Consider the following 43972-nt stretch of genomic DNA (forward strand, 5'->3'; position numbering starts at 1 on the left):
TCAAACGGGTATTGAAAATAATTTAACAAGTGCAGAAATTGCAGACGCGCAAGCCGTAATTATTGCTTCTGATATTGATGTTGGCTTGGATCGTTTTGCAGGCAAACGTCTAGTAGTAGTTCCGGTAGCAAGGGGTGTTAAAGAGCCAGATGCTTTAATTAAAAAAGCATTGGCAGCACCAATTTATAAAGAAGGACAGGCAGCTGAGGATTCCACGCATGAAAGTGTAGGAAAGCAAAAGCTAGTCAACAAAATTTATACCTCTTTAATGAATGGCGTCTCTCATATGTTGCCATTTGTCGTTGCAGGCGGTGTGCTAATGGCTATTTCCTTCTTCTGGGGAATTGATTCGGCAAATCCCAAAAGTAGCGAATACAATCAATTTGCTGCGATGCTAAATACAGTCGGCAGTACTACTATGAACCTAATGGCTCCAGTTTTAGGAGCTTATATTGCTGAAGCTTTGGCTCAAAGAACGGGTTTTGTAATCGGCCTTTCTGCCGGTTTTATCACCTTCAACGGTGGTGGCGGTTTTCTAGGAGCCATCGTTGGTGGCTATTTAGCTGCGATCGTTGTTTTAGGCTTGCAGAAGCTGTTTCAACCTCTACCGGATGATAAATTTAGAGGCTTGAAATCAATCTTTCTTTTACCTGTTCTCGGGGTTTTAATTACAGGATCAATTATGTATTTATTAAATACTCCAATTAAAGCTCTGAACGTTGGTTTAATGTCCTGGCTTAGAGGTTTTGAAAATACTAATCCTGCATTGTTAGGAATTATTGTGGGCATCATGTGTGCAGCAGACTTTGGTGGTCCTATTAATAAGGCTGCCTATGTTACAGGTACGGTATTACTGGCTCAAGGAAACTACTACTTTATGGCAGGAGTTTCTGCTGCTTGTATTGCTCCACCGCTTGCAACAGGCTTTGCCGTCTTAATGAATCGCAGAGCATATTCTAAGAGTGAAAGAGCAGCTGGTTATGTCAACTTTTTACTGGGTTCTACTCATATCACTGAAGGAGCGATTCCATTTGCTGCTAAACATCCCTTATGGAATATCCCGGCTTTTATGATTGGTTCTGCAGTAGCGTCAGTTTTAACTTACATAACCAAGATTAGCGTACCTGCTCCTCACGGTGGCTTTATTGTTTTACCATTAGTTAATAAACCATTCTTATGGGTACTGTGGATTCTGATTGGAGCAGCTATTTCGGGTGCGCTATTGGCTCTAATCGCTGGTAGATTTGCTAAAAAAGATGCTTTAGCAACTGCAGCTGACTCTACAATTGCACCTAGTGTTGACGATACCTCTAACCAACAAGTAGAAAGTTTTGATCCAAGCGATATTCTTGATTTACAAAATATTAAAGTTGATGTTGATGTTGCGAGTCGTGATGAAGCGCTCAAATATTTAGCAGACTTTTCCGTCAAAAACAACTTGGCTAATGACAGTGAAGCTGTTTACAATAGTTACGTTAAGCGTGAAAAAGAAGGCTCTACAGGGATGACAGACGGTTTTGCTATTCCCCATGCTCAGTCAGCAGCAATTGCTAAGTCTTCAATGATCGTTTTAAAACTCAAACAACCGATTGACTGGCAATCATTAGATGGTAAGAAGGTTGATACAGTTATTTCCTTTTTAATACCACAAGTTGATAGTAATGCTCATTTGCAGTACTTATCAAATACTGCCAAACTTTTGACTCACGCGGACTTTATTGCTAAGTTAAAAGCAGCAAATACACCTGCAGAAATCCAAAGTTTGTTTGAAAATAATTAATGGGCTAGTAAATACTAGATTAAATAAAGTAAGTCCCGCAAGTTGTCTAACTTACGGGACTTATTTTGCTGTGTTTTTCAATTTTGAATAATTTTATAATCGATAGGCTTTATATTTATTTAAAAGCAATTGTTGTTCTGAAATGCAAAAAAAGAAAGCACATTAGTGCTTCCTGGATTAAATATTAGTCTTCAACCTTTTTGGCTTCTTTTAATGCCTTCATAATTGAAGGGCTTTTTGAATGGCAATCTTCAAGCATTTGCAAATCTTTTTTGTCTAATGTAACTTCAAACTTACTCATTCTGTAATTTCCTTTCTACTAAATATTAACTTAACTATATCACTTTAGGTAGAAATTATGCAAAGCTGGCCAATGTTTTTCATTTGTGTTGCAAAAATAGCTTTCATTTGGTTAAAGTTGCAATATACAAACGCATGTTCTTGCTAGTGCCAATTAACCGTATGACCTTGTTCTAATAGGATTTTGTCAAATTAAATAACAGTTAACGTTGTGTTACAACTGTGACATTTTTACTAAATTAGGTAACTAATTCTTAAAGGTTGAGTGATATTCCTGTTATGGTTCTGCAACTTTAACGTTGTAGTATATATAGCATCAAATTGAATAGTGATTTAGTATGTTCAGTTTGAAAAACATATTATGGATTTTTATTTAAGGAGAGAATTTTTTTGAAGGTAAAATCTATCTTAGTTAAATCAGCAGCAGTAGCAGCATTATCTGCTTCCGGAGTTGCAGTTATGAGCAGCGTTAAAGCAAATGATGTTCAAGCAGCCACAGTAGAAAATGATGCAGCAGTTGTAACTGTTAACTATGTTGATGGCAATTCAATTCGCGTATGGAACAGTTACAAACATCCTGAAGCTACTGGGCAAATTTTACCAAGTAATTCTTCTTGGAAAGTCATTAAAACTGCTTACGACAAAAAGGGTCACAAGTGGTATGACTTAGGCAAGAACCAATGGGTTAAAGCCAAATACGTTAATAAAGGCTATCATCCAGCAAATGAATCCCAAAACACTGTAGCTGCAACTAGCACACAAACAGAAAATAGTTCAGTTTCTAATGCCAATAATAATGTAGAAACTACGCATTCTGCAAACAATACTGCAGCTACAAATATTAATTACACAACTGCTTCATCTGATTCAGAAGCTGGAGCAAAAGCGTGGATTGCCAGTCGTGAATCTGGTGGCTCATACAGTGCACAAAATGGTCAATACATTGGTAAATATCAGCTTTCTGCTGCATACCTTAATGGAGACTACTCAGCTGCTAACCAAGAACGTGTTGCTAACAACTACGTTACTAATCGTTACGGCTCATGGGCAGCAGCTAAACAATTCTGGCAAGCTAATGGCTGGTACTAATTAGTTAGTCAGTTAAAAACAGAATATTTATAAAGTAAGCAGACACTAGTTGAAAAACTAGCGCCTGCTTTTTTAGTTAAAAAATTAATGGTTAACCGCGTATGTAAATTTATCGCTGCGAATTATTTCTTGCGTAATATGTAAAGGAAGATCGTGATCGTCATAAACTAAGTCCTTGATTCGCATTAATGGTGTTTTTTCGTCAACATTAAGCAAAAAAGATTCTTCTCTATTTGCAAACACAATTTTAAAAGTTTTCTTGCCTTTACCAGGATTAATATGAAACTTCTTTTGTAATATTTGATACAAGGGCATATTAAGATCTTCAGCTTTAATAGCATTAAATTTTGGAGCAAGCCATATCCATTCAAGGCAAAATGGGATGTCATTAATATATCTTAAACGCTTAATTTCTATTATTTGCTGCTCATTAGTAGTTTGCAGGAATGAATTTTGTTCATCATTGCCTGCAACGCTTTTGATACTAATTAAACGGTTAGAAATTTTTTTACCAGTTTTGACAACGCTTTCTGTTAAACTCGAAAATTTTTGATTTTGAGTTTGAATTTCATTACTTTTGTCAGAAACAAAAGTTCCTTTACCAGGAAGCTTAATTAAAAAATTCTCTTCGCTTAAGACTTTAAGAGCCTTACGAACAGTGGTACGACTGACACAATATTCTTTTTGCAACTGCATTTCAGAAGGTATCTTTTTACCTATTTGATATTTATTTTCTGTAATTTTGTTTTTTATAATATTTGCCAAGCTAAGATATAGTGGCATATGATTTTCAGACTTTTTCAACATATTTTTTTCTTTCCTGAATAACTATTAACTGTATTATAACAAAAGCTGATTAATTAGGCACCAGTATCTTTTTTATAAAAAAGATACCTGTATTTTTAACATACACTTTACTTTATAAATAAAGCGCTTTATAATTTTAAATTGAAGATACATGTATCTATATTTAATACAGGAGAAAAAGATGAAGATACAAGAAGAAGCTAAACAAGTTGTTCAAAAAGCTATTAAAAATATGGAATCTGGTGGAGGTATTAAGCAGGTAATTTGGGTTGGTGCCGGAGGCTCTTTTGGCGGCTTTTACGGTGCAAACTATTTTATGCATCAGGAGTCAAAAACTATTTTTTCCAGTATGTATACTAGCGGAGAATTTATTTATGCTCCGCCAAAGAGCATAGACCAAAATACTTTAGTAGTTTTATGTTCTATGAGAGGAACTAGCGAGACGATTGATTCTGCAAAAGTTGCTAAAGAACATAATGCAACCACCATTGCTCTTTATGTTGATGAATCTGAGCTGGTAGACGTTTGTGATTTTAAAATAAAATATGAAAGTTTGGCTCTAGATGAAAGCAGACTTGAACGTGTAAATGGCAGTATTGGAATATGCATAGCGATGAATTTGCTGGAACAAGTTGAAGGTTATGAGAATTTTAAAATAGCCATGAAAACTTTTGATTTGCTTGATCCTATCTATCGCAAAGCCGTTGAATATACTACACCTTTGGCAAAAGAATGGGCTGAGCAAAATAAAGATCAAAAAACCATTTATGTTATTGGTAGCGGTCCAGCATATGGTGCAGCTTATGTTTTCTCGATTTGTAATTTAGAGGAAATGCTGCAATTAAATTCGCCAACTATCCATAGTTATGAATACTTTAATGGTCCATTTGAAGTTACAGATAAGAATAAGTCAATTTTTCAACTTTTGGCTACGGGAAAAACAAGACCAGAAGATGAACGTGCGCTGAAATTTGAACAAAGATTTGCTGGCAAAAAGTTGTATGTACTAGACGGTAAAGAAATTGGGTTAGATGATATCGAGCCTGCAGTATCACCGTATTTTAATCATCCGATTTTTTCATCAATTTTAAATAATGTTTATATGAGAGAACTTTCTTATACTACTCACGAAAGTTATGAAACTCGCAGGTATATGTGGAAAGAAGACTATAAATAAAAAGTTGTTAAAAAGTTAATGCACTTTACTTTTTAATTCTAAGCTAAATAAAAGCGCTTTAAAATTATAAATAAAAAATTAAATTTAATTATTTTTAAAGAAACCCTTTACACGACTTTCTTTATATATTATTATACTAAATATACATGTTAATACATCTTGTTAATGTACTAACAATGATTGATTTTGGATTAGGGGTGAAGTTTAGTGAAAATAATTTTAGTTAGCCATGGCAAGCTCGCTGAAGGAATGAAAGATACGGTTGAGATGATCACTGGTAAACAGAAAAATCTCGAGGCATATGAAGCATATAAAAATGGTACGAGTGATGACAGTTTTATCGGTGAAATCAGGAATTCTATAGATAACGCTAGTGATGAAAATACTGTAATTATTACTGACGTTTTGGGGGGTTCAGTTAATAATGAAATGACCCAGCTATTAAAGGATCACCAAAAGTTAACCGTACTGACAGGTATGAATTTGCCTTTGGTTATAACTTTGGTTACTACTGCGAATTCAGGCCTAACCCAAGAAGATATAGAGGAAGCTATTAACCAAGGACAGAAGGGAGTTTTGTCGATAAATAAGTTGATGACTGAAGATGACGATGAAGGAGATTTATTATGATAAAAGTAATTAGGGTTGATCACCGATTATTGCACGGACAGGTCATTTTTTCATGGACTAAATTTGCAAATATCGAAAGAGTAATTGTGATTGATACAGCTACAGCAAATGATGATTTTAAGAAAATGTCATTGAAACTGGCTAAACCGGAAGATGTGAGACTAAACGTTTTCAGTGTAGATAAAGCAATTAGTAAAATCGATCAAATTAAGGCTCTAAAAGACAACATTATGTTGCTTTTTGAAAATGTAACTGAACTAAGCAAGTTTATTGATGCATATGGTCCAGTAGAAGAGATTAACTATGGCCTAGTTCCTTCTAAGCCTGATGCTAAACGTTTTAGTAATGCTATATATTTAACTCCCGACGAAGTTAAACTTACTAAGAAAATGTGCGATCAGGGAATTAAGATCTCAATGCAACAAGTTCCTTCAGCTAATAAGGAGTTTCTAAATAATATGATTTAGAAAAAGGGGGTAAAAAATGTTTTGGAAAGCTTTTGTTGTCGGCTTGGTTGGTGTTTTCGCCATGTTCGACTCGAGATTGCTGGGTCGTGAAAACTTCGAGCAGCCGTTAATCGTAAGTACACTCGTTGGCTTGGTTTTAGGAGATGTCTCGAAAGGATTATTAGTTGGTGCTACGCTTGAATTAGTTTCGATGGGAATAGTTCAAGTAGGAGCCGCCGTTCCACCTGATATGGTCTTAGGCTCAGTTGTAGCTTCAGCTTTTGCTATTTTGTCACATACTAGTGCACAAGCAGCGTTAACAGTAGCTTTGCCAGTAGCAGTGCTAGGTCAGCTAGTAGCTATAGTAATTAGAATGTTGTTTTCATCCTTTAACCAATTGGTTGAGAATGCAATAGATGCAGGCAAATTTAGAAAAGCACGAAGTTACCACATAGTTTATGGACCAATTATTTATGGTTTGTTATATTTTGTTCCAGTTTTTCTTGCAATCTTTTTAGGAACAAATGTTGTAACCAGTTTCGTCAAAATGATTCCGGATTGGTTAACAAACGGTTTAACTTTAGCAAGTAAGATTTTACCAGCTTACGGATTTGCTCTTCTGATGTCAACTATGATTGATAAGAAAAATGCAGTTTACTTATTCTTAGGTTTCTTTATTGCAGCTTATGGCAAGATGACTGTTATCAGCGTAGCTATCTTTGCAGTTATTTTCGCTATTATACTCAACAAGTTTATGTCTAATAATGAAAACAATAATGCTGCTCCTAAGACCAGTAGTAGTGATGATTTAGATGATTTGGAAGAATTATAGGAGGATGAATTATGACTGAACAAAAAAATACAGATAAACGGTTACGTCATAAGTTTTGGCAATTCTTCTGGAGATCATGGGCTATTCAGACATCATGGAATTATGAAAGCCAAATGAATATGGGTTTCATGTATGGTATGGCACCAACGATAGATGAGATTTATGGTGAGAAACCGGATACGCCTGAAAAGCTTCAAAAGAAGAAAGAAGCATATCATCGTCATATGGCATTCTTTAACTGTACACCGCAATTGACTTCTTTTGTTTTAGGGCTATCTTCGGCAATGGAAGAGGAATATGCAGCCAATCCAGACACATTCGATCCCGATTCGATTAATGGGGTTAAAACCTCATTAATGGGGCCTTTATCAGGTATTGGTGATTCCTTCTTCCAGGGAACAGTTAAAATTATTGCCTTTGGTCTGGGAATCAACATGGCTCAACAAGGAAACATATTTGGACCGATTTTGGCAATGATTATTTCTATCATCCCTTCAGTTATTGTTACTTATTGGGGCGGCAAATGGGGTTATCTCCAAGGTAAAAAGAATATCCAGCGTCTCATTAGTAATGGTACTATTAACAGAATCATGTCTTTGATGAATGTAATAGGGCTAATGGTCATTGGCGCAATGGTGGCAACTATGATCGGGATAACAACTCCGATAAAATTTGGTAAAACTTTTGTTTTACAAAAAACTTTAGATTCGATTTTTCCACAGATGTTGTCACTAGCCTTCACGTTGGGTATGTTTTACCTAATCAAAAAGAAGGTCAATACTGCTTGGATTATGGTTATCTGTATTTTCGGTGGTATCCTGCTCAGCGTATTAGGTATTTTTAATTAGTTTTAAGTTATTTTTATAGTAGAACTAGGAGATTATATATATTATGGATTTTGAAAAAGTTAAGTCTATTGTAAGTGATATTAAGGAAAAGCAGCCTGATATTGATCGTGTAATGTTTGTAGGTTGTGGTGCTTCAATGGCCGACTTGTATCCGGGTTATTACTTTGTTTCGCATGAAAGTACTAAACTGCTTTCCTCAATTCATACTGCAAATGAATTTAACTATGATACTCCAAAAGGAGTGGGAGAACACACTATTGTAATAACAGCTTCTCTTGGAGGCACAACCCCAGAATCAGTGGCTGCAACTAAAAAGGCTAGAGAATTAGGGACTCATCTGATTACTTTATCAATGGCAGATGATTCGCCTATTATTAAGGAAACAGAGTATAAAGTTATTCACGGTTTCCATGAAAATTATGCTGCTAAAACAGAAAAAATGTCATATTGCTTGGCCTTTGCTATTGAAATTGTTAAGCAGTTTGAAGGTTATCAGTTTTATGATGAGGCTCTCGCAGCATTTAATGGCATGCCTGATTTGATTGAAAATGCAGTAAAATCTGTTGGCCCTTCAGCAAAGGAATTTGGTGAAAAATACAAGGACGAAAAGAAAATTTTTGTTCTCAGCAGTGGTGCATCACTTGGTGTTGCTTATTCAACCGCATCATTCTTGTTTATGGAAATGCAGTGGATTGCTGCTCCAACAGTTCATTCAGGAGAATATTTCCATGGTCCATTTGAACTTACCGAAAAGGATGCTCCATACTTATTGTTCATGAATGACGGCAGTACACGTCATCTTGATGCTCGTGCTTTAACATTCTTACAAAGATTTGACGCGCAAGTAACAAATATTGACGCTAAGGATTATGGTCTTAATGAAGTTGCCAGTGAAAATGTGATTGATTACTTCAACCCGATGATTCATACAGGTGTGATGCGTGTTTATGCCGAAGAATTAGCTAAGGCGAGAAAGCATCCGTTAACCAAGCGTCGTTATATGTGGAAACTCACTTATTAATATAATATAGTAAAAAGTATTTTTAGAGGGATTCTATGAAAATAGAATCCCTTTATGTTAGTTTCCAGTTTTTATAGTGGTCTTCTCTTTTGGAATACTTATTGTTTTGGAATACTTTAATCTAATTTTGTTTTATACTATTCTTTGTGAATATAGATCAAAATTAGCTCAAGTACATAATCATTTATTAGACAATAGATGATACATGGGTAAAAGTAATATTAGGGAAGTGATGATATTTGGTAGCAACAGGTTCTTTGTATTCTCAGGTAATGGAAAAAATCAGGCAAAAAATTATTACAGGAGAATATCCAATAGATAGTAAATTGCCAAACGAATTTGAATTAAGTAAACAGTTCAACGTAAGTCGTGTAACTTTAAGGAAAGCTATTGCTGGATTAGCTGAAGATGGCTTGATTGAGAAGATTCATGGTGTGGGGACATTTGTTCGTAAACCGCATAAAGTGAAAAGAATAGTCAGTTCTCCTTCAGCTGAAAGCTTTTCACAAACAGCTGCTAACGAGGGTTTTAAAGCTAGCGCACAAGTAATTAAGGTAAAAAAAGTTGAAACTCCAGACAAGTTAAAATCAATATTAAAAACAAAGACAGCTCTTTATATTGAACGGGTTCATTTAGTTGATGACGAACCTGTAATGCTAGAATGCAACTACTTTCCTCTGCCTCGGTTTACTGGACTGGAAAAATTTGACTTAAGCAAATCTTTATATCGGGTTTTACACGGCCAATATCATATAAAAGAACTAAAGTCGCGGGACATGGTTATAAGTATTGCCCTAGCGAGTCTTAGTGAAGCCAGAGTTTTGCAGAAATCTGTTGGCTTTCCTTTGTTATTATTACAAGTAAGCGTTGAAGATGAAAATAAGAATATTGTACATACAGGAAAACAGTACATTATTTCTGAGAGATATGAATTTCACGTATAAAAATAAAAGCGCTCACTTTGTAAACCCGGTAACAACAATATTAATCAAAAAATTTCAGAAAAAGCTTTAATTTGGAGCAATTTTTATCAAAGGCTTGTGTTTGTCAATATTGCCATTAAGTTTGGTAGCAGTAAAAATGCTTAATCTTTACATACAATCATGACTGGCATTCGGTCCTATTCATCACTTATATTATTTAAAATAAGGTAAAAATATTACAAAATGTTTCTTAATTGAAAAAATAATTTAATTGGCAATCTCTCATAATAAGTTTAGAATTAAATTTGTACCACAAAGAGCCAATTTAGAATAACTCTCGAGGAAGAATATGAAGAAAAGCAAATTTGCTATTGCCATAGTTAATATTATTTTTTTAATCACTATTCCAGGAATAACTATAGGTGAAGCTGAACAAGTAACAGCAGCCACTATCAAGGGCTATGTTAAAGTAAAAAAGAAGAAAAAAGTTCGTCTGTATAAAATTTCTGGAAAACAGTCTAATTTTTATGCAGAGTCTAAGTATAAGTACCCCTATAGTGCCAAGAAAAAAATTGGCAAGAAAAAAAGAATGGCCTATAAAATTGGCAATAATTCGCATTGGATTTTAGCTAAAGACGTTAAAGTTGTTAAAAAGAGTACTAAAAGAGTATATACTCAGGCAAAGATGAAATTGCCCAAAGGTTACACTAAAACTGAGTTGCTACTAGCTTATCAAGGTAAACCCAGCAAGAATTTTATCAATGCCTCAATGCAAGGGATGAAAGCTAATGACTTTAGCCGTCTCAAAGTGTCTGAAAGTAAAGCTGATGATGCAACTCAGGTTGATTTAAATCAGCTTACTGCGAAACAAATTGGAGATTTAACGGCTTTTTCACTTCGTCTTATTAATGAGGCGAGGAACGATTTGAATTTAGCTCCCTGGGTTGAAAGTAATGGAACTAAAAAATTAGCAGCCGATATTGCCTTGGAATATACTAAAAACAATAAAACAATTAAGGACAGTCATTATGTTCCTGGCATTATTCATGCTTGTCATGCTAATGGACTTAACCTTGACGATAATTTTGTTGAAGATATGGCCGGCTTTTATAATATTAGCCCTACAATGTCTATGACGGAATTAAAGAAAAGCGTTTATTTTGGTTTAAAACAAATGATTTTTGGCTATGTTGGCAGCGGGGAAGAGGAGAGATCTGACCGCAGCTATTACCAAGAATGGGAACATGCTGGGGACTTGTTTAACATCCAAGGTACGCTTCATGATGGTGATTATAATTATTATGGATTTAGTATTTCGCATAATGATAATATATGTTCCATGCACTTTATTAGCGTTCCTACATATGTAGTTAAAAGTAAAAAGTATAATAGCGGTTTTCAGCCATAAAAAGCAGCCTATTTGAAAGGCTGCTTTTATTGTATAATTAACTTTAAAATAAAATATTGAAAGTAATGAGGAAAACAAAATGTTGATTTATATTCGCTTGGCAGAAAAAGAAGATTTAGACCAAATTATGGAAATTATTGCTGAAGCAAAAAAATTGCTGAAAGAAGACGGTAATCCTCAGTGGCAAAATGGCTCTCCTAACCGTAAAATGCTTGCAGAAGACATTGCTTTAAAGCGCACATATTGCCTTGTAGCTAATAAAGAAATTGCCGGTGTTGCCGTTTTACTAACTACACCTGATCCTAATTATACTGAAATAGATGGTGCTTGGAAAAATAATGATGAACAATATGCTACTATTCATAGAATAGCAATTAGCACTAAATTTCGCGGACAGCACCTGAGCCAATTTATGATGTCAAACTTGATATCGAGAGGATTGATGCTGGGCATTCATAATTTCCGTATTGATACACATGAGGTCAATAAACGGATGCAGGGCTTGATTAAAAGTTTAGGATTTGAGTTTCGAGGAGTTGTTCAGGTTGATCAAACTGAAAATGGCGCTAGAAACGCCTATGAGCTAAATTTATAGCAAGAAAAAAGCTGTTTTCTCTTGACTTGCAGGGCACAATTTCCTATACTATTAAATGTTGAGCAAACAAGTAAAAGCTCAAATGGTATTGGGTTATAGCCAAGCGGTAAGGCACTAGTTTTTGGTACTAGTATGCGCTGGTTCGAATCCAGCTAACCCAATTGTTCTTACGAACACCCAACCCGAAAAGAAGACAGTTCTGTAATAGGAGCTGTTTCTTTTTTTGCAGTAAAATTATACCAAAAATATTTTTGCTTTTTTTGGTATTTTACTATTTAAAAATTAGGCAAAAGGGTTTATTATATCCTCTATGTTTGGTTTGTAATGTTTTCTTTTTTTATGAGGTTTAACCAACACAAAAATATGAATAGTGGCAAAAATAAAACAATAGTATTTGGTCATAGAGGATATCCCGTGAAGTTTGCAGAAAACTCGATGGAAGGCTTCCGCAATGCTGTTCAAAATGGGGCAGAAGGGATTGAATTTGACGTTCACTTAACAAAGGACGGCATACCAGTAGTAATGCACGATGAAAAAGTTGACCGAACAACTGATGGCACCGGTTATATTAAGGACTATACTCTTAGTAACTTAAGGCAGCTGCACTTGTCAAATGGTGAACCGGTGCCAACTCTGCAAGAATTATTTGAACTACTGGAAAATAAAAATATTCAAATAAATTTGGAATTTAAAACTGGAGTAATTCATTATCGAGGTATTGAAAATACTGTGTTAAGCTTGGCACAACTCTATCACTTCGTTTATCCCATTATTTACTCATCTTTTGATTATGTTACTTTGAAGAACTGCCAGGAAATTGATCCTAGCCAGATCTATTGTTATCTAACTGATGAAGAAGTAGTTAATTCAGCTAAATTAGTTAAAGATAACCACTTTGCTGGCATTCATCCAGGCATGCTTTTACCAGGAGAGCAAGCAGTTACAGAGCGTATTTGGACAGTTGATGACCCGCAAATTGCTAAACAATATTTTCAAAAACATGTTGCGGGCATTTTTACCAATAACTATCCCATGATGATAAAGCTGCGTGATCAAATTCAAGGGTAAGCTGCCTTAAATAAAAATTATCGATTTTGAAACACCTTTAACTGATATAGTTCAAAGGTGTTTTTAGATATAAAATTAATTAATAATTAGAAAAATATTGTAGAAAAATAATTTTATTAAAGGTATAATCTATATAATTGAAAAGAAAGTTTGGTGAAAAATATGGTAGATTTAATTAAATACGTACGAAAAGGACTAGCTGAAGCTCCCTCTAATCCGATTTTGAAATTCTCAGATTATGCCAGCAAAATCCCCGATGTCGTTAAGTTTACTCTAGGTGAGCCGGATTTTAATACTCCGGATCATATTAAAGAGGCAGCTAAAAGAGGAGTTGATGAAAATCATTCTCACTATGCACCTTCAAACGGGACCATCGGATTGCGTAAGGCAGCCAGTGAATTTTTGAGTAAAAAATATGGTCAAAATTATGACCCAGAAACTGAAGTTTTGGTCACAAATGGTGTAACTGAATCTATTTTTGATTCGGTTTTAGCAACTTTGAATCCTGGCGATGTTATGGTCGTGCCAACTCCATTGTTTCCGCTTTATATGACTGACGAGGGCGTCATTAATGAAGGCGTTGAAATTGTTAAGGTAAATACAGTAGACGACGGCTTTAAGCTGACACCAGAAAAATTGCAAAAGGTAATTGACAAGTATGGGGACCGGGTACGGATGTTGGTTATGAATTATCCTACCAATCCAACTGGGGTAATGTATAGTCAAGATGAATTGGATGCTTTGGCGGATGTTATCCGTGATAAGCCAATTTTCGCATTGTGTGACGAAATTTATAGTGAATTGAACTATGATCAACCACATGCCTCAATGGAAAAATCATTGCATGACCAAGTTATTTTAATGAACGGCGTTTCCAAGTCATGGGCCATGACCGGTTACCGAATTGGTATTGTTTGTGCGCCAGAAAATATTTTGCAGCAAATTGCAAAAGTTCACCAAGCAATAGTTACTACTGAGCCAACACCTATGCAAGATGCAGCCGAAGAAGCCTTTAAAAACGGTATGGATGATGCGCTACCAATGAAAAAAGAATTTCAAAAGAGACGCGACGCTTTGTATTCCGGTCTCACAAAAATAGGTTTTGAGTGTGCTAAACCCCAAGGTGCATTCTACATTTTTGCTAAAATACCTGATGGCTTTGAACAAGATGATAATAAATTTATTTATGAGTTGGTTGACAAGGCGCGAGTTGCTGTTACAGCAGGTTCTAGTTTTAGTGAAGGCGGGGAAGGTTATATCAGATTTTCTTACGCTGTTTCAATGGATCAAATTGAAGAGGGGCTAAAGCGCCTAGAAAAATTCGTTAAAGAGAATAAGAAGTAATTTTTAAGCAAATTTTGCTTGCAATCACGTACGTTTTTCGGTATTATAATTAACGTGCGTGACGGAGGAGTAGCGAAGTGGCTAAACGCGGCGGTCTGTAAAACCGCTCTCTCTGAGTTCGGCGGTTCGAATCCACCCTCCTCCATTATCACTGGGTTATAGCCAAGCGGTAAGGCACTAGTTTTTGGTACTAGTATGCGCTGGTTCGAATCCAGCTAACCCAATAAAAAAGACGACTCGTTAGAGTCGTTTTTTGTTACTTTAGGCTATGTTATTAACTTTAATATACTGATTCTTATCAATTACATAATAAAGCTTCTTTTTAATTTTGATTGGATTGCCATAAACCCGAACCGCTTTACCTTTCTTTACCAGCAATTTGCGGACTCTCTTACCTTTTTTGTTATAAACGTATGAATTACGTACAATTTTTTTCTTGTTACCTTCAATGTCAGTAGCATTAGCAAAAATATTTTGACCGAGTTTATAAAATTTTTGATTATTAATTGTCTCTACACCATAAGTTTCAATAGTCAAACCTGGCTCAAGTGTAAAACCTTTAATGGGACTACCATTTTGATCATAAACTTGGATTAAACATAGAACTTTACGAGCTAATTTAACAGTATCACTATCTTCTGCTTGGTCCTTTATTGTCTTAAATTGAGTAACTGAGTCTTTTCCTGGATCTTGAATCTTTGAACTTTCAGTTGGAACTGAACTTATGAAGCCAATTGTTTTATTATCATAATTGGAATTATTAATTTTGTTTGCCGGGATATGTATGTTATTAACAGAACTATCTAAGTCAATTGAACCAACAGGCCAGGTAATTGGCTGGCTGACATATGTTTCTGCCGGGCAATCTTTGTCTTCTTTGTCATATAAATTAGCTAAATCTGCGACAGAAAGAGTTTTTCCGGCAGGTTTTGTTGCACTGGCACTACCTATTGCAATAGCTTGAGGCATTTTTAAATTGGCAAATGCTGCTGGTTTTAAACGATGTTTACCTAAACTAAGTACGAAACCGTCAGAATTATTTCCTAAACCATCAAGCATGTTAGTCATTTCAAAAATGTTTCCTGTATCCCAGTGGCTTAAGTTTAATTGTTTCAAGTTGGGGTCTCTAAACATATAACTCATGTTAGTAACGTTATATGTTTGCCAGCTGACAATATCTGGCAATTCCGTAGTCGCGATGCCATTAAACATATAACTCATGTTCTTAACGTTACCGGTTTTCCAATTGGCTAAATTTAATGTGGTTAAAGCTGCGTCACCTTCAAACATGTGACTAAAATCAAAAACACTATCTGTTCTGAAATTATTTAAATTAATTTTGGCCAATTTAGTGTCGTTTTTAAACATACTATTCATGTCTCTATTTGAAATAGTGTCCCAAGAAGTCAAGTCAAGTTCTTTCAAGCTACTGTCGTTTTCAAACAAGCTACTTAAATCACTGGCCTCACTAGCATCGACATTATTGAGATCAATAAAACCAACTAAATTTGGTAAGTCAGCGAATTTACTACTTGAATTACGTCCTAGTCGAACTTTCAGCTTACCGCCATAATCAGCAGTTCCGATCTGGAAAGCAATATACTGAATCTCATTTGGACTGATACCTTTACTTTGATTATTTTGTTGGTTTCTTACCAACTGATTGATTGGTGTAGAAGATAGAGTTCCTCCTGTAATTGTGAGAATTTTTGTCTCTTCATCAAAAGACCACTCACATTCATTATCCGTGCCATGAATAGTATTAATATTTTGTGAATTTAAGTTATTGTTATTTTTTAAGACAGAACCTTTTGTAGTAGCAGAATTTTTTATTAAAGTAGACACTGAATCAGCTTGAGCATCAATAGACTTATTGTAGGTTATTAATGCAGCTGCTATTAATGTCACTACAAGTAGACTATAAGAAAAGAATCTAGTACTGTTATTTTTAAAATTAAAACAGTCGTTATTTTTTAGTTTTCTAACATTATTATCTAGCATAACAAAAACCCCTTGCGTAATTTATATATTTTCATTTAGCTTAGGGTTATACAGCATTTATTTTTTGCGGTCAACTTTTTTAGCTGGCAAATATTTGCTCTCTGTTATTTAAAATTGGTAAAAAGTTTACTACGATGTGCGACAAATTAATAATTACTAATTTATAAAAATATAAAAAGCGTTATTTATAAAAACGTATATATTTTGTATAAAAAAATATTAATAAATAAATTCAATAAACATAAAAATGTGTGTGAATATAATTAAGATATAAACATTGAAATTTTTAGCTGAATTAGTTTGTGATTGTTTACTTTTTTATAATAAATGTTATTTAAAATATACTTTCGTATTCTTATAATTTGTTATAAATTTTCTGAATGAATTAAATTCAGTTGCTAAAATCTGCCTATTTTTGATTTATTAATAGTACAATAGAGAAGCTAACTTTGATTAAGAAGGGAAATATATGTCAAGACTTGTGCGAGTTGGTGCCGGAGGTAAAGAAATTAGCTGGCATAATGCCTTAAATGATTTGCGTGCTGATGATGTATTGCTTTTGGAGCCAGGATTTTATGAATTACCTGCGGGAATTTTTTTATCTGATATTACTATTAAAGGAACTGGCAATCTTCCAGAAGACACAACAATACTGGGTTATGTGAATGTAGATGCTGGCAGTCAATTTGTTAATTTAGAAAATTTGTGTGTTAATACTGTAAAAGATGCCAACAGCTTATTTGTACCTGCTGAAGCCAATACTTTTTTGTCATTACGCAATTGTATTATCAAGGGCTTCGGTGGTGATACTGCTACTATAGCTGCCAATGGTAAGGTGACACTAGAGCTGTTTTCGACAGTAATTCTAAATGGTTCAGTTTCTTTATTTGCTGATTCCAATTTTCGCTTGGAAATGAATGATTCGACCATCAAGAATGTTGTTCAAGATATTGGAGCCTTGGCACTGGAAGGACAGGGCACTGCTATTATCAATAATTCTCGTATTCATGGCAGTATCGATACCTTTAAAAAAGCAAATGTTGAATTAGATATAAATAACACTATTGTTTCCTCACTTCTTATTCAGGGACAGGTCTGGCTAAATATGCTTAACAGCAAGCTCCTATCACAGGAAGATACTGGGATGTTTATAACCGATGAGACCTGGATTAATATCATCGGTAGTGAGTTTAAGGGTGGCTTTTACTGCGAGAAAAATCCGCACATAATTATTCAAAACAGCAGAATAAACCGCTTGATAGCCACTGGTGAAGCGCAGATCACACTTAACAATTCTATTATTGTTAATCATGCTGATTTTCAGAATAAAGTTGAATCTAATTCCAGGCGGGTAACTTTCAATGGTGGTAATGAGTATGAATATTTTTTAGCTCTAAGTGATCAGGCACAGTTTGAAGGACATGATCTTATCTTTAATTCTAATGGTGCAAATCTGGCCGTAGAAAATCAGGCACACTTGCATGCCAGCGTGATTGCCACAAGTGATGATTCAATAACAGTAGAATGTGGCCAAAACGCTGAATTTCGTTTATGGGGTATGAAGTGGACCACTAAAAAGAATTAGGTTGCTAATTTATAATTTGTAACGTATCATACAGAGTAGACCAATTTGAATTATAATAAGATGTGTAATGGGGGTGCATTCATGGAAGAACCAATGTACATCAAAATTCACAATCAAATTAAACGTGAAATAGAAAAGCATAATTACAAAGTTGGCAGTAAAATTCCAGCCGAAAGGCAGCTAGCCCAAAAATTTGGTGTTTCTCGGATGACGCTGCGACAAGCAATTAAAACTTTGGAAGATGAAGGCATTTTAGAACAGCGTGTTGGTAGCGGAACATATGTAGCTAACCAAAAAGTGCAGGAAAAAATGTCGGGAATTATGTCTTTTACCGATATTACACATGCTAATGGCCAAACGCCTTCAAGTAAATTGATTTCTTATCGTTTTGGTAAGCCTTCTTTGTCGGAGATGGAGCGGCTGAATTTAGATGATACGCAGGAAGTTTTGCGTATGGAGCGTATACGTTATGCAGATGACGTTCCGATTTGCTATGAAGTCGTATCTATTCCGCATAGCGTGATTTTAAATATGTCCAAAGCCGATATTTCTTCGCATTTATATCAAACTTTAGAAAAAAATGGTTATAAAATAGGACGGGTAACTGAATATATTTCTGCAGCGGTGGCAAACGAAAATGCGGCAAGATTGCTCGACGCCAAGAAAGGTGAAGCATTAATTACTCGCCTGCAAGTAACTGAACTCTCAAATGGTATACCATTTGAGTATACTAGAGCCAGTTATGTTGCGGACCGTTTTGAATTTACTTTTGCAAAATAAAAACTCTGAATTAACTTTGTTAGTTAGCTCAGAGTTTTTGTTATTTTAAATCATCTTTGATTTTAGTGGTAGAGATTCCCGGTGTACGAGGCAAATAGACTACATTGCAGTATGGTTTTAAAAAATCAAATTTACCATCCCAGTCATTACCCATAACAAAGGTATCAATATCATATTTTTGGATATCATTTGTCTTTTGTTCCCAGTTCTTTTCGGGAATAACCTGATCGACGTAACGAATGGCTTCAAGGATATATTTTCGTTCAGCATAGCTATTATATGATTCCTTGTGTTTTTGGAGTTGATTGAATTCGTCAGTAGATAATCCAACTATAAGATAATCGCCTAATTCACGGGCGCGTTTCAGCAGGCGGACGTGACCATAATGCAGTAAATCAAATGTACCATAAGTAATTATTTTTTTCATAGTTTCAGTACTCCTATCAATTTGACGAGTTAATAGTATCATATTTTTAAAAAAGGTAAAGCGTATCCTCAATTGGATATTATTTTGATAAAATAAAGTAAATTGAGGATTAGGAGATATAGTTATGACTAAAGTAAATGTTTTAGGAGTTAGTTTCGATAATAAAAGTTTTAACCAGTTTCAAAATGAATTTGTCGGCAGAATTAATGCACATCAATCAACCTTTATAGTTACTGCCAATCCTGAAATTGTTATGTCAGCTAATGAAAATCCTGAATTTATGAAGATTTTAACTTATGATGCTGACTATATCACCGCTGATGGCATTGGCATTGTCAAAGCAAGTCACATATTAGGAGAGCCTCTTAAAGAAAGGGTAACGGGTTATGATCTGTTTTCTTGGTTAATGAAGTTGGCAAATGACCGCAGCTTAAGGGTGTATCTTATCGGAGCGCGTCCAGAGGTAATTCATGCTATTCAAGGAAAAATTGCCAGGGACTATTCTGATATTCAGCTGGTAGGAGCTGAGGACGGCTATTTTAAGGAAGATTTGGAACTTGTTGCCTACCAAATAGAACGTACAGAACCTGACCTCGTTTTTGCTGCACTGGGCTCTCCACGTCAGGAACAGCTTTTGTCTGTTTTACGGAGAAATTTGCTACCTGCACTAATGATGGGAGTAGGAGGCAGTTTTGATGTCTTTTCAGGCAAAGTCAAACGAGCTCCTCAAATTTGGCAGACTATTCATTTAGAGTGGTTTTATCGTCTTCTTAAAAATCCTTCTCGGTTAAAGCGCATGGCGGTTTTACCACATTTTGTTCACGCAGTTTATCAGTCCAAAAAAGGAAAAGAGTAATTATGAAAGTTTTGCACGTTAATGCTGGACTCGAAAATGGTGGCGGTCTGACCCATATCATTAATTTGCTCAAAGAAGCTAAAAATGAACAACAAAACTTTACTTTATTATGTTTAGCCGATGGTCCCGTTGCTCAAGCCGCCCGTACGGCAAAGCTGGATGTACAAGTTTTAGGGATAAAAAGTCGTTATGATTTAGGTGGCTTGAATAAGCTGGCTAATTTCATTAATCAAGGAAGCTTTAATATAGTTCATACTCACGGACCAAGAGCAAATTTATTCCTATCTTTAATTAGGCGAAAAATTACGGCTAACTGGTGCATAACTATTCATTCCAACCCCTATCTTGATTTTGCGGATCGCGGCTTGAAGGGCAAAATATTTACCAGAGCCAATTTGCATGCAATTAGTAAGGCTGATTGTATTTTTGCTGTTACCAAAAGATTTGCTAATTTATTAATTAAAAAAGTAAAAATTGATCCGGAAAAAGTTCACGTAATATATAATGGTACTTTTTTTCATGAAGATAGTCAGATCCCTGCTAAATATGAACATCCCAATTTTAATATAGTAAATGTTGCCAGGGCCGAAAAAGTTAAGGGCCAGGCGTTGCTGCTGCAAGCACTCAAAAAACTGAATAATGCCAATGTTCATTTATTTATTGTTGGGGATGGTAGGGAGTTAAACTCTCTAAAAAATCTGGCGCAACAATTAAAATTGGGTCCACAAGTAACTTTTCAGGGCTTCATGACGCATAAACAATTAAAAAATTTATATCGGCGTATGGACCTAGCGGTTTTAACCTCATATTCTGAGAGTTTTCCCTTAGTTTTACTAGAAGCAAGCGATAATCTTTTGCCACTGCTGTCAACTGCAGTTGGTGATATTAAAGTAATGATACCAGATCAAAAACATGGCTTTGTAGCTAATATTGGTGATGTAGATTCGATTTGTACCCAGTTAAAACTAGCTATAGACACCCCTAAAGAACAGCTTAAGGAAATGGCTCAGCGTGAAAAAAGTTATGTTGCAGGACATTTTTCATTAAGACAACAATTAGAAAGTATTTTACGGGTCTACAAAAAGATTGCATAGATTGGTAAGATTGTTAAAAAATCCACAAATGTTTATAATAAGACAAAAAATATTAGTGAATTTATAAGAGGACAGAATGTTTTACCAAGAATTGGATAAAGATGACTCGTTAACTCTTCATACAGATTTGTATGAAATTAACATGATGTATACCTATTTTAAAAAGGGAATTTCAGAACGCAATGCGGTTTTTGAGGTTTACTACCGTAAAGAGCCGTTTGGCAATGGTTATTCTGTTTATGCAGGATTAGAACACGTAATTTTATACTTACAAAACTTAAAATTTAAAGAAAGCGATTTGAAGTATTTAAAAGAAGAAATTGGCTATGATGATGATTTTATTGATTATCTGCGTCAACTGAAACTGAAACTTACGGTACGGTCGATGTCCGAAGGAGAAATAGCTTTTGCCAATGAACCTTTGCTGCAAGTTGAAGGACCATTAGCTCAATGTCAATTAGTTGAGACTGCTATTTTAAACATTATTAATTATCAAACGTTGTTAGCAACTAAAGCTGCTCGTGTCAAGCTTGCTGTGCAAGGTGACGGTGTCATGGAATTTGGTACTAGACGTGCACAGGAAGCAGATGCTGCAATTTGGGGTACTCGTGCAGCTTATATCGGTGGTTTTGACTCAACCAGCAATGTTCGTGCTGGTAAGTTGTTTGGTATTCCTGTTTCGGGTACGCACGCTCATTCATTAGTTGAAGCATTTGGCAGTGAATATGAAGCATTTAAAGCTTATGCAGAAACGCATAAAGACTGCGTTTTTCTTGTAGATACATATGATACTGTCAGAAGTGGTGTACCAAATGCTATCCGTGTTGCCAATGAAATGGGTGATAGGATAAACTTTCAAGGCGTGCGCATAGATTCTGGTGACATGGCTTATATTTCCAAGCAGGTTCGTCGCGAACTGGATAATGCTGGTTATACCAATGCCAAAATTTTTGCTTCAAACGATTTGGATGAAACTACGATTACCAGTTTGAAAATGCAAGGTGCCAAAATTGATGTGTGGGGTATTGGCACTAAATATATTACTGCTTATGACCAACCAGCTTTAGGAGCCGTTTATAAATTAGTCTCAATTGAAGATGATCAGCACCATATGCGTGATACATTAAAAATTTCTTCTAATGTGGAAAAAGTCTCAACTCCAGGTAAAAAGCAGGTTTGGCGTATTTCAGCTAATACTGAAAAGAAAAATGAGGGTGACTGGATTGCACGGGCTGGTGTGGATCCGCGAGAATTTGATTCACTTTATATGTTTCATCCGCAGTATACTTATATCAATAAAGTGGTAACAGATTATACTGCTGAGCCGCTTTTAAGAGATATTTTTGTAAATGGCCAGTTGAAGTATCACAAGCCTAAATTAATAGATATCAAAAACTTTTGTGCAGCTAACTTAGATGGTCTTTGGGATGAATATAAAAGAAGCTTGAACCCACAGGAATACCCTGTTGATCTTTCTCAAGATCTGTATGACAGTAAAATGAATATCATTCAGGATATTCGGGCGAATATTAACAAAGGAGATACTGTACAATGAGGCCATTGCAAAAAGAAATTATAAAATATGAACATGTTTTACCCGAAATTGATCCGCAAAAAGAAGTTAGACGTTCAGTTGATTTTTTGAAGGATTATCTTCAAGAAAATAGTTTTTTAAAATCATATGTTCTGGGTATCTCTGGCGGGCAAGATTCTACGCTGGCAGGAAAACTATGCCAAATGGCAATTTCCGAAATGCGTGAGGAAACGGGGGACAATTCATATCAATTTATTGCCGTTCGTTTACCCTACGGCGTTCAGGCTGATGCTCAAGATGCAGCAGCAGCTGTGGCCTTTCAAAAACCTGACCAAGATTTAACAGTTAATATTAAACCAGCTGTTGATGCTTTAGTAGCCAGTTTGAATGAAGCTGGGCAAAAAATTACAGATTTCAATAAAGGCAATATAAAAGCGCGCGAGCGTATGGTAGTCCAATATGCTATTGCTGGTGCTCATGATGGTGCAGTAGTTGGTACAGATCATGCAGCCGAGAACTTTAGCGGCTTCTACACTAAATATGGTGACGGCGCAGCAGATTTAACGCCACTTTTCCGCTTGGATAAAAGACAAGGCAAGCAGATGCTCAAGTTTTTAAATTGTCCAGAGCATTTATACCAAAAAGCGCCAACAGCAGACTTAGAAGAAAATAAGCCTGGTTTACCCGATGAAGTTGCACTGGGAGTCAGCTACAGGGATGTTGATGATTATTTAGAAGGTCGGACAGTATCTGAAACTGCCGCAGAAAAAATCGAATCTTTATGGCGTAAGAGTGAACATAAACGGCATTTGCCCGTAACCGTTTTTGATGATTTTTACCGTAAATAGAGATATTGAATTTTTTGGTTATAAATTTTTTCAAGTTAACCAATTATTGACAAAAACTGTGCAAGTAGTACAATTACTGATAACTTAAGATATGCTTTTTAAGGTTAGCAGTTCAAAGAGAGAATCGTCTGGTGAAAAAGATTTACTGCTGCTTAAAAAGTGCTCCTTAAAGTTCAATAAATAAAATTAATTAAGAGGTAACAAGCACTGTTGCAATTGAGGTGGTACCGCGTTTAAAGGCGTCCTTAAAATAAGCAACAGTGTTTTTATTTTGACAAAAAGGGAGATATATTTGATGAAGAAACTGACAAGTTCAGAGTTTAGACAGATGTTTTTGGATTTCTTCAAGCAACACGGCCATATGGTATTGCCCAGTCAATCTTTAATCCCGCAGGATGATCCAACTTTGCTGTGGATCAATTCTGGTGTGGCAACGATGAAGAAATATTTTGACGGCTCAGTAGTACCTAAAAATCATCGGATTACTAGTTCACAAAAATCCATCAGAACCAATGATATTGAAAATGTTGGTAAAACTGCTAGACACCAAACCTTTTTTGAAATGCTGGGTAACTTTTCTGTGGGTGATTATTTTAAAAAAGAAGCGATTACCTGGGCTTGGGAGTTTTTGACGAGTCCCGACTGGCTTGACTTAGATCAGGAAAAGCTATACTGCACAGTTTATCCTAAAGATACAGAAGCGCAAAAAATATGGTTACAAGTTGGCATGCCTGAAGATCATATCGTTAAATTAGAAGAAAATTTCTGGGATATTGGTGAAGGTCCTTGTGGTCCTGACTCTGAAATCTTTTATGATCGTGGTCAGGAAAATAACGATGTGCCAGAAGACGATCCGGAAAACTTCCCTGGTGGTGAAAATGCCCGCTATTTGGAAATCTGGAATATCGTCTTTTCACAATACAATCACTTGGCAAATGGCAAATATGTTGATCAACCGCATAAGAATATTGATACTGGTATGGGCTTAGAGCGTGTTTTGTCCATTTTACAGGATGCACCGACTAACTTTGAAACTGACCTCTTTTTGCCAATTATTCACGAGACTGAAAAGATGACTGCAGCTAAAAAGTATGGTTCAAATAAGGCAGATACGACAGCCTTTAAGATTATTGCCGATCACGTGCGGACTGTCAGTTTTGCCATTGCGGATGGTGCGCTGCCATCAAATACAGGGCGTGGCTATGTTTTACGGCGCCTAATTCGGCGTGCCGATTTAAATGGTCAGCGCTTAGGCATTAAGGGAGCTTTTCTTTACAAACTAGTTCCAGTAGTTGGCACAATTATGGAGAGTCATTATCCGGAAGTGACAGAGCAAAAGGACTTTATTGCCAAAGTAATTAAGAACGAGGAAGAAAGGTTCCAGTTAACCCTTGAATCTGGATTAACTCTACTTGATGACTTGATTGCAAGTGCACAAAAGTCAGAAGATAAAACTATTACTGGTAAAGATGCATTCAAATTATTTGATACTTATGGTTTTCCTTATGAACTGACTTTTGAAACTGCACAGGATGCAGGCTTAAAAGTTGATCAGAAGGGCTTTGATGCTGAAATGAAGGCTCAAAAAGAACGTGCTCGTAAAGCTCGTGGTAATTTGCAATCAATGAGTTCTCAAGATGAAACTCTGATGAACTTAAAGGATAAGTCAGAGTTTGAATATGGCGTTTATGAAGAAAAACACGCCAAATTAGTTGATATTATAGTTGATGATCAATTAGTTGATAGAGCGGATGGCGATAATGCCGTTTTGATTTTTGATAAGACTCCTTTTTATGGTGAACGTGGTGGTCAGGTAGCCGATCACGGTAATATCTATAATCAGGAAGGAGAACTGGTTGCTCAGGTAACTGATGTGCAACATGCGCCAAATGATCAAAATATGCACTTTGTCGATGTGATTTTACCTCTGACAAAAGGTGAGGAATATACTTTAAAGATCGACAGAGTTCGCCGCGAAGGTCTGCGCCATTCTCATACTGCCACGCACTTATTGCATGCGGCTTTGAGAAGCGTACTTGGTGAACATACTCATCAAGCCGGCAGTTTGGTTGAACCCGATTATTTGCGCTTTGACTTTACTGCACTTGAACCAATGACTGAAAAAGAAATTAAATCAGTTGAAAATTTGGTAAACAAAAAAATCTGGGCGGCAATTGATGTCAAAACTACCATCACTGACCCTGATACAGGTAGAGAGATGGGTGCTCTAGCTTTATTTGATGGTAAATACGGTGATAAAGTTCGGGTTGTCCAAATAGAAGATTTCTCTATTGAATTCTGTGGTGGTACTCATTGCGGCAATACTAACCAAATTGGTATTTTTAAGATTATTTCTGAATCTGCTATTGGTGCAGGTATGAGAAGAATTGAAGCAGTAGTTTCCAAGAAAGCTTATGAATACTTGGCCAGCAGATCTGAGTTATTAGATGAAATCCAGGCAGAAGTAAAATCAACTAAACCAGAAGATATTATTGATAAGGTTGATTCGCTTGAAAAAGACTTGCATGACAGTCAAAAGCAAGTCGAAGATTTGAATTTGCAAATTAATCAAAGTAAAGCCAACTCTATTTTTGATAATGTGGAGCAGGTCGGTGATTTATCTGTTATTGCGCAAAGAGTTGATGTTAATGGAATGAATGATTTGCGTGAATTCGCTGATACTTGGAAGAGTGGCCAAAAGTCAGATGTGCTGATTTTAGCTACCGCTAGTGATGGCAAGGCCAATATGATCATTAGCTTAGGTGATAAGGCGTTAGCAAAGGGGCTTAAAGCAGGAGACTTGATTAAGCAAGCTGCTCCAATATTTGGCGGCGGCGGTGGCGGCCGACCAAATATGGCTCAAGCCGGTGGTAAAAAACCTGAAGGCCTTAAAAAAGCTATCCAGACAGTAATTACAGCGATTGCAAAAAATTAATTGATTGAGTTTATACTATTTTTCAAGTAAAATTGTGCTAGGAGGAATGATTATGAGTTCGCTAGATAAGACAATGCACTTTGACTTTAATGAAAATAAAGGCAAAAACGTTCATGATACTCTGCAAGATGTTTATAATGCTCTGGAAGAGAAGGGCTATAATCCAGTTAATCAAATTGTCGGGTATTTGTTGTCTGGCGATCCGGCCTATATTCCACGGCATAATGATGCTCGTAATTTAATTTTAAAACACGAACGTGATGAAATTATTGAAGAGCTTGTCAAAAATTATCTTGGAAAAGATAAATAATGCGATTAGTTGGTTTAGATGTTGGATCAAAGACAGTAGGCGTTGCAGTTAGTGATGAATTAGGTATTACTGCACAAATGCTTGAAACTATCCCTATTGATGAAACGCGTTATAATTTTGGTATGCGTGCAATTAAAAAGATTGTGCGCCAATATGAACCAGCGGGTTTTGTTTTAGGTTTGCCCAAAAATATGGACGGCTCTTCTGGCGCTGCGGTTGCGCGAAGTAAGGCATACGGTAAAAGGCTTGAAAAGAAGTTTGGTTTGCCAGTGCACTATTCTGATGAGAGACTAACTACAGTTGAATCTGAACGTGTTTTAGTTGAAGAAGCAGATATGCACAACCGCCACCAACGTAAAAAAGTGATTGACCAAATGGCCGCTGTTTTGATTTTACAAAATTATTTGGATCTAAACCGAAAGGATTAATATGACACAAGAAGTTAACGGTGATGACCGTCAAATTACCTTGATTGATGATCAAGGTAACGAAGAATTATATGAAATTTTATTTACATTTCATTCTGATGACTATGATAAATCATACGTCTTGCTTTATCCGGCAGCAGCCAGTGATGATGAGGAAATTGAAGTTTTGGCATTTAGTTATGACTCCGATTCCGCAGGTGATGTCACTAGCAGTGATTTACACGAGATTGAAGCAGATGATGAATGGGATATGGTCCAAGGAGTTTTGAACACATTTTTGGACGATGACCGTTTAAGTGGTGAATAAGAAAGACTGGCTGGGCCAGCCTTTTTTATTCAGGATTGATAATTTAAAAACTAATGAATGATAAAATATTAAAGATTTTAGAATTTGCAAAAATTACTGAACAATTGCAGCAAATGGCGATTACTAGACCAGCTAAAATGGCAGCTGAAAATCTTGTACCAAGTAATGACTTTGCTCAGGTTGAACTTGCACTGAAGCAGACATTGGCTGGAGCTGATATTTTACGTGTTAAAGGGCAACTGCCTTTAACAGATTTTGCTGATGTTGAGCCAAGTATTAAACGTTTGCGGATCAAAGCAAATTTGAACGCTAAAGAGTTGGGTAACATATTACTGGTTTTAGCACTTGCAAATGAAATAAACGAATTTTTTAGCGATGTTGATGAAGAAAAATTGGATTTAACGGCAATAGATTCGATTTTAATGCAATTGGACGTGCCTCAGTCACTGTTTAAGCAACTTAATCGTTCGCTGGATTTTGACGGGGAAGTTCTTGATACTGCTTCTAGCGAATTATCGCATTTACGGCGCGAAATCAAAAACAATGATGCTGAAATCAAAGATAAAATGGACAGCTACACCAAAGGAAATAGCAGCAAGTATTTATCTGAACAAATCGTAACTATTCGTGACGAAAGATATGTTATTCCAGTTAAGCAAGAATACCGCAATAAATTTGGTGGCGTTGTTCACGATCAGAGTGCCAGTGGCCAAACTTTATTTATTGAGCCGAGTGCAGTTTTAAATCTTAACAATCGTCAGCAAAATCTTTTGGCGCAAGAAAAAAGGGAGATTAGCCGGATTTTACGTAATCTGTCAGATTTAGTACGTGCCGAAGCTGACAGCATTGATACAATTGCAAGTTCCTTGGTTGAACTTGATTTTATCCAAGCAAAAGCAAAGCTGGCTCATGTCATGAAAGCTACCGAACCGAAGTTGACTCATAACCAGTCATTACTATTTTTGCAGGCACGACATCCTTTAATTGACCCTAAAAAAGTCGTTGCCAACGACATACGACTTGGTGAAGATTACGATACTATATTAATTACTGGCCCCAACACTGGTGGGAAAACTATTACCTTAAAAACTGCAGGAATTTTACAATTGATGGCTCAGTCAGGGTTATTTATCCCAGCAGCAGAAGGCAGTAAAGCGGGAGTCTTTAGGGACGTTTGCGCTGATATTGGGGATGAACAATCTATTGAGCAATCGCTTAGTACTTTTTCCTCACATATTAACGATATTGTTAAAATAATGAAAAATGTTAATGCTCAAACTCTTGTTTTAATTGATGAAATTGGAGCTGGGACGGATCCAGAAGAAGGAGCCAGTCTCGCAATTAGTATTTTGGATTTTTTACGTCAAAAAAAGGCTAAAATAATCGTTACCACACATTACCCAGAACTTAAACTTTATGGTTATAATCGGGAAAGAACGACTAATGCCTCTATGGAATTTGATCTTAAAACACTGTCCCCAACCTATCGTTTACAAATTGGTATTCCAGGGCACAGTAATGCTTTTGCTATTGCTCGCAGACTGGGGATGCGTGAGGATGTGGTTAAAAACGCTCAAGGGTTAATGAGTGATGAAAACGTTGATATTAACCAAATGATTTCCGAGTTAACCAAACAAACTAAAGCTGCTTCAGATGCTCGCAGTCATTTAACAACTAGTCTTGATCGAGCTAAGAAACTTGAACTAAAGTTACAACAGGCTTTGGATTGGTATAATCAGCGGGTGCAAAAGCAGTTGGAATTTGCACAAGAAAGAGCCAATGAAGTAGTCGCTAAAAGTCGCAAAAAGGCTGATAAGATCATAGAGCAGCTTGAACAGCAAAAGGGCGAAGTTAAACAAAATGAAATCATTGCTGCTAAAGGTCAATTTAATCAACTTGCACGGCAAAATGAAAATTTGGCTCATAATCGCGTTTTGCAACGTGAAAAAAGACGTCATCATGTCAATGTGGGCGATAAGGTAAAAGTACTGTCTTATGGACAAACTGGCACTATTACTAAAAAATTATCCGAACATGAATATGAAGTCCAAATGGGCATCATAAAAGTTAAAGTCAGTGATCGCGACATTGAAAAAATCGGATCACAAAAAGAATCACAATCTACTAAGCAAGTTCGCGCTATTAGTGCAAGCAGGCGGAGCAATGTGAGAAGTGAGCTTGACTTGCGCGGTCAGCGTTATGACGAAGCGATGACTAATCTCGATCGCTATATAGATTCTGTATTGTTGGCAGGACTTGATGTTGTCACGATTATTCATGGCATTGGCACCGGCGCAATTAGAAAAGGAGTTTGGCAGTATTTAAAATCAAGCAAGCATGTGAAAAGTTATAACTACGCTCCGGCAAATGAGGGTGGCAACGGAGCTACTATTGTTCATTTACAATAAAATGCTTTACTTGTAAAAAGTAAGTCTGCTTGCTATAATGAAAATATCAATAGATAACTATTTTTTCCTTAAAGGAGGGTTTTTCATGGTTGATGAGCTTACAGATCAAAACTTTGAAGAAGAAACAAAAGACGGTGTAGTTTTAACAGATTTTTGGGCAACCTGGTGTGGTCCTTGTAAAATGCAATCACCAGTTGTTGATGAACTGGCAGAAGAGCGACAAGACGTTAAATTTACCAAAATGGATGTTGATCAAAATAAAGAAGTACCAAGCTCTTTGGGAGTAATGGCCATTCCCACTTTATTAATTAAAAAGAACGGTGAAATTGTGGACCGGATTACCGGCTATACTCCAAAAGCCAAACTGAGTCAGATTTTAGATCAATACACAAAATAAAAAATTCCTGCTTGTGCAGGAATTTTTTTTAATTGCTTTTTTCTTTTAATAAGTCCCGAATTTCTTTGAGATAGTCTTCAGCAGATGGACCAGCAGGTTGCTTTTGATCATTGTGCCTCATTACTTTATTGACAGCTTTGACTAGTAAGAAAACTATGAATGCTATAATCAGGAAATTAATTACAGTATTGATAAACTCACCGTATTTAAATGTGGCCCCACCGGCTTTAAATACCAAATTGGATAGATCGATTCGTCCGATAAATAAACCCAAAAGGGGATTGATTAAATTGTTTACCAATGAATTAACAATGTTGGTAAAAGCTCCACCAATAATTACACCCACAGCCAGATCAATAACATTACCACGTTGAATAAATTCTTTAAATTCTCTAAGCATTTTATTTCCTCCATTCTTACTTTAATCATATTGCAAAAATAGCAAAAGACTAAATTATTTGTTTCTGGAAGTTTAATCAAACTTAGCGATTAATTTAACTTCTTTTTTTCGTTCATCAACTTTGATTTCGCACTCAGTTGTGCGACCAGTTTCCTTTTCAATTGCTTCTGCAATGATGCCGGCCTCAAGCGAAAACTCTTGGCTGCCACTGTTAATCCGATCGGTCACATTTTGCCCCTTGAGTTTAAATACTTCTTCGCTGTGATGGCTTCTTGCTTTTTCTAAATTGCCAAATTCAGTGGTTGCAAAGAAGCTAACCACGTCTTCAAATGACAACAAATCATATTTACGGGCAATTCGTTTACCGCCCCAATAAAGAATTGCTTCATTGTCTTCACCTAAAATTGTTGGCAATAAGAAATCACGATAAAGTTGATTCACAAAATAAACATGTTCGTGTTGCTCGTTATTGTTTTGCATAAAGAAATTCATCCCTTTTATTTTCTTTTATTTTACCGTAAAATTGACTGAAGTATAAATTATTTAGGGGAGACTTTTATAATGGATAACCGACCAATCGGCTTGCTAGATTCTGGTGTTGGCGGGTTGACAGTAGTCAAAAAAATTATTGCCAAAATGCCATACGAGGCGACCGTTTTTATTGGTGATAATGCTCATATTCCTTATGGTGATAAGTCTAAAGCAGAAATTATTGCACTTACTAAGCAGAGTGTTAACTTTTTGCTGAGCAAAAACGTCAAATTGATTATTTTTGCATGTAACACAGCCACGGCAGTAGCTATGAAAGCTATTCAAAAAGAGATTGAACCGCAAATTATAGGCGTAATCCAATCAGGTGCCGTTGCAGCAACAAATGCAACAAAAAACAAAAATGTTGCAGTCGTGGCTACCAAGATGACTGTCGGCTTACATGCATATCAAAAGGAAATTCAGACACGTGATCCCGAGATAACGGTGAGCGAACTAGCTACTCCACAAATTGTACCTCTAATTGAAGCCAATGCGGGACATCAAGCTTATGTTTCTGCTCTTAAAAAGATTTTATTGCCAATAAATAATTTAAATATTGATACTCTAGTCTTAGGATGTACTCATTATCCGATTATTCGCAATGAATTTGCCCAGTGCTTGAAACCAGATGTGCAAATAATTGACCCTGCCGATCAAGTTGCCCAATATACATATAATATTATGAAACGTGATCAGATGTTCACTGATAGTGCAGTTAAAGGGAAGCACGAGTATTATACTACAGGTGATATCAAAATGTTTGATGAACTTGGTAAAAAAGTATTACAGGATCAGAAATTTAGTGCACAGCACCTTTAGTAAAGGAGAAAAAATGGAAGTATTATTTGCCACCACCAATAAAGGAAAAGTCAAGGAGCTAAAATCAGCTTTTAAAGCGGCTGCAATTAATGTTACCCTCAAAACCAATGCTGATTTAGATAGACCGCCTGTAGTTGATGAATATGGAATAACTTTTGTGCAAAATGCTAAGTTGAAGGCCCACGAGTTAGCAGATTACAGCCATATGTTGACAATAGCTGATGATTCTGGATTAATCGTTGACGCACTTGATGGTGCTCCCGGAGTTCATTCTGCGCGTTTTGCCGGTCCGGAACATAATGACCAAAAAAATAATGCCAAATTGCTGGCAGAACTTGGTGGAGTACCCTTAAAGAAACGGACTGCTAGATTTAACACTACAATCGTAGTGTCTAAACCTGGTCATTTTGACCATGATTTGGTTGTTTCAGGGCAATGCGAAGGATTGATATTGCCAGCTCCTCAGGGCGATGATGGATTTGGTTATGATCCGCTTTTTTATGTACCAGAAAAACAGAAAACATTTGCAGAGATGACAATCGCTGAAAAAAACAGCCTTTCTCATCGGGGAAAAGCGATATCCCAACTGCTCAAAGAATTACCTAATTGGCTGGCTCAATTTGAATAAGCAAAAAACTGATAAAAATCTCAAGCAATATTTCAACAAGAATAATAATTTCGCTGAATTTGCCTTATGTGATGTTTATCAGTTTTTGTTTTATTCTGCTAGTAAAATTTTATTTTCTGGTAAAACTTTTAAGTATTGTGTTAGGTACTCATCTTGAACTTCTTTTTCGTGACCTGGTTTAACTTGAAAATGAACAACATAATTGACAGTCTGTGCTGTTTGTTCCGTGATCCCAACTATTTTAGGTTCTTGCACTAGGAAACTAAAATTAGTACTCAATTTATTATTTATTTGGCTAATAAGATCATGAACTTTTGCAAAATCATTATTGGCTTTAAGCTGCATTGTTATATCCAAACCAATACCGCCGTGAGCCAGATTTTGGACTATTGAAATGTTGCGGTTGGGTATGTAGATAATAGAACCATCAGATCCTTTAAGCCTGGTAGTTCTTAGACCCAACTGAACTACAACACCCGTTTGGTTGTTGATAGAAACAATGTCACCTACATCAAACTGATCTTCGCTTAAGATGAAAAAGCCGTTGACCAAATCACTCACAAATCCTTGTGCGCCCATACCTAAAGCTAATGAAAAAATACCGGCACTTGCAAGCAGAGTTCCAACAGGAATGCCTAAAATCGATAAAACTGCGAATAAATAAAAAAAGATTACCGTATATTCAAAAATACTGTTAATTAATGCTGTTACAGTTTGCGTTCTCTTATTTTGTTTTCTTTTACTGCGTTTTAAATAGTGGTTGATAATTTTTTTGCCAAAATGATCAATTAAATAAAAAACTAGGGATGAAATTGCAAGCTGCCAGACAATTGCCAAAACTTGTTCGCCTACTCTATCCCAATTAAATTTGAGTACATTTTTGTTGATTTGAAATATTTTATTCATGGTAATTACCTTTCGTATATACATATTAACTATAACAAAATATGACATATGGATTGAGATTAAAGCATTTTCATGCTAGACTTTTTTTAGGTATAGAATTGGAGGTAAAAGATGAAATTTTCTTATGGTGCATTAGCAGGGTTGATTGCTGCCATTGCATTATTAATTTTAGTACTTTTCACAATTCCAGTGCTTATTCGTGCCGCAAAGGCGACTAGAGAAGCTGAAAAAGCAATCCAAAGTGCTAACGAGTCTATTCAGCAAATTTCTGAAGATGTTAATGGTTTACTGCATCAGACAGGAGATTTGCTGGACAAAACCAATGTCCTGTTAGCAGATGTTAATGTTAAAATGAAAACTATTGATCCTGTTGTTCAGGCAGCAGCTGATCTAGGCGAAAGCGTTTCAGATGTTAATACCTCTACCAGAAAAATGGCAAAACGTTTCAATAATTTTCATTGGAAACGTAACGGATTGATGTCATCTGCTTTAGCATCGGTGTTTGCACGGCATAAGCGACGTAAAGGTGAAGATTAGTAAAAGGAGTTACTTTTATGAAAAAGTTTGTAAGTTTTGTTTTGGGTACTATTGTCGGGACTGCAGCAGGGTTTCTTGCTGGTTCTCTCTTAGTGAGTGATGACCAAATCGACGAATTAAAGAAAAAAGTTAAGAACAATGAAACTGTTCAGGATTTAAAGAAGAAATATGATAACGGTACCGAAATTGTGAAGAATCAACTGGCTTCATTCCCTAAAAATGTAGAAGATGATTCAGAACTAAAGGATTTTGATGATATCGTTATTGATAATTCAAAAGATGATGATGCTCAACAAAAAGATCATGCTCAAGATGTAGCGAATGATCTGCATCATGCAGAATCAAATGATGATTTTAATCAACCGGAGCCTCCAAAACCAGAAGGTCCATCTGATCCATCTGATGCACCAGTTGACCCATATTCCAGACCATAAAATTAATAAAAAATGGCACTAGCAGATGAGATATTGCTGCTAGTGCCATTTTTATGTGGTCAAGTAAGTTAAATTCTTGTTTTTAAAGAGGCAGAACTTTGAGTTCCTTACTGGTGTGAGTAAATGGTTCATAACCATCTTTAGTAACGACTCCGCAATCTTCAATTCTGACACCCGCAACATTTGGAATGTAAATCCCGGGTTCAATTGAAAAACACATTCCCTCCTCAATTATGAGGTCATTACCTTGGACAATTGACGGGTATTCGTGAACTTCCTTGCCAATGCCATGACCTAAACGGTGAATAAAATATTCTCCATAGCCGGCTTTTGTAATGATATCCCGGGCAACACTGTCGAGTTCAGAAGCTGTCATGCCAGGTCTGACCGCATCGATAGCAGCTTGTTGAGCTTCACGATCAATTTCATAAATTTCTCTTTCCTTAGCCGTTGGCTCGCCATAAGCAACAGTACGACTAGAATCTGAAGCATAACCATTGTGCATAGTACCCAGATCAAAAAGAACTAATTCATTTGGCTTAACTTTATTCATAGTAGGACCTAGATGAGGATTTGCAGCATTGGCACCAGCCTGCACAATAGTTTCAAAACTTTCATGCATTACTCCTTTTTGCACTTTGAGCTGATACTCAATTTGTCCTGCTATGTATCTCTCAGTTACGCCTTCTTTAATAGCATCGAAGCCAATTTGAAATGCAAAATCTGCTTCACGTCCTGCAGCTTGCAATTCTTTAATTTCCTGAGGAGTTTTATAAAGGCGAATTTTATTAACAAAATTCGAAACGTCACCGTCAAAATTTGCATCTGGAAATTGTGCGTGAATGAGTTGGTAGTGGGAAACAGAAAGGTTGTTTTTCTCTACAGCCCATTTTTGATACTCTTTTGTTCTGCTTTTTACCTTGTCAGCAATAATTTTCCACGGATTTTCTGAATCCAGATAACCGTAAACGTCACCGTTCCAAGCAGAGTTTTTTGCTTCTTCAACGTTTAAAGCTGGCACAAACATAAACGGATCCTGATCCTTAAATGCTAAAAGGGCAAAAATTCGTTCATGGGGTTCCATATCATATCCAGTAAAGTAGGCAATCGTAGTTGGGTTAGAAATATAGGCTACATCCTTATCAGAACTTTGCAGCCATTCTTGTAATTTTGTTAAATTCATAGCTTCTTCCTTCCATCTTGAATTTTCAGTTAAAGAAAGTATATCATGTTCTTGCCTTGAAAAAATGAAAGAATAGTTGTAAACGTTTGCACTTTTTGAGAAAAGATGATAAATTCTATAATAGTAAAAATAAGATGGGGGAACCAAGAATGCGTAAACAAGATATAACAATTTATGATGTAGCTCGTGAGGCTAAAGTCTCGATGGCCACAGTTTCACGAGTAGTTAACGGCAATACAAATGTGCGTAAAGATACGCGCGATCGAGTAATGAAAGTAATCAACCGGTTGCACTATCAGCCCAATGCAGTAGCACAAGGACTTGCGTCTAAGAGAACTACTACGGTTGGTTTAATCGTGCCAGATTTAACCAACCTTTATTTTGCAGAATTGTCAAAAGGTATTGATGATATTGCTCTTTTATACAAATATAATATTATTATTACCAGTATTGAAAACCGTTTGATGAGAGAAGACCAGGCGATTCAAGGGCTGCTTAATAAACAGGTTGATGGCGTAATTTACATGTCGGATACATTGCCTGAAGAAGCGGTTGAAGCATTTAAGCGTACCGATACTCCAGTAGTTCTGGCGGGGACTAAAGATAGTCATAGTGAATTCCCGTCGGTTGCTATAGATTATAAAAAGGCCGATACCGAAGCTTTAAACCTTCTTTATAATGATGGTAGAAAGAACTTGGCTTTAGTTATAGGCAATCCTGATACTGTAGTTAACGTACAAAACAGAATTCCAGCTTACAAGAAATTCATGGCTGATCATAATTTGGGTGAGGGTCATATTTATTCTAATGTTAAAGATCATTCTGATGGTTATAATTTATTGTCTCAGTTAGATCACGATGATGTCGATGGTGTAATTGTAACCCGTGATGTTACTGCTGTCGGAATTTTGAATTCAGCAATTGATGCTGGTAAAAAAGTACCGGAAGAATTAGAAATAATAACAGCAAGTGCCACGCAAATTGCATCAGTTGTACGTCCCGCTTTAACAGCTATTCGGCAACCACTTTATGATATTGGCGCAGTAGCAATGAGAATGCTCACTAAGCTAATGAATAATGAAGAAGTACCAGAAACCCAGATTGAACTGCCTTATGAAATATTGAAAAAACAAAGTACAACAAATGAGTAAAAATCGTTTATTATATAAAAAGTGTTGCATGTTAGTAATGCAGCACTTTTTTAGTGGTTAATTTTTGAATTTGTTTTATCTGCTGCCAAGTATTTAGCGGTTTAGCAGATTGTAATGGTAAATAAGGAGTTAAGGCAATATTGGAATAGCGACTCATGCGAGGTAAATGACGATAATCTTGCCAACTGGTTTGGTCAAAAAAGCCGTAGAACAGAATATCTTGTGCTTTGACCCAGCCTAAGGATGTATACAGCCATAAACTTTTGGGACTGCCATTGAAGTTCTCTATTTTTAACAAAGTATTATCAGGTAAAACTTTGTTAGTCTTTGATTGATTATCAGGAAAACGGTAAACATGAACATCTTGTTGAGGTTTGGCTAACACTTGCTTATTTTGATAAGGTGCGATATCTTCAGGCTTTAAATCCATGTTAACAAATTCTGCCGAGATAAAAGTCTGGTTGGCAATTTGATAGTAAAGCTGGTTATGGGCTCTGACCCCGTACATTACCTCAAATTTTTGCCCCGGATAAACAAATTTATTTTGCTTATCCCGCACATAAGGGTTGATCATAGTCCTAGTCTTCTTTTTACCCAAATAACTGCCACTGCGATGAATATCGTACTTTTTAGTACCTTCCTTTGCCAATTTGTATTTGAAACCAGTACTCGGAAAGTTAGTTACGACGCCATCAACATTCTTGTTAATTAGCCATTGCCATAAATCAGGGGATTCATCCATTTCAGTCCACACAAAAACCTGTTTATTTAGCTGATGCAGCCAATGTATCAGCCAGGCATGATTTAAAATTAAATCAGAAGAAACATTAACGGCATTTACCTGGGGTAAATTACTAAAATTTATTCTTTTAAGGCTGCCCACAATTAAGATTAAATAGGCGTCTGGCATAATTTTACGGAAGTGAAACAAGCTGGCAACTGAGAAAGAATGGATCATAACCCGTTTCTCCATATGATACTTTTTGATAGTCGCTGCAATCTGATCTTCTAATTCATAAGATGGATCTGAAGAATGATCTATTTTGGTTTCGAGAATAAATTTTGTATTTGGTCTTTTTTGATAGTAATCAAATATTTGTGGTAAACTCATGACATGTTCACCGTTGTCATAGGTTAACTCGTTAAGTGCCCGCCAATTATTTTGTGATACAATTGCATGTGTATGGGTCACGCGAAACAAGTCATCATCGTGTGAAACAACTAACTCCCCATCTGCAGAAAGATGGAGGTCAAGTTCAACATAATCAGCACCCGAATTAAAGGCAGAGTTGTCACTTTGAATAGTTTCTTCAGGATATTTGCTGGGATCTCCGCGATGGCCGACCACAGTAAAACCACAGGTTGTAATAAAAATGATGCTAAAAACTAGAGCCCTGATTAATTGGCTTTGATATTTCATGTGTACACCTCTATTGTTAACTACAATAGCATGGTTGCACATTTTTTGCTACATGTCACAGAATTAATTTATGTGGGGGATATTAATGAATGAACAATATGAAGAGTTGGATTTAATTGAAGAAATAGTACGCAATGACGGCAGTAAGTATTTCGAAATTGCCAATATTGACCAAAATGGGATAGCTGAACTGGCAGCTGATCGCGGAAAAATAAAAAGCGTGCGTATTTTGCAATTGAATATTCCACGTACTAAAGCCCTTATTACCTATGAAAAATATATTAATAAAAACTATCAGCTTGAAACTTTGACTAATGAAGATGACTGGAAAAATCCTGATTGGGTGGAATGGAAAAAGCCAAAAGGAAAAGTCTTAGATGCATATAATATGGTTTTGAAATCTAATCAAATTGGATAGAGAGCAGGATAATGGAAAAAATTCGCATTTTACACACTAATGATTTACATTCACATTTCGAACATTTCCCCAAAATTGGCCGTTATTTAAGAGCAGCGCAAAAAGATAAATCTGTCGATCAGGTTTTTACTTTTGATGCTGGCGACTTCATGGATCGTTCTCATCCTTTGACTGATGCGACGTACGGCCAAGCTAACATTAAGCTAATGAACTCATTTCATTATGACGCAATTACTATTGGCAATAATGAAGGAATTTCCAACTCACATTGTGTTGTAGAAAAATTGTTTGATCATGCTAATTTTCCCGTTATTTTAGCGAACCTGCGCGAAGAAGACGGTTCAATGCCTCATTGGGCTGTTCAAGATAAAATTTTGCTTACCGAAAAAGGCACTCGAATTGGTTTAATTGGTTTGACTGCTGCGTATCCTCTTTCTTATGAGCCTAATCACTGGCACGTTAAAATGTTGAAAGAAACGATGGATAACGTTTTGCCCAAAATGAGGGGTCAATATGATGTGTTAATTTTAATAACACACATTGGTTTAAATATGGACACTTTTTTAGCCAAAAATTATCCTGAAATTGATTTAATTGTGGGAGGACATAGTCATGACTTGCTGCCACATGGTAAAAAGGTGAAAAGTGTGTGGATTACCCAAACAGGTAAATGGGGCAATTATGTGGGTGACACTTATATGGAAATCGATGATCATCATCATGTGCAAAAGATTACTCCACATGTTGAACCTACCAGCTTGATGAAGTCTAATCTAGATGATGAGGAAACTATTTTAGGCTATAGGCAAAAGGGAAAAGAAATTTTAAGTCATGAACTTGTGGCTGATTTGCCTGAAAAATATGATAATGACCGTGAGGCTGCCCTTCAGGTTTCTATGGATGCTATTGCAAATTTTGCCGGAACAAATTTAGCTATGCTTAGTTCAGGTCTTTTTTTAACACCATTTAAAAAGGGTATTTTAACTAAATTTGACTTACAAAGGGCTCTGCCACATTCCATGCATGTTGTACGCTCTACTTTAAAGGGCAGTGATTTGTGGCGCCTGATTATGGAAATTGAAAAAAATAGGCACTTTTTAGACAAGTTTCCTTTGCAGGGCATGAGTTTTCGCGGGAAAATTTTTGGTCAAATGTACTACAAAGGAATCAAGTTTGATCCTATGAGTAGAGTAGTTTTTGTAAATGGCAAAGAAGTCGATCCCTACCAGGAATATCAAATTGCTGTTTTGGATCATTATGTTCTAGTGCCTTTTTTCCCTACTTTGGCAATAGTTGGTGATAATGATTTCTTATTTCCCAAATTTTTGCGTGAAGTGATAGGAGATTATTTAGCAAAAAAATATCCGTTAGCGGGAAGTGAAAATAATGGTAGAGCAAACGAGCCACAGAAAAGCTAAAGATAATAAATTTGAACGGGATCAACCATTGCGGCATCCCTTGGCTGTTGTAAGCCTAAATAATGATCAGCTGAAAATAAATAAACAACTTTATCAGGTTGTGGTTAATAAGAATGAAGCACTTGACCTTGAGCTGTTGCGTCAAAAATATGATCCTTATTTAGATCAATATGATTTTATTGTAGGTGATGTATCAAGTGAACATTTGCGTTTAAAGGGTTTCTACCAGGATAATGCCCAAACAGCAATAGATCGAAAAAAGCAGACTATTGCTGACTATTTACTAGAATATTGCAATCCGGGTGGACCATATTTTGTTCTACAGCTTTTAAGTCCAGTGCATCATTATCATTACAATAAAAGAAAAAGGCGGAAAAATTCGTTTAAGAACAAGGCGCAGGGTTTGCATAGAAGAAAACTGAATAAATCTTTTAAAAGCTATCATGTGCGTCCGAATAGAATCAAAAGACCTGAAACAGTAGCCGTTAAAAAGGAACGAGCAAACCATCATTCTTTTGTAATTAAAAAAAGAAAGGGCGGTAAGTAAGTGAAAGATTACCGTTTATTTTTAATCGATCTCGATGGCACGATTTATCGCGGTAAGGAAACTATTGCTTCTGGGGTCCGTTTTGTTAAGCGTCTTGAGCAAAAGCATAAGGACTATATTTTTCTGACTAATAATACGACTCGCACTCCGGAAATGGTAGTGGATAAGCTTAAAATTCATGGCGTCCAAACTGATACTGAACATATTTATACGCCGTGTATGGCAACAGTAAGTTATATTCTAAATAATGAAAAAAAGCGCACCAACAAAATTGGTGTTTATATAATTGGCCAAATTGGATTATGGCGTGAATTTATGCAAAACCCGGCTTTTGAGCTTAATGATTCTAATCCAGAATACGTTGTGGTCGGGATGGATACGGATTTGACTTACCATAAAATTCAAGTAGCTGTGAGTGCAATAAGAAAAGGAGCTACATTTATTGGTACTAATGCGGATTTAAATTTGCCTAGTGAAAAAGGTTTAATGCCTGGCAATGGTTCTCAGTGTGCAATGATTGCAGCTTCAAGTGGACGAGAGCCGTTTTTTATTGGAAAACCATCTTCTGTGATTATTGATATGTTGTTAGATAAATTTCATTTTGCTAAAAAAGATACGCTTTTAGTAGGTGACAATTACGATACTGATATCAAGGCAGGGTTTAACAGCCATGTTGACCAATTGCTGGTAACTACCGGTATTACACAAGTTGCGGATATTGACGGTAAAAAGCAACCTACAATTTTGGTTGACAGCTTAGATCAGGTTAAATTATGAATAAAAGAAATAATATCCTAACTATTATTTACCATTTTATTTTTGCTGTTTCTACTAGTGTTGTAACGGCACTGGTTGCTAGTTGGCCCTTATTATTTGTCTTTGTTTTGGTGCAAAAAACGAATAAAACAGTGAATTTGTCAATTGGCCAAGTAATGAGCAATTACGATCAATTAATGTGGTATTTAATTTGGCCCTTTAAGCGTAAATTGCGAATGAGTAATTTGCCTACTTCCTCAATGGCTGCAGGTCATTTTGCAGATGTCAAAAAATTGTTTGTATTGGCAATTATTGCTTTTCTGTGTTGTTTAATAATACTTTTTTGGTGTCAAAGACGAAATAAAAAATTTTTGCGTTTAAATAAAGTATGGGCATTATTGTTTTTATTGCTGCCAGTTGCAATGTTGCCATTTGCACTGACTAATTTTGACAATTTTTTTATCACTTTTCATCATTTATTTTTTGCAGGCAGCAATACCTGGCTATTTGATCCAGTGACAGATCCAATTATTAATGTCCTCACTGAAGGTTTTTTTGCATCTTGTTTTGCAATTGCGGGTATTGTTTATGAACTGTATTTTGCTGATAAATTGTTGCAAAAATAAAAAGTCTGGGAAAAAAGTGTTCTTTGAAGTTAAATTAAAAAATTTCACAATTTAAAAAGACCGACAAATCAACGTTTTATTGACGTGATTTGTCGGCCTTTTTTAGTTAGGTTAGAGTTTTTTCTCAGACTCTTTGTTTTTAATTCGTTTTTTTATTGCAACTATTAAGATCGGTAAAACAGAAATTAGGATAATTGCGATTAGCAACATTGAGAAATGCTCTTTCACAAATGGTATGTTACCAAAGAATGCGCCCAATATCGTAAATAGACCACTCCAAATTATTCCACCAATTACATTATAAAGTGCAAATTTGCCATAATGCATTTTGCTGCCACCAGAGATAAAGGGAACAAATGTCCTAATAAAGGGAATGAATCTGCCAATAACAATGGTGATTGGCCCGTGTCTGTTGAAAAAGTTTTCAGCGGCCAGACGATTTTTTTGGTTAATCAGCCTGTTAAACCAAGTATGTTTTGTACCTTGTCTTACAGACCAAGCCCCTATTTCATAATTGCAAGCATCGCCTAAGATAGCCGCAAGCAATACTGAAAAATAAATCCACCAAATGTTCAAATTATATTCTGGGTTAACTGCTAAAGAACTGGCAGCAAAAATTAGTGAATCACCTGGTAAAAAGGGGAAAATAACTAATCCAGTTTCAATAAAAATAATGGCAAAGATAATCAAGTATGTCCAATTGCCAAACTGATTAACTATTTCAATCAGATGATGGTCGATATGCAGAATAAAATTGATTATTGTCATAAACATCTCCTAAATACTGGTTGAATGAATTGTTAAGGTCTTTTCGGGAAAAAGCGCACGCATAATTGTAGTAATTGCAATTTGTGCCTCTCCAAATCCAAGTCCAATAAGAGGTACACGTCCGGAATACGTTGATACATCACCAATTGCATAGATGCCGGATATGTTTGTTTCCATAGAGCGTGATACTTCAATTTGATTATTGTTTAAGTTGACACCCCACTTTTTTACAAATTGGTTATTAGCACGGAAGCCATAGCCAACTATTATTTGATCAAATCGTTCATGAATAATGTTGCTGGTTCCCATTTCTTTTAAACCGATATTAAGTAGATTATCTCTGATTTGAATTGATTTAGGAAGATAGGGCGTTTGTACTTCAACATTTTTTAAACTTTTAAGTTTTTGAATACTGGATTCCAAACCACGAAATTCATTTCTTCTATGAATTAAATTAATTTTCGTTCCTGGCTGAGCTGCTAGTTCAGTTGCCCAATCAAGAGCAGAATCACCTCCACCAAAGACTCCTATTTTTTGATTTTTAAATTTTTGAGGATCTCTAACATAGTAGTGAACTCTTTTTTCGATTTCATTATCCATTTTTAGCGGAAACTTTTTAGGAGTAAACGATCCGGTTCCTGTTGCAATAATTACGCTTTTTACAGAAAAACTATTATCAATAATAAATTTCCTGTCTGCTTTTTTAAGATCTACGACAGGATGACTTAAGATAAAAGTTGCATTTTGCTTGTTGTCAGTTTGTAATTTTTCGATTAATTCGCAAGCAAGAACAGAACTAAAAGCCGGTATGTCCAAAATTTTTTTAAATGGATAAAGTAGTTTGGGTTGTCCTCCAACTTCTGCAAGTGAGTCAAAAACTATAGTTTTTAATCCATGAAGATGAGCAAAATTAGCACAGAATAATCCCACTGGACCTGCCCCAATAATTGCTAAATCAAAATTTTTTATTTTAAAAACTCCCCTCTAAACCTTGATATAACAACTTTATCATAAAAAAAGAAGTAAGTCTCTTCAATAAATTGTAAAAAATACTTGCAAAAAAGAAAAATAATTGCTAGTATTAATAACTGTCGTCGGGCAATGAGCCGCAAGGCAAGAGGCCCCGGCAGGCAGGCAAAAAAATCGAGCAAAAGCAGTTGACAAAAGCGAGCTGTTTTAGTAAGATAATAAACGCTGTCGGGCAAGACGGCAAAAAGGTTCCAGAAAAAAGTGCTTGACAAAAGGGCACGGA

General features: G+C 36.0%; 46 protein-coding genes and 3 tRNA genes (1 of these 49 running past the window's edge). 38 read left to right on the forward strand and 11 right to left on the reverse strand.

Translation table 11 applies throughout. From position 1 onward, the window contains the following. Window positions 1–1780: the 3' portion of a fructose-specific PTS transporter subunit EIIC gene (locus tag ACZ2M0_RS07335; RefSeq protein WP_490059003.1), read on the forward strand. Its footprint begins 128 nt before the window's first position; 1780 of the gene's 1908 nt are visible here — the last part of the coding sequence; its start codon lies beyond the left edge, outside the window; its stop codon occupies window positions 1778–1780. 690 nt (window positions 1781–2470) lie between these two features. After that, on the forward strand, window positions 2471–3169 hold the full coding sequence (apf, locus tag ACZ2M0_RS07340) for an aggregation-promoting factor (protein ID WP_223902676.1): 699 nt from the start codon (window positions 2471–2473) through the stop codon (window positions 3167–3169). 84 nt (window positions 3170–3253) lie between these two features. Here the strand turns inward: apf and ACZ2M0_RS07345 are convergent, their stop codons facing one another. After that, window positions 3254–3976, reverse strand: coding sequence for a GntR family transcriptional regulator (locus tag ACZ2M0_RS07345; protein ID WP_490059004.1), 723 nt, complete (start codon window positions 3974–3976; stop codon window positions 3254–3256). Between the two features lie 181 nt (window positions 3977–4157). Here ACZ2M0_RS07345 and ACZ2M0_RS07350 point away from each other — a divergent pair, with 181 nt between their 5' ends. From ACZ2M0_RS07350 to ACZ2M0_RS07415, 14 genes are all read left to right on the forward strand, one after another. Continuing rightward, window positions 4158–5153: a sugar isomerase gene (locus tag ACZ2M0_RS07350; RefSeq protein ID WP_223902674.1), complete on the forward strand. Its 996-nt coding sequence runs from the start codon at window positions 4158–4160 to the stop codon at window positions 5151–5153. A gap of 207 nt (window positions 5154–5360) precedes the next feature. Next, window positions 5361–5783 (forward strand): PTS sugar transporter subunit IIA, encoded by a 423-nt coding sequence (locus tag ACZ2M0_RS07355; RefSeq protein ID WP_223902673.1) that lies wholly within the window; start codon window positions 5361–5363, stop codon window positions 5781–5783. Further along, window positions 5780–6250: a PTS sugar transporter subunit IIB gene (locus tag ACZ2M0_RS07360; protein ID WP_223902672.1), complete on the forward strand. Its 471-nt coding sequence runs from the start codon at window positions 5780–5782 to the stop codon at window positions 6248–6250. The genes ACZ2M0_RS07355 and ACZ2M0_RS07360 overlap by 4 nt, the downstream gene beginning before the upstream one ends. Before the next feature lie 16 nt (window positions 6251–6266). Next, window positions 6267–7061 (forward strand): PTS mannose/fructose/sorbose/N-acetylgalactosamine transporter subunit IIC, encoded by a 795-nt coding sequence (locus ACZ2M0_RS07365; protein ID WP_223902671.1) that lies wholly within the window; start codon window positions 6267–6269, stop codon window positions 7059–7061. Window positions 7062–7072: 11 nt separating this feature from the next. Beyond that, window positions 7073–7909 carry a PTS system mannose/fructose/sorbose family transporter subunit IID gene (locus ACZ2M0_RS07370; RefSeq protein WP_223902670.1) on the forward strand — a complete coding sequence of 279 codons (837 nt, stop codon included), beginning with the start codon at window positions 7073–7075 and terminating at the stop codon, window positions 7907–7909. A 43-nt stretch (window positions 7910–7952) separates the two neighbouring features. Beyond that, window positions 7953–8930 (forward strand): SIS domain-containing protein, encoded by a 978-nt coding sequence (locus ACZ2M0_RS07375; RefSeq protein ID WP_490059005.1) that lies wholly within the window; start codon window positions 7953–7955, stop codon window positions 8928–8930. A 239-nt stretch (window positions 8931–9169) separates the two neighbouring features. Continuing rightward, window positions 9170–9874 (forward strand): GntR family transcriptional regulator, encoded by a 705-nt coding sequence (locus tag ACZ2M0_RS07380; protein WP_223902668.1) that lies wholly within the window; start codon window positions 9170–9172, stop codon window positions 9872–9874. Window positions 9875–10202: 328 nt separating this feature from the next. After that, window positions 10203–11261 carry an SEC10/PgrA surface exclusion domain-containing protein gene (locus tag ACZ2M0_RS07385; RefSeq protein WP_490059006.1) on the forward strand — a complete coding sequence of 353 codons (1059 nt, stop codon included), beginning with the start codon at window positions 10203–10205 and terminating at the stop codon, window positions 11259–11261. 79 nt (window positions 11262–11340) lie between these two features. Then, complete coding sequence (locus tag ACZ2M0_RS07390) at window positions 11341–11856, forward strand: GNAT family N-acetyltransferase (RefSeq protein WP_490059007.1); 516 nt, start codon at window positions 11341–11343, stop codon at window positions 11854–11856. 89 nt (window positions 11857–11945) lie between these two features. Next, window positions 11946–12017, forward strand: a tRNA-Gln gene (locus ACZ2M0_RS07395). Between the two features lie 178 nt (window positions 12018–12195). Continuing rightward, entirely contained in the window at window positions 12196–12924 is a 729-nt protein-coding gene (locus ACZ2M0_RS07400; protein WP_490059033.1) for a glycerophosphodiester phosphodiesterase family protein, read from the forward strand. Window positions 12925–13086: 162 nt separating this feature from the next. Next, the gene (locus tag ACZ2M0_RS07405) at window positions 13087–14268 is read left to right on the forward strand and encodes an aminotransferase class I/II-fold pyridoxal phosphate-dependent enzyme (protein WP_490059008.1); all 1182 of its coding nucleotides are present in this window, start codon (window positions 13087–13089) and stop codon (window positions 14266–14268) included. Window positions 14269–14331: 63 nt separating this feature from the next. Further along, a tRNA-Tyr gene (locus tag ACZ2M0_RS07410) sits at window positions 14332–14413 on the forward strand. Window positions 14414–14420: 7 nt separating this feature from the next. Beyond that, window positions 14421–14492, forward strand: a tRNA-Gln gene (locus tag ACZ2M0_RS07415). Window positions 14493–14529: 37 nt separating this feature from the next. On the opposite strand, the gene ACZ2M0_RS07420 is transcribed toward ACZ2M0_RS07415, so the two are convergent. After that, on the reverse strand, window positions 14530–16269 hold the full coding sequence (locus ACZ2M0_RS07420) for a BspA family leucine-rich repeat surface protein (RefSeq protein ID WP_490059009.1): 1740 nt from the start codon (window positions 16267–16269) through the stop codon (window positions 14530–14532). 469 nt (window positions 16270–16738) lie between these two features. Here ACZ2M0_RS07420 and ACZ2M0_RS07425 point away from each other — a divergent pair, with 469 nt between their 5' ends. Together ACZ2M0_RS07425 and ACZ2M0_RS07430 are read left to right on the forward strand one after the other, a co-directional pair. After that, window positions 16739–17854, forward strand: a complete 1116-nt coding sequence (locus tag ACZ2M0_RS07425) for a hypothetical protein (protein WP_490059010.1) — start codon at window positions 16739–16741, stop codon at window positions 17852–17854. A gap of 81 nt (window positions 17855–17935) precedes the next feature. Beyond that, a complete protein-coding gene (locus ACZ2M0_RS07430) occupies window positions 17936–18634 on the forward strand; it encodes a GntR family transcriptional regulator (RefSeq protein WP_223902661.1) in 699 nt (232 codons plus the stop codon). Between the two features lie 40 nt (window positions 18635–18674). Here the strand turns inward: ACZ2M0_RS07430 and tagD are convergent, their stop codons facing one another. Further along, window positions 18675–19061: a glycerol-3-phosphate cytidylyltransferase gene (gene tagD, locus ACZ2M0_RS07435; RefSeq protein ID WP_045927642.1), complete on the reverse strand. Its 387-nt coding sequence runs from the start codon at window positions 19059–19061 to the stop codon at window positions 18675–18677. A 124-nt stretch (window positions 19062–19185) separates the two neighbouring features. Here tagD and ACZ2M0_RS07440 point away from each other — a divergent pair, with 124 nt between their 5' ends. From ACZ2M0_RS07440 to trxA, 10 genes are all read left to right on the forward strand, one after another. Beyond that, entirely contained in the window at window positions 19186–19917 is a 732-nt protein-coding gene (locus ACZ2M0_RS07440; RefSeq protein WP_223902996.1) for a WecB/TagA/CpsF family glycosyltransferase, read from the forward strand. 2 nt (window positions 19918–19919) lie between these two features. Next, window positions 19920–21011, forward strand: coding sequence for a glycosyltransferase (locus ACZ2M0_RS07445; protein WP_490059011.1), 1092 nt, complete (start codon window positions 19920–19922; stop codon window positions 21009–21011). A 76-nt stretch (window positions 21012–21087) separates the two neighbouring features. Continuing rightward, window positions 21088–22566: a nicotinate phosphoribosyltransferase gene (locus ACZ2M0_RS07450; RefSeq protein WP_490059012.1), complete on the forward strand. Its 1479-nt coding sequence runs from the start codon at window positions 21088–21090 to the stop codon at window positions 22564–22566. Then, complete coding sequence (nadE, locus tag ACZ2M0_RS07455) at window positions 22563–23393, forward strand: NAD(+) synthase (RefSeq protein WP_490059013.1); 831 nt, start codon at window positions 22563–22565, stop codon at window positions 23391–23393. The genes ACZ2M0_RS07450 and nadE overlap by 4 nt, the downstream gene beginning before the upstream one ends. 295 nt (window positions 23394–23688) lie before the next feature. Continuing rightward, a complete protein-coding gene (gene alaS / locus ACZ2M0_RS07460; RefSeq protein WP_490059014.1) occupies window positions 23689–26328 on the forward strand; it encodes an alanine--tRNA ligase in 2640 nt (879 codons plus the stop codon). Window positions 26329–26380: 52 nt separating this feature from the next. Beyond that, the gene (locus tag ACZ2M0_RS07465) at window positions 26381–26638 is read left to right on the forward strand and encodes an IreB family regulatory phosphoprotein (protein WP_038521496.1); all 258 of its coding nucleotides are present in this window, start codon (window positions 26381–26383) and stop codon (window positions 26636–26638) included. Further along, window positions 26638–27066 (forward strand): Holliday junction resolvase RuvX, encoded by a 429-nt coding sequence (gene ruvX / locus ACZ2M0_RS07470; RefSeq protein ID WP_490059015.1) that lies wholly within the window; start codon window positions 26638–26640, stop codon window positions 27064–27066. Before ACZ2M0_RS07465 ends, ruvX begins: the two co-directional genes overlap by 1 nt. A 1-nt stretch (window position 27067) precedes the next feature. Then, window positions 27068–27373, forward strand: coding sequence for a DUF1292 domain-containing protein (locus ACZ2M0_RS07475; RefSeq protein WP_490059016.1), 306 nt, complete (start codon window positions 27068–27070; stop codon window positions 27371–27373). Between the two features lie 53 nt (window positions 27374–27426). Further along, the gene (locus ACZ2M0_RS07480) at window positions 27427–29781 is read left to right on the forward strand and encodes an endonuclease MutS2 (protein ID WP_490059017.1); all 2355 of its coding nucleotides are present in this window, start codon (window positions 27427–27429) and stop codon (window positions 29779–29781) included. Window positions 29782–29866: 85 nt separating this feature from the next. Further along, window positions 29867–30178, forward strand: a complete 312-nt coding sequence (trxA, locus tag ACZ2M0_RS07485; protein WP_034980713.1) for a thioredoxin — start codon at window positions 29867–29869, stop codon at window positions 30176–30178. Between the two features lie 28 nt (window positions 30179–30206). Here the strand turns inward: trxA and mscL are convergent, their stop codons facing one another. Together mscL and ACZ2M0_RS07495 are read right to left on the reverse strand one after the other, a co-directional pair. Continuing rightward, window positions 30207–30578, reverse strand: coding sequence for a large-conductance mechanosensitive channel protein MscL (gene mscL, locus ACZ2M0_RS07490; protein WP_223902988.1), 372 nt, complete (start codon window positions 30576–30578; stop codon window positions 30207–30209). Between the two features lie 72 nt (window positions 30579–30650). Then, the gene (locus ACZ2M0_RS07495; RefSeq protein WP_490059018.1) at window positions 30651–31070 is read right to left on the reverse strand and encodes a YslB family protein; all 420 of its coding nucleotides are present in this window, start codon (window positions 31068–31070) and stop codon (window positions 30651–30653) included. Between the two features lie 69 nt (window positions 31071–31139). On the opposite strand from ACZ2M0_RS07495, the gene murI reads away from it, so the two are divergent. Together murI and ACZ2M0_RS07505 are read left to right on the forward strand one after the other, a co-directional pair. Further along, the gene (murI, locus tag ACZ2M0_RS07500; protein ID WP_490059019.1) at window positions 31140–31928 is read left to right on the forward strand and encodes a glutamate racemase; all 789 of its coding nucleotides are present in this window, start codon (window positions 31140–31142) and stop codon (window positions 31926–31928) included. A gap of 13 nt (window positions 31929–31941) precedes the next feature. Further along, window positions 31942–32556, forward strand: coding sequence for an XTP/dITP diphosphatase (locus ACZ2M0_RS07505; RefSeq protein WP_490059020.1), 615 nt, complete (start codon window positions 31942–31944; stop codon window positions 32554–32556). 90 nt (window positions 32557–32646) lie between these two features. On the opposite strand, the gene ACZ2M0_RS07510 is transcribed toward ACZ2M0_RS07505, so the two are convergent. Continuing rightward, window positions 32647–33462 (reverse strand): mechanosensitive ion channel family protein, encoded by an 816-nt coding sequence (locus tag ACZ2M0_RS07510; protein WP_490059021.1) that lies wholly within the window; start codon window positions 33460–33462, stop codon window positions 32647–32649. Between the two features lie 111 nt (window positions 33463–33573). On the opposite strand from ACZ2M0_RS07510, the gene ACZ2M0_RS07515 reads away from it, so the two are divergent. Together ACZ2M0_RS07515 and ACZ2M0_RS07520 are read left to right on the forward strand one after the other, a co-directional pair. After that, on the forward strand, window positions 33574–33999 hold the full coding sequence (locus tag ACZ2M0_RS07515) for a DUF948 domain-containing protein (RefSeq protein ID WP_223902983.1): 426 nt from the start codon (window positions 33574–33576) through the stop codon (window positions 33997–33999). Between the two features lie 17 nt (window positions 34000–34016). Then, entirely contained in the window at window positions 34017–34433 is a 417-nt protein-coding gene (locus tag ACZ2M0_RS07520) for a DUF1269 domain-containing family protein (RefSeq protein WP_490059022.1), read from the forward strand. Window positions 34434–34515: 82 nt separating this feature from the next. Here ACZ2M0_RS07520 and ACZ2M0_RS07525 read toward each other — a convergent pair whose 3' ends face one another. Then, window positions 34516–35616, reverse strand: coding sequence for an aminopeptidase P family protein (locus ACZ2M0_RS07525; RefSeq protein WP_490059023.1), 1101 nt, complete (start codon window positions 35614–35616; stop codon window positions 34516–34518). 149 nt (window positions 35617–35765) lie between these two features. Between ACZ2M0_RS07525 and ACZ2M0_RS07530 the strand changes: the two genes are divergently transcribed. Continuing rightward, the gene (locus tag ACZ2M0_RS07530) at window positions 35766–36767 is read left to right on the forward strand and encodes a substrate-binding domain-containing protein (protein WP_490059024.1); all 1002 of its coding nucleotides are present in this window, start codon (window positions 35766–35768) and stop codon (window positions 36765–36767) included. A 31-nt stretch (window positions 36768–36798) separates the two neighbouring features. Here the strand turns inward: ACZ2M0_RS07530 and ACZ2M0_RS07535 are convergent, their stop codons facing one another. Continuing rightward, the gene (locus ACZ2M0_RS07535) at window positions 36799–38187 is read right to left on the reverse strand and encodes a glycerophosphodiester phosphodiesterase (RefSeq protein WP_490059025.1); all 1389 of its coding nucleotides are present in this window, start codon (window positions 38185–38187) and stop codon (window positions 36799–36801) included. Window positions 38188–38272: 85 nt separating this feature from the next. Between ACZ2M0_RS07535 and ACZ2M0_RS07540 the strand changes: the two genes are divergently transcribed. Genes ACZ2M0_RS07540 through ACZ2M0_RS07560 form a run of 5 tightly spaced genes read left to right on the forward strand, consistent with a single transcriptional unit; the run spans window position 38273 to window position 41952 of the window. Further along, window positions 38273–38605 (forward strand): hypothetical protein, encoded by a 333-nt coding sequence (locus ACZ2M0_RS07540; protein ID WP_490059026.1) that lies wholly within the window; start codon window positions 38273–38275, stop codon window positions 38603–38605. A gap of 11 nt (window positions 38606–38616) precedes the next feature. Further along, on the forward strand, window positions 38617–40023 hold the full coding sequence (locus ACZ2M0_RS07545; protein WP_490059027.1) for a bifunctional metallophosphatase/5'-nucleotidase: 1407 nt from the start codon (window positions 38617–38619) through the stop codon (window positions 40021–40023). Next, on the forward strand, window positions 39992–40570 hold the full coding sequence (locus ACZ2M0_RS07550; RefSeq protein ID WP_223902977.1) for a YutD family protein: 579 nt from the start codon (window positions 39992–39994) through the stop codon (window positions 40568–40570). Before ACZ2M0_RS07545 ends, ACZ2M0_RS07550 begins: the two co-directional genes overlap by 32 nt. After that, window positions 40571–41347 carry a TIGR01457 family HAD-type hydrolase gene (locus ACZ2M0_RS07555; protein ID WP_490059028.1) on the forward strand — a complete coding sequence of 259 codons (777 nt, stop codon included), beginning with the start codon at window positions 40571–40573 and terminating at the stop codon, window positions 41345–41347. It begins immediately after the preceding gene. Continuing rightward, window positions 41344–41952: a TIGR01906 family membrane protein gene (locus ACZ2M0_RS07560; RefSeq protein WP_490059029.1), complete on the forward strand. Its 609-nt coding sequence runs from the start codon at window positions 41344–41346 to the stop codon at window positions 41950–41952. The genes ACZ2M0_RS07555 and ACZ2M0_RS07560 overlap by 4 nt, the downstream gene beginning before the upstream one ends. Window positions 41953–42063: 111 nt before the next feature. Here ACZ2M0_RS07560 and ACZ2M0_RS07565 read toward each other — a convergent pair whose 3' ends face one another. From ACZ2M0_RS07565 to ACZ2M0_RS07575, 3 genes are all read right to left on the reverse strand, one after another. Next, the gene (locus tag ACZ2M0_RS07565) at window positions 42064–42720 is read right to left on the reverse strand and encodes a VTT domain-containing protein (RefSeq protein ID WP_490059030.1); all 657 of its coding nucleotides are present in this window, start codon (window positions 42718–42720) and stop codon (window positions 42064–42066) included. Between the two features lie 9 nt (window positions 42721–42729). Next, window positions 42730–43650, reverse strand: coding sequence for an NAD(P)/FAD-dependent oxidoreductase (locus ACZ2M0_RS07570; RefSeq protein ID WP_490059031.1), 921 nt, complete (start codon window positions 43648–43650; stop codon window positions 42730–42732). 35 nt (window positions 43651–43685) lie between these two features. Further along, a partial coding sequence (locus ACZ2M0_RS07575; RefSeq protein WP_490059032.1) for a hypothetical protein occupies window positions 43686–43972 on the reverse strand: 287 nt, incomplete at its 5' end.

This window comes from Lactobacillus sp. VURO6/B1 (VP7) (assembly GCF_058139575.1).

What these genes read in the sequence shown, in the direction of transcription:
- trxA (WP_034980713.1), top strand. Translation starts at nt 29,867, where the DNA reads ATGGTTGATGAGCTTACAGATCAAAACTTTGAAGAAGAAACAAAAGAC.
- ACZ2M0_RS07545 (WP_490059027.1), top strand. Translation starts at nt 38,617, where the DNA reads ATGGAAAAAATTCGCATTTTACACACTAATGATTTACATTCACATTTC.
- ACZ2M0_RS07425 (WP_490059010.1), top strand. Translation starts at nt 16,739, where the DNA reads ATGTCAAGACTTGTGCGAGTTGGTGCCGGAGGTAAAGAAATTAGCTGG.
- ACZ2M0_RS07365 (WP_223902671.1), top strand. Translation starts at nt 6,267, where the DNA reads ATGTTTTGGAAAGCTTTTGTTGTCGGCTTGGTTGGTGTTTTCGCCATG.
- ACZ2M0_RS07405 (WP_490059008.1), top strand. Translation starts at nt 13,087, where the DNA reads ATGGTAGATTTAATTAAATACGTACGAAAAGGACTAGCTGAAGCTCCC.
- ACZ2M0_RS07360 (WP_223902672.1), top strand. Translation starts at nt 5,780, where the DNA reads ATGATAAAAGTAATTAGGGTTGATCACCGATTATTGCACGGACAGGTC.
- alaS (WP_490059014.1), top strand. Translation starts at nt 23,689, where the DNA reads ATGAAGAAACTGACAAGTTCAGAGTTTAGACAGATGTTTTTGGATTTC.
- ACZ2M0_RS07375 (WP_490059005.1), top strand. Translation starts at nt 7,953, where the DNA reads ATGGATTTTGAAAAAGTTAAGTCTATTGTAAGTGATATTAAGGAAAAG.
- ACZ2M0_RS07525 (WP_490059023.1), bottom strand. Translation starts at nt 35,616, where the DNA reads ATGAATTTAACAAAATTACAAGAATGGCTGCAAAGTTCTGATAAGGAT.
- ACZ2M0_RS07495 (WP_490059018.1), bottom strand. Translation starts at nt 31,070, where the DNA reads ATGAATTTCTTTATGCAAAACAATAACGAGCAACACGAACATGTTTAT.
- ACZ2M0_RS07390 (WP_490059007.1), top strand. Translation starts at nt 11,341, where the DNA reads ATGTTGATTTATATTCGCTTGGCAGAAAAAGAAGATTTAGACCAAATT.
- ACZ2M0_RS07350 (WP_223902674.1), top strand. Translation starts at nt 4,158, where the DNA reads ATGAAGATACAAGAAGAAGCTAAACAAGTTGTTCAAAAAGCTATTAAA.
- ACZ2M0_RS07440 (WP_223902996.1), top strand. Translation starts at nt 19,186, where the DNA reads ATGACTAAAGTAAATGTTTTAGGAGTTAGTTTCGATAATAAAAGTTTT.
- nadE (WP_490059013.1), top strand. Translation starts at nt 22,563, where the DNA reads ATGAGGCCATTGCAAAAAGAAATTATAAAATATGAACATGTTTTACCC.
- murI (WP_490059019.1), top strand. Translation starts at nt 31,140, where the DNA reads ATGGATAACCGACCAATCGGCTTGCTAGATTCTGGTGTTGGCGGGTTG.
- ACZ2M0_RS07565 (WP_490059030.1), bottom strand. Translation starts at nt 42,720, where the DNA reads ATGACAATAATCAATTTTATTCTGCATATCGACCATCATCTGATTGAA.
- ACZ2M0_RS07345 (WP_490059004.1), bottom strand. Translation starts at nt 3,976, where the DNA reads ATGTTGAAAAAGTCTGAAAATCATATGCCACTATATCTTAGCTTGGCA.
- ACZ2M0_RS07400 (WP_490059033.1), top strand. Translation starts at nt 12,196, where the DNA reads ATGAGGTTTAACCAACACAAAAATATGAATAGTGGCAAAAATAAAACA.
- ACZ2M0_RS07505 (WP_490059020.1), top strand. Translation starts at nt 31,942, where the DNA reads ATGGAAGTATTATTTGCCACCACCAATAAAGGAAAAGTCAAGGAGCTA.
- ACZ2M0_RS07480 (WP_490059017.1), top strand. Translation starts at nt 27,427, where the DNA reads ATGAATGATAAAATATTAAAGATTTTAGAATTTGCAAAAATTACTGAA.
- ACZ2M0_RS07530 (WP_490059024.1), top strand. Translation starts at nt 35,766, where the DNA reads ATGCGTAAACAAGATATAACAATTTATGATGTAGCTCGTGAGGCTAAA.
- ACZ2M0_RS07535 (WP_490059025.1), bottom strand. Translation starts at nt 38,187, where the DNA reads ATGAAATATCAAAGCCAATTAATCAGGGCTCTAGTTTTTAGCATCATT.
- ACZ2M0_RS07450 (WP_490059012.1), top strand. Translation starts at nt 21,088, where the DNA reads ATGTTTTACCAAGAATTGGATAAAGATGACTCGTTAACTCTTCATACA.
- ACZ2M0_RS07385 (WP_490059006.1), top strand. Translation starts at nt 10,203, where the DNA reads ATGAAGAAAAGCAAATTTGCTATTGCCATAGTTAATATTATTTTTTTA.
- ACZ2M0_RS07445 (WP_490059011.1), top strand. Translation starts at nt 19,920, where the DNA reads ATGAAAGTTTTGCACGTTAATGCTGGACTCGAAAATGGTGGCGGTCTG.
- mscL (WP_223902988.1), bottom strand. Translation starts at nt 30,578, where the DNA reads ATGCTTAGAGAATTTAAAGAATTTATTCAACGTGGTAATGTTATTGAT.
- ACZ2M0_RS07540 (WP_490059026.1), top strand. Translation starts at nt 38,273, where the DNA reads ATGAATGAACAATATGAAGAGTTGGATTTAATTGAAGAAATAGTACGC.
- ruvX (WP_490059015.1), top strand. Translation starts at nt 26,638, where the DNA reads ATGCGATTAGTTGGTTTAGATGTTGGATCAAAGACAGTAGGCGTTGCA.
- ACZ2M0_RS07430 (WP_223902661.1), top strand. Translation starts at nt 17,936, where the DNA reads ATGGAAGAACCAATGTACATCAAAATTCACAATCAAATTAAACGTGAA.
- ACZ2M0_RS07515 (WP_223902983.1), top strand. Translation starts at nt 33,574, where the DNA reads ATGAAATTTTCTTATGGTGCATTAGCAGGGTTGATTGCTGCCATTGCA.
- ACZ2M0_RS07420 (WP_490059009.1), bottom strand. Translation starts at nt 16,269, where the DNA reads ATGCTAGATAATAATGTTAGAAAACTAAAAAATAACGACTGTTTTAAT.
- ACZ2M0_RS07560 (WP_490059029.1), top strand. Translation starts at nt 41,344, where the DNA reads ATGAATAAAAGAAATAATATCCTAACTATTATTTACCATTTTATTTTT.
- ACZ2M0_RS07370 (WP_223902670.1), top strand. Translation starts at nt 7,073, where the DNA reads ATGACTGAACAAAAAAATACAGATAAACGGTTACGTCATAAGTTTTGG.
- tagD (WP_045927642.1), bottom strand. Translation starts at nt 19,061, where the DNA reads ATGAAAAAAATAATTACTTATGGTACATTTGATTTACTGCATTATGGT.
- ACZ2M0_RS07475 (WP_490059016.1), top strand. Translation starts at nt 27,068, where the DNA reads ATGACACAAGAAGTTAACGGTGATGACCGTCAAATTACCTTGATTGAT.
- ACZ2M0_RS07520 (WP_490059022.1), top strand. Translation starts at nt 34,017, where the DNA reads ATGAAAAAGTTTGTAAGTTTTGTTTTGGGTACTATTGTCGGGACTGCA.
- ACZ2M0_RS07465 (WP_038521496.1), top strand. Translation starts at nt 26,381, where the DNA reads ATGAGTTCGCTAGATAAGACAATGCACTTTGACTTTAATGAAAATAAA.
- ACZ2M0_RS07550 (WP_223902977.1), top strand. Translation starts at nt 39,992, where the DNA reads ATGGTAGAGCAAACGAGCCACAGAAAAGCTAAAGATAATAAATTTGAA.
- ACZ2M0_RS07510 (WP_490059021.1), bottom strand. Translation starts at nt 33,462, where the DNA reads ATGAATAAAATATTTCAAATCAACAAAAATGTACTCAAATTTAATTGG.